This window comes from uncultured Abiotrophia sp., assembly GCF_938010525.1.
Taxonomy (GTDB): domain Bacteria; phylum Bacillota; class Bacilli; order Lactobacillales; family Aerococcaceae; genus Abiotrophia.
The window spans coordinates 57672-113677 of sequence record NZ_CALLVK010000022.1 but is presented as its reverse complement, the minus strand read 5'-3'; the positions used below and the strand labels follow the sequence as shown (position 1 = coordinate 113677).

Sequence of the window (56006 nt, the reverse complement as noted above, 5' to 3'; positions counted from 1 at the left end):
CACGCACTTGAACGCCCAGCAATTTGCGGGCCAGGAGGCAGATTATATTGCCCGAGCCCTAGAGGCGGACGTGGGCTATCTAGCAGTGGTGGGATTTGATGATCCCACCATTGAGCGTAGTTTGGCCTTAAGTGCGGCCTACGATAACATTATTTCGGTAGTGGGTTGGCATCCGACTGAGGCCCACACCTACAATGACCAGGTGGAGCGTCGCCTGGAAGAGTGGCTAGAATTGCCTAAGGTTAAGATGCTAGGCGAGATTGGCTTGGACTACTATTGGGACACTGCCCCTTGGGATGTGCAAGCCCAGGTCTTCCGGCGTCAGATTGCCATTGCCAAGTCACACGGTCTGCCCATTACCATTCATAATCGTGATGCAACTGAAGACACCTATCGGATTCTCAAGCAAGAAGGCCTGCCGGCCGCGGGGGGCATTATGCATAGCTTTGGTGGGACAGCTGAAGAAGCCATGCGTTTTGTAGACCTTGGCATGCATATTAGCTTCAGTGGGGTCTTGACCTTCAAGAAATCCGAGGCTGTCCGCCAAGCGGCGGCCCTAGTGCCGGCAGAGCGTCTCTTGGTTGAGACCGATGCCCCTTATTTGGCGCCAGTGCCTAAGCGTGGCAAGCAAAATGAGCCAGCCTATGTTCGTTATGTGGCGGAGTGTCTGGCCCAGGTACGAGACATGAGTCTAGAAGAGCTAGCCAAATTGACGACGGGCAATGCCTGCCGCCTCTTCCGGTGGTGGCCTGAGGGGTGGGACCAATGAGTCAAGCCATGCCCCAAGAAGTTATTGTGGTCGAAGGGCGCGATGATACCAAACGTCTGATTGAGACCTTTGGCCCGACAGTTAAGACTATCGAGACAGGGGGCTCCGCCCTAGAGGCCCCGGTCTTGGCTCAGATTGTAGAAGCTGCTAAGATCCATGGCATTATCGTCTTGACAGATCCCGACTACCAAGGTGAGCGCCTTAGACGACTGGTGACCCAGGCGGTGCCGAGCGCTAAGCAAGCCCATATTAGTCGATTGGCTGCCTTTGGCGGCCAAGGTAAGAGCCTAGGGGTGGAACATGCTAGTCCCCAAGAGATTCGCCAAGCCTTGAGCCAGGTCATGACCCCGGCTGAGGGGGACTTAGTGGCTTTAATTCCACTGGGCTGTCTCGCTCAGTGGGGGCTGACCGCAGGTCCGGGTGCTAAGGAGCGTCGTCAGGCTGTCAGTCAGCACTTTAATTTAGGTTATACCAACGCCAAGCAATTGCAACGTCAACTGCAACGCTATGGCATCGACCAGGCTAGCTTGGGTGAATTCGTCCAAGTCCTGGATCAAGCCCAAGGAGGGATCCGAGAATGAGAGAATTCCGGCCAATTGCGACGCCGACTCGTACGGTTGAGATCATGCGTCGCTTCGATATTCAAATGAAAAAGAGTCTGGGTCAGAACTTTCTAATCGAGCCCCGGATGTTAGAGAAGATGATTGAAGCTGGCCAAGTCGATGCAGATACCACCGTCATCGAGATTGGTCCCGGCATTGGTGCCTTGACCCAATACCTGGCTCACCATGCTAAGCAAGTCTTGGCTTTCGAAATTGACCAGCGTTTTGTGGGCATTCTGCAGGAAACCCTAGCGGACTGTGACAATGTCCAAGTGGTCCACCAGGATATCCTGTCTGTGGATTTCTCTAGCCCCGAATATGCCTGGCTACACGACCAGTCCCGTTTGGTTGTGGTGGCAAATCTTCCTTATTATATAACCACGCCTATCATCATGCGCCTAATTGAGAGCAATCTGCCCTTCCAGTCGCTCGTGATGATGATGCAAAAGGAAGTCGCAGAGCGGATGACGGCGGCTGTGGGCACCAAGGCCTATGGTTCACTGTCAGTGGCCATTCAATTGGATATGAAGAGTGAGATTGCCTTCATTGTACCTAAGAATGTCTTTATCCCTAAGCCAAATGTGGATTCAGCTGTGCTCAAGCTAACCCGCCGACCAGCACCCTTGGTCCAAGTTAGCGATAAGGAAGCCTTTCAAGCCTTTGTCCAAGCAGGCTTCAAGCAACGCCGCAAGACCCTATGGAACAACCTCAAGTCGGCCTATGTGCCAGGCCTTCTCAGCGAAGAGGGCTTGCGTCAGGTCTTCGACCAGGCGGGCATTGAGCCTAACCGCCGAGCTGAGAGCCTCAGCCTCATGGATTTCGCTGCCTTAGAGGCTGCCTTCCAGGCGCATAAGGCTAAAAATTAGCAAAAGGCGAACGTTGTCAGTTTTTTTCAGGATAAGTTGCCGACCTTTCCTAGGTTAGTCTATCTAACTGTGCTATAATAGTAGGAAAGAGGTGAGGCTTATGCCAAAAGAAATTGCCGAGATTAAATCCCTCATGGATCAAAATATCGGCGAAAAAGTAATTATCACCGTCCAACTCGGTCGTAACAAAAAGCGTACGCGCCGAGGCGTCCTGAAAGAAACCTATCGTTCTGTCTTCGTTGTTGATTTAGAGCAAGAGGCCAACACCCTAGCGTGTGTCTCCTATAGCTACTGCGATGTTCTGACCAAGGCCATCGACGTAGATTTTGCGGAATAGCCATTATTATTTTTAGCCAAGTGCTCCTGAGAGGGTCTTGGCTATTTTTGTGTCCAAAAGGCCAAAAAAAATTGGCCGAAACATCACCTAAAAAGTGAATTGTTATCGGCCAGGTAACAGAGAAATCGTCATCATCCGACATGAAAACGAAAACATACAAAAAGGCCAAAAAAACTTGAGAAAAGCCTTGATTTACAAGTATTCCTACGCTATAATAATGATTGTGCCTTAATGGGTACCAGTGTGCCCATCGCAGGACATGCCCCCTCTTAGAGGTGGGAAAGACAGCTATGAAGCGAGAGGTTGCGACACACCCGGACGCTTTGCCACGGGCGGGTGAGGTTGGAAATTCTTGTGGAGCAAGTCATTTTATCAAAATTGACGAAGGAGGAAATCTAAATGGCAAACAAAAAAATTCGGATTCGCTTGAAGGCTTACGAGCATCGTGCATTGGATTTAGCAGCAAGCAAAATCGTAGAATCAGCACAAAGAACAGGAGCGAAGACAGCGGGGCCAATCCCACTGCCAACTGAGCGTTCTTTATATACCGTGATTCGTGCGACTCACAAATACAAAGACTCTCGCGAACAATTCGAAATGCGTACACACAAACGTTTAATCGACATCTTAGAACCAACTAACAAAACAGTTGACGCTTTGATGAAATTAGACTTACCTAGTGGTGTAGACGTAGAAATCAAATTATAATTTTAGAAAAATGGAGGTGTACTCATGACCAAAGGAATCTTAGGTAAAAAAGTAGGGATGACTCAATTCTTCACTGAGAACGGTGAATTGGTACCTGTAACTGTTATCGAAGCTACTCCAAACGTGGTATTACAAGTTAAAACCATGGAAAACGATGGCTACGAAGCGGTTCAATTAGGTTTCCAAGACTTGCGTGAAGTATTGTCAAACAAACCTGCTAAAGGTCATGTAGCAAAAGCAAATGCTACTCCTAAGCGCTTCATTCGCGAGTTCCGCGAAGTTGAGCTTGGAGAATATCAAGTAGGACAAGAAATCACAGTGGAAACTTTCGCAGCTGGCGACATCGTCGATGTGACGGGTACATCCAAGGGTAAAGGATTCCAAGGTGCAATCAAGCGTCATGGCCAATCACGTGGTCCAATGGCTCACGGTTCTCGTTACCACCGTCGTCCAGGTTCAATGGGTGGGGCTTCGTTCCCATCACGCGTCTTCAAGGGTAAAGGCCTTCCAGGTCAAACCGGTGGCGAACGCGTAACGATCCAAAACTTGGAAGTTGTAGCGGTTGACGTAGAAAACAACGTAATCTTGATCAAGGGTAATGTCCCAGGTGCCAAGAAATCACTCGTTGAAATCAAACAAGCAATTAAAACAGTTAAATAATTCGAGGAAGGAGGAACGAGTAAATGACAAAAGTAAGTTTATTTAAACAAGACGGTTCACAAATCGGCGAAATCGAATTGAATGCAGCTGTATTTGGGGTTGAACCTAACGAAGACGTAATCTTCGACGCAGTAATCATGCAACGTGCATCTTTACGTCAAGGGACTCACGCGGTGAAGAACCGTTCCGCTGTACGCGGTGGTGGCCGTAAGCCATGGAGACAAAAAGGGACTGGCCGTGCACGTCAAGGTTCTATCCGTTCACCACAATGGGTTGGTGGGGGTGCCGTATTTGGTCCAACACCTCGTTCATACAGTTATAAATTACCAAAGAAAGTACGCCGCTTAGCGTTACAATCTGTATTATCTCAGAAAGTATTAGAAGGCAAGTTAGTAGTTGTTGATGAACTCAGCTTTGCAGCTCCATCAACTAAGGAATTCAAGTCAGTATTGAACAACCTTAAAGTAGATGCGAAGACTCTCTTAGTATTAGAAGGGACTAACGCCAACGCTTACTTCTCAGCACGTAACTTAGCTAACGTGAAAGTGATCGACGAAGGCAACGTGAACGTATTAGACGTTGTAAACTACGACACACTTGTCATCACTAAAGCAGCACTTTCAACCGTAGAGGAGGCTTTAGCATAATGCAATTATCAGAAGTAGTATTACGCCCAGTCATCACTGAACAATCAGTTGCTGGTTTAGACGAGAAAAAATACACGTTCGAAGTAGACCGTCGTGCTAACAAAACTCACATCAAACAAGCGGTTGAAGCAATGTTTGAAGGGGTTAAAGTTAAGAAAGTTAACACGATCAACGTTGACGGTAAAGCAAAACGCATGGGCCGTTACGCTGGTTTCACTCGTAAGTACAAGAAAGCAGTCGTAACCTTGACTGCTGAATCAAAAGACATCGAATTATTCGCTAACGAAGCAGAATAATCACCTAGAAAATGAGTAAGTAGGAGGGAATAAGAGTGGCGATTAAAAAGTACAAACCAACCTCTAACGGTCGTCGTAACATGACTGGTTATGATTTCAGCGAAATCACTGCATCAAAACCAGAGAAGACATTGTTATCTTCACAAAAACAAAAAGCCGGCCGTAACAACCAAGGTAAAATCACTGTTCGTCATCAAGGTGGCGGTAACAAACGCGCTTACCGTATCATCGATTTCAAACGTAACAAAGACAACGTAGTAGGGACTATCGCAACAATCGAGTACGATCCAAACCGTACCGCTAACATCGCGTTGGTACACTACGAAGACGGGATCAAGACTTACATCTTGGCACCAAAAGGCTTGAAAGTAGGCCAAAAAATTGAATCTGGTGAACATGCCGACATCCAAATCGGGAACGCATTGCCATTAGCAAACATCCCTGAAGGTACTGTAATCCACAACATCGAATTAAAACCAGGTAAAGGCGGTCAATTAATCCGTTCTGCTGGTACTAGCGCTCAAGTATTGGGTCACGAAGGTAAATACACTTTAGTTCGTTTGAACTCTGGTGAAGTCCGTATGATTTTATCAACTTGCCGTGCAACTATCGGGGTTGTTGGTAACGAACAACACGAATTAGTAAACATCGGTAAAGCCGGTCGTGCACGTTGGATGAGCAAACGTCCTGAAGTTCGTGGTTCCGTAATGAACCCTAACGATCACCCACACGGTGGTGGTGAAGGTCGTGCACCAATCGGGCGTAAATCTCCGATGTCTCCATGGGGTAAACCAACACTTGGTAAGAAAACCCGCTCTAAGAAAGCTAAATCTAGCAAGTTAATCATCCGCGGCCGTAAAAAATAATAGGCGCCGGTAACAAATAATCGAAGGGAGGCTTCATTGTGAGTCGTAGTTTGAAAAAAGGACCTTTCTGTGATGCGCACTTAATGAAAAAAGTGGAAGAGCAAGCAGAAAGCACAAAGAAACAAGTTATTAAAACCTGGTCACGTCGTTCAACCATCTTCCCTAACTTCATTGGTTTAACCATTGCCGTTTATGATGGCCGCAAGCACGTGCCTGTATATGTTCAAGAAGATATGGTAGGTCACAAATTAGGTGAATTCGTACCAACTCGTACTTATAAAGGTCACGCAGCTGACGACAAGAAATCTAAGAAACGCTAATTTATAGGAGGAAAACAAGATGTCTAACCAAGTTACATCTGCAAAAGCAGTTGCAAGAACAGTTCGCATTGCGCCTCGTAAAGTTCGCTTAGTCTTAGATCTTATCCGAGGTAAAAAAGTTGGCGAAGCAATTGCCATCTTAAAATTCACACCTAAAGCAGGTGCCCCAATCGTTGAGAAAGTGTTGATGTCTGCTATCGCTAACGCGGACCACAACTACGATCTTGACTTGGAAAACTTATACGTGAGTGAAGCATTCGCTAACGAAGGCCCAACCATGAAACGGTTCCGCCCACGTGCGAAAGGTTCAGCTTCACCAATCAACAAACGTACAAGCCACATCACTGTTGTGGTATCTGAGAAAGAGGAGGCTTAATCAATGGGTCAAAAAGTACATCCAATTGGTATGCGTGTCGGCGTCATCCGCGACTGGGACGCTAAATGGTATGCAGACAAGAACTTTGCTGAATACTTACACGAAGATTTAGCTATCCGCAAATTCTTATACAAGAAATTAAAAGAAGCATCAGTTTCTAACATCCAAATCGAACGTGCTGCTAACCGTGTGATTGTATCTGTTCACACTGCTAAGCCAGGTATGGTCATCGGTAAAGGTGGTTCCGAAATCGATGCAGTCCGTGCGGAATTAAGCAAATTAACCGGCAAGAAAGTCTTTATTAACGTTGTAGAAATCAAAGAACCAAGCTTAGACGCTAAATTGGTTGCTGAAGATATCGCACGTCAATTAGAAAACCGTGTGGCTTTCCGCCGTGCTCAAAAGCAAGCTATCCAACGTACTATGAAAGCTGGCGCTCAAGGGATCAAAACCATGGTATCAGGCCGTTTGAACGGTGCAGATATTGCGCGTAGCGAAGCATACTCTGAAGGTACTGTGCCACTCCATACCTTACGTAGCGACATCGACTACGCATGGGAAGAAGCGGACACTACTTACGGTAAGTTAGGAGTTAAAGTTTGGATCTGCCGTGGCCAAGTATTGCCACAAAAGAAAAACTCTGAGAAAGGAGGGAACTAATCAATGTTAGTACCAAAACGTGTAAAACACCGTCGTGAATTCCGTGGTAAAATGCGCGGAGAAGCTAAAGGTGGTAAACAAGTTGATTTCGGTGAATACGGCTTACGAGCTACTGAATCTCACTGGATCACAAACCGTCAAATCGAAGCAGCCCGTATTGCGATGACTCGTTATATGAAACGTGGTGGGAAAGTATGGATTAAAATCTTCCCTCACAAATCATATACTGCAAAAGCTATCGGGGTTCGTATGGGTTCTGGTAAAGGGGCACCTGAAGGTTGGGTAGCACCAGTTAAACGTGGCAAGATTATGTTTGAAGTAGCGGGTGTATCTGAAGAAATCGCACGTGAAGCATTACGTTTAGCATCGCATAAACTACCAGTTAAGACCAAGTTCGTAAAACGTGAAGAATATGGTGGTGAATCGAATGAAAACTAATGAATTTAAAGCGTTAATCAAAGGGTTATCCACTGCTGAGTTGCTTGAACGTGAAGCTGAGTTGAAGAAAGAGCTCTTCAACCTTCGATTCCAATTAGCAACAGGACAATTAGAAGATACAGCACGTTTACGCACTGTACGTAAATCTATCGCACGTATCAAAACTGCTTTACGCGAGCAAGAATTGTCTAAATAAACCAGCAAAGGAGGCTAACATCAATGACGACAGAACGCAACCAACGTAAAGTTTACCAAGGTCGTGTCGTGAGCGACAAAATGGACAAAACCATCACGGTTTTAGTCGAAACTCGTAAGACTCACCCTAAATACGGTAAACGCGTTAAATATTCTAAGAAATATAAAGCACATGATGAAGAAAACCGTGCAAAAGAAGGCGACATCGTGCGCATTATGGAAACTCGTCCATTATCAGCTACGAAACGCTTCCGTTTATTAGAGATTGTTGAAGAAGCAGTCATTATCTAATTAACCAAGTATATCTCGGAAGGAGGACATCGAAATGATTCAAACAGAAAGTCGATTAAAAGTTGCTGACAACTCTGGCGCACGTGAAGTGTTAACAATTCGTGTATTAGGTGGTTCAAACCGCAAAACTGCTAATATCGGGGATGTTATCGTTGCAACGGTTAAACAAGCAACGCCAGGTGGAGTTGTTAAAAAAGGTGACGTCGTAAAAGCAGTAATCGTACGTTCTAAATCAGGAGCTCGCCGTAAAGATGGTTCTTATATCAAGTTTGACGAAAATGCTTGCGTCATCATCCGTGACGATAAGAGCCCTCGTGGTACGCGTATCTTTGGACCAGTTGCACGTGAATTGCGTGATAACAACTACATGAAGATTGTTTCATTAGCTCCAGAAGTTTTATAAGAAATATTAACGAAGGAGGAAACTATTCATGCGTATCAAAACAGGCGATACAGTTAAAGTAATTGCAGGTAAAGATAAAGGTAAAACAGGGACTGTTTTACGTACCTTACCAAAAGAAGACCGCGTAGTCGTAGAAGGCTTGAACATTGCCAAGAAGCACGTTAAACCTTCTCAAGCAGGTCAAGGCGGGATTGAAGAATTCCCAGCACCAATCCACGTGTCTAACGTTAAACTCGTTGATCCTAAATCAGGGGAAGCAACACGTGTGGGTTATCGTTTCGAAGACGGCAAGAAAGTCCGTTTCGCGAAGAAATCTAACGAAACCATCTAATCAATAGCGAGAGGAGGATTAACACTACATGGAAAATCGTTTAAAAGCTAAATACTCAAACGAAGTAACTAAAAAATTGATCGAACAATTCAACTACACTTCTGTAATGCAAGTACCTAAAGTTGAAAAGATCGTCATCAACATGGGTGTGGGTGACGCAGTAGCTAACGCTAAGAACTTAGAAAAAGCTGTTGACGAACTCACTTTATTATCTGGTCAAAAGCCAGTGATTACCAAAGCTAAGAAATCCATCGCGGGCTTCCGTCTCCGTGAAGGTATGCCAATCGGGTGTAAAGTGACCCTACGTGGTACGCGTATGTACGACTTCTTAGACAAGTTAGTCACTGTATCTTTACCACGTGTTCGTGACTTCCACGGTGTCAGCAACAAAGCCTTCGATGGCCGCGGGAACTACACCTTAGGGATCAAAGAACAACTTATCTTCCCTGAAGTGAACTATGATAACGTTGATAAAGTCCGCGGGATGGACATCGTTATCGTAACAACTGCGAAATCTGACGAAGAGGCACATGCTTTACTTAAAGAATTAGGCATGCCTTTCCAAAAATAAGACAAGGAGGCGAATGAACATTGGCTAAAAAATCAATGATTGCAAAAAACAAGCGGTCACCTAAATTCAAAGTTCAAGAGTATACGCGCTGCGAGCGTTGCGGACGTCCACACTCCGTATATCGTAAATTCAAACTTTGCCGTATTTGCTTCCGCGAACTTGCTTACAAAGGACAAATCCCTGGCGTGAAGAAAGCCAGCTGGTAATCCATACTGAACAAAGAGGAGGTAAATACAACATGGTTATGACAGATCCAATTGCTGATTTCTTAACTCGTATCCGTAACGCTAACAGCGTAGGACACAAGACTGTATCAGCACCATCTTCAAAAATCAAAGTAGCGATTGCTGAAATCTTGAAACAAGAAGGTTTCATCAAAAACTATGAAGTCGCAGAAGACGACAAACAAGGTGAAATCACCATCTTCTTGAAGTACGGCCGTAACAACGAAAAAGTTATCACTGGCATCAAGCGTATTTCAAAACCTGGTTTGCGTATCTACACCAAATCAGAAGACCTACCTAAGGTATTAAACGGCTTAGGGATCGCCATCATCTCAACTTCTAACGGTGTTGTGACTGACAAACAAGCTCGTCAAGCTGGTGTCGGTGGCGAAGTATTAGCTTACGTTTGGTAATCTAATCTATTCATATTTAAGATAACTAGAAATAAGAAAGAGGAGGTGCAGCCCTGTGAGTCGTATCGGTAAAAAACCAGTCGTGATTCCAGCAGGCGTAACCGTCGAAGTAAAAGGTCATACAGTGACTGTAAAAGGCCCTAAAGGTACTTTGACACGTGACTTCCACCCAAACATTGCGTTGGAAGTTCAAGAGAATGAAGTAGTCTTCACTCGCCCAAATGATTCAAAAGAAAACCGTTCATTACACGGGACTATGCGTTCTGTCTTCAGCAACATGGTTGAAGGTGTAGCGAATGGCTTCAAGAAAGAATTAGACCTTATCGGGGTCGGTTACCGTGCTCAAAAACAAGGTAACAAATTAGTATTGAACGTGGGTCTTTCTCACCCAGTTGAATTCGAACCAGTTGAAGGTGCTAACTTTGAAGTTCCTTCTAACACTAAGATTATCGTAGAAGGTTACGATAAAGAGAAAGTCGGCGCATTAGCAGCCAACATCCGTGGCGTACGTCCACCAGAACCATATAAAGGTAAAGGGATTCGTTACACTGACGAATATGTACGTCGTAAAGAAGGTAAGACTGGTAAGTAATAGACCGGTCCTGATCTTCTCCTATAACTTAAACTTAAAGAGGTGAAAATTGTGATTACAAAACCAGATAAAAACAAAGTACGTCGTAAAAGACATGCTCGCGTAAGAAACAAAATCTCTGGTACTGCTGAGTGCCCACGCTTGAACGTGTTCCGTTCCAACACGCACATCTACGCTCAATTAATTGATGACGTAGCGGGTGTGACGCTTGCAAGTGCCTCTAGTAATGACAAATCAGTAACAGGGACCAAAGTTGAGCAAGCTTCAGCTGTAGGTAAATTAGTTGCTGAACGTGCGGTAGCAAAAGGCTTCAAGAAAGTTGTCTTCGACCGCGGTGGGTACCTATATCACGGTCGTGTGAAAGCTTTGGCTGAAGCAGCTCGTGAAAACGGCCTAGAATTTTAATAGAAGGAGGACACTAGTTCATGGTTCACATCAATCCAAATACCTTGGAAAACATCGAAGAACGCGTTGTGACGATTAACCGTGTTACCAAAGTTGTTAAGGGTGGACGTCGTCTACGTTTCTCAGCTTTAGTAGTTGTCGGTGACAAGAACGGTCACGTTGGCTTTGGTACTGGTAAAGCTCAAGAAGTTCCAGAAGCAATCCGTAAAGCTATCGAAGATGCGAAGAAAAACTTAATCGAAGTACCATTGACCGGAACCACAATTCCTCACGAAGCAATTGGCGAATTCTGTGGTGGTCGTGTCTTAATCAAACCAGCACCAGCCGGTTCTGGGGTTGCAGCAGGTGGTCCTGTTCGTGCCGTAATGGAATTAGCAGGGGTAGCTGACGTAACAAGTAAGTCTCTTGGTTCTAACACACCAATCAACATGGTGCGTGCGACTGTAGAAGGCTTGAAACAATTGAAAGTAGCTGAAGAAGTTGCTGCTTTACGTGGCAAATCAGTCGAAGAAATTTTAGGCTAAGGAGGACAATCAAATGGCGAACTTACAAATCCAATTGAAACGCAGCTTGATCGGTCGTCCTAAAAATCAAATCCAAACTGCTAAGGCTTTAGGTTTAACTAAGACTTACAAGACCGTTGTTAAACCAGACAACGAAGCAGTTCGTGGGATGATCAATACGATCAGTCACTTAGTTGAAGTAAAAGAAGCATAAAAATTAGAGACTAATACAAGGAGGTGCCACAGGAATGAAACTTCATACATTAAAACCTGCTGAAGGTTCACGTCAAGAACGTAACCGTGTCGGTCGTGGTCAAGGTTCCGGTAACGGTAAAACTGCTGGTCGCGGTCAAAAAGGTCAAAAAGCCCGTTCTGGCGGTGGCGTACGTTTAGGTTTCGAAGGTGGACAAACTCAATTGTTCCGTCGTTTACCAAAACGTGGATTCAACAACATCAACCGTAAAGAATATGCAGTCGTTAACTTGGAAGCTCTCAACCGCTTCGAAGACGGTACGACAGTTACACCAGCTCTCTTAGTTGAAGCAGGTGTCGTTAAGAAAGAATTATCAGGAGTAAAAATCTTAGGTAATGGTCAACTTGAAAGAAAATTAACTGTTCAAGCAGCCAAATTCTCTAAAGGTGCAGAGCAAGCAATTACTGCAGCTGGTGGATCAATCGAGGTGATCTAATGTTTACCTTCATTAAAAATGCATTTGCGGATAAAGATACGCGTCGTCGCATCTTTTTCACGCTCTTCGTTTTTGCGGTATTCCGATTAGGGTCACATATTCCTGTACCTGGGGTTCGAGTTTCAGCGATTAACACTTTCGCTGAGAGCGGCCTCTTAGGCTTATTGAACACCTTCGGCGGCGGGGCCTTGAAGCGCTTCTCGCTCTTCGCCATGGGGGTTTCCCCATACATTACCGCCTCAATCATCATTCAGTTATTACAAATGGACATTGTGCCTAAGTTTACTGAATGGGCTAAGCAAGGGGAAGTTGGGCGTCGTAAGCTCAACCAATGGACCACTTATGTTGCCATTGCCCTTGGTTTAGTACAATCTTACGGTATCGCCCTCGGTTTTAACCGGATGGCGCGTCTGGGCTTGATTGCCAACCCAACGACAATGCGTTACCTAACGATTGCCCTCATCTTAACAGCTGGTTCCATGTTCTTGGTCTGGTTGGGTGAGATGATTACCCGAAGCGGTGTTGGTAACGGCTTGTCCATGATTATCATGGCCGGGATTGTTGCGGAAGTGCCTAAGGAATTGATGGGTTATCTCCAACGCCATCTCGTAAATGGTGGAGATCATGCTATGACCAACATGCTGTCATTGGCAGCCATTATCTTGGTCATCGTCATCTTAATCGTCATTATCGTTTTAATGGAACGGGCTCAATTGCGTATCCCAATCCATTATTCTAAGAAAGCGTCAGGGGCGCGCTACTCAGCTCACCTCCCGCTTAAAATTAACTCAGCTGGGGTTATTCCAGTAATTTTCGCTAGCTCGTTTATTACAACACCTCAGATGATATTCTCGTTTGTGACAGTCGATCGGACTAACCCATGGATGGACTTCCTGGTACAACTCTTCGACTACCAAACACTCTACGGTGTAATCTTCTACACTGTACTATTAATTGCGTTTACTTATTTCTATTCATTGATTCAAGTGAATCCGGAGAAGGTTGCCGAGAACTTGCAGAAGTCGAGCGGGTACATTCCAAGCGTCCGTCCTGGGAAAGATACCGAAACTTACTTAACCAAAGTAATCAACCGCTTGAGCGGAGTAGGCGCACTTTACTTGACTTTGATTGCGGTATTGCCGATTGTGGCAGGGTTCTTCTGGAACTTAACGTCACGTATCTCACTCAGCGGGACTAGCTTGCTGATTGTGGTCGGGGTTGCCATTGAGACTGCTAAGCAGGTCGAAGGGCGCGTTATCAAACGCCGTTATCAAGGATTCATTCAATAATCATGTGTCAAATAGAAGTAAAGGGAAGATACAAGATGAATATTTTATTAATGGGTTTGCCTGGTGCCGGTAAAGGGACACAGAGTGAACGTCTAGTAAAAGATTATCAAATCGTACATATTGCAACTGGGGATATTTTTCGTGCTGCGATTCAGAACGAAACCCCACTTGGGCTCCAAGCCAAGGCTTACACTGACAACGGGAACCTGGTTCCTGATGAAGTGACCAACGCCATTGTACGTGAACGTTTAGCCCAAGATGACGTGAAAGCCCAAGGCTTCATGTTGGATGGCTACCCACGTACCAGCGCACAAGCTCAGGCGCTTGATCAAAACTTGGTGGAGTTAAACTCCCCAATCCATGCCGTTATCTATATCGATGTAGATCCAGAAGTCCTCAAGGATCGCTTGAGTGGCCGAATCATCTGCCGCAACTGTGGGGCAACCTACCACAAACTCTACAACCCACCGAAGGTTGAAGGTGTCTGTGACAATTGTGGTGCCAGTGATTTCTATCAACGTGAAGATGACAAGCCTGAGAAAGTTGCATATCGTATCAATCTCCAAATGGAATCAATTCGACCAATACTGGATTATTATGAGGAACGTGGGCTTCTTCACCGAGTGGATGGTCAACAAGCCATCGACAAGGTCTACGAAGATATCCGCCAGATTTTGTCCTCAGTGGCACAATAGCCTAACAGTAAGTTGGTAAGAGGAGGAAGTATGAATGGCTAAAGATGATGTAATTGAAGTTGAAGGTACAGTCATTGAAACTTTACCAAATGCAATGTTTAAGGTTGAATTAGAGAATGGGCATGAAATACTGGCTCACGTTTCAGGTAAAATCCGGATGAACTACATCCGCATCTTACCAGGAGATAAGGTAACGATTGAATTATCTCCTTACGATTTGACACGTGGTCGTATTACCTACCGCTTTAAGTAAACCGTTCCGTTTCGAATTTAAGGAGGGAATTAGTTAAGATGAAAGTTAGAGCATCTGTAAAGCCAATTTGCGAAAAATGTAAAATCATTCGTCGCAACGGCAATGTGATGGTAATTTGCGAAAATCCAAAACATAAACAACGTCAAGGTTAATAAGAAGGAGGTGCCAGATAAATGGCTCGTATTGCTGGAGTAGATATTCCGCGTGAAAAACGTGTAGTAATCTCATTAACATACATCTACGGTATTGGTTTGAAAACTGCACAACAAGTATTAAAACAAGCAAACGTTTCTGAAGACACTCGCGTTAAGGACTTATCAAACGATGAGCTCGACCGTATCCGTGAAATCATTGACGGCCTCAAAGTTGAAGGGGACTTACGTCGTGAAATTAGCTTGAACATCAAGCGTCTCCAAGAAATCGGTTCTTACCGTGGCTTACGTCACCGTCGTGGCTTGCCAGTTCGTGGTCAAAACACCAAGAACAACGCTCGTACACGTAAAGGACCTAAGAAAATGGTCACTGGTAAAAAATAATACTCGAATATAGAATGAAGGAGGTATAAACTTCATGGCAAAGAAAAAACAAGTTGCACGTCGTCGCCGTCGTGTTAGAAAAAATGTCGAGAAAGGTGTAGCACACATTCGCTCTACATTCAACAACACTATTGTTATGATCACTGACGTGAATGGTAATGCTATTTCATGGTCATCCGCAGGTTCATTAGGTTTCCGTGGTTCTAAGAAATCTACCCCATTCGCTGCACAAATGGCTTCAGAAGTGGCTGCTAAAGGTGCTATGGATCACGGGATGAAGACTGTTGAAGTAACAGTAAAAGGCCCAGGTTCAGGTCGTGAGTCAGCAATTCGTTCATTGCAAGCTACAGGTTTAGAAGTAACCGCCATCCGCGACGTTACCCCTATTCCTCACAACGGTTGCCGTCCTCCAAAACGTCGCCGCGTATAATCTAGATGACTCAAGCAACTGTGAAGCGCGTTATTACCAAGACTAACGTTTTGAAAGGGGAATATAATCGATGATCGAAATTGAAAAGCCAGAAATTAAAACGATTGAAGTCAGTGACGATGCCAAATTTGGTAAAATTGTCGTTGAACCACTTGAACGTGGATATGGAACAACCCTTGGAAATTCATTACGTCGTATTTTATTATCTTCATTACCTGGTTCCGCTGTTACTAGCATCCAGATTGATGGAGTACTGCATGAATTTGCTACAGTTGAAGGTATCGTGGAAGATGTTCCAACGATTATCTTGAACTTGAAGAAATTAGCATTGAAACTTCACACTCAAGAGTCAAAAGTAATTGAATTAAACGTCACCGGTCCAAAAGTTGTGACCGCAGCTGATATTATGCATGATAACGATGTGCAAATCCTCAACCCTGAGCTCTACATTTGCACCCTGGCTGATGGCGCTGAATTGAAGATGCGTCTAAACGTAGCCAACGGTCGTGGTTATGTACGGAGCGAACACAACAAACGGGAAGACATGCCAATCGGCGTCTTACCAATCGATTCGATCTATACCCCAATTAAGAAGGTAAACTATCAAGTCGAAAACACCCGTATCGGGCAAAAGAACGTTTATGATAAATTAACTTTAGATATTTGGACCGACGGTTCAATTAGTCCTGAAAAATCATTAAGTTTAGCCGCTAAAATCTTAACGGAGCACTTAAATATCTTCGTTAACCTCAACGATGAAGCGCGTCAAACTGAAATTATGGTTGAGAAGGAAGAAGCTGAAAAAGAGAAAATGTTAATCATGACGATTGAAGAGTTAGACTTATCCGTTCGTTCATACAACTGTTTGAAACGCGCGGGCATCAACACGATTCAAGAGTTGACTAACAAATCAGAAGCAGAAATGATTAAAGTACGTAACCTTGGCCGTAAATCATTAGAGGAAGTCAAACAAAAATTGGCTAACCTTGAGTTGAGCTTACGCCAAGACGACTAGTATAGGATATTTCATATTCAAAGCAAAGGAGGAAACTGAATAATGGCATACCGCAAATTAGGACGTAAGAGCGCACAACGTAACGCATTATTGCGTGACTTAACTACTGATGTGATCGTATACGGCCGTATCGAAACCACAGAAACTCGTGCCAAAGAAGTACGTAAATTCGTTGATCAAATGATTACCTTAGGTAAAAAAGGTGACTTAGCATCACGCCGTCGTGCTGCAGCATTCTTGCGTAACGAGATTGCTAGCGCAACCGTTGAAGGGGATCAAGTCGTTGTTGAACGTGTCTTGACTCGTTTGTTCGGTGAGTACGCTGAGCGCTACGCTGACCGCCAAGGTGGCTACACCCGTGTCTTGAAGACCGGCCCACGTCGTGGTGATGGCGCCCCAATGGCAATCATCGAATTAGTATAATAGAGTGAGAATTCGCTTTATGATGAGGAGTGTGACGATTCTGTAGCCTTGCTAACCAACTACAGGGTCTAGCTCTATAGCACGATTGGGGGAGCCTCCCGCTTCCCCAATCGCTAGCTATCATCGTAAAAGTGATTTTTTTTTGGTCTTATACTCAAATTCTTGAAAGTGACGCCCCCAGGTGGTAGAGTAAGGGGGTGAGTTGCTTTCATAGCTAAGGCTAGGCAGAAGACTGGCTTTAGCTATGAAAGTAGTAAGATGGCCCCAGAGGCAGAGAGGATGAAAAAGACATGGCAGCAAGCGTTGTAAAACTATCGCATATCGATTTTCGTTACTATGGTAGCGAGGTCAACTCCCTGACCGATGTCTCCCTAGAAATCAAGGAAGGCGAATGGGTGGCTATTATTGGGCCAAACGGCTCAGGCAAGTCGACCCTAGCCAAAATTATGAATGGACTCCTCGTGCCTGCTGCAGGCCAGGTAACCATTAAGGACCTAACCATTGACGAAGAGACCGTTTGGGAAGCGCGTCGCTCAGTGGGTATGGTCTTCCAAAATCCAGACAACCAATTTGTTGGTTCGACGGTAGAAGATGATGTGGCCTTTGGTCTGGAAAATAATGGGGTACCACGTCAAGAGATGATCACCCGGATTGAAGAGGCGCTGGCGGAGGTTCGGATGTCAGAATTTAAGGACAAGGAGCCTGCCCGCCTATCAGGTGGCCAGAAGCAACGGGTGGCCCTAGCTAGCATCTTGGCCTTGCGGCCTGATATTATCATCTTAGATGAAGCTACCTCTATGTTGGACCCTAACGGCCGCCAAGAAGTGATTGCAGCCATTCGTAAGATTAAGGAACGCTTCAACCTGACGGTTATTTCCATTACCCATGATTTGGACGAAGCCAGCTTGGCTGACCGTATCCTCATGATGCAGGGCGGGCGTCTAGTCCAAGACAAGAAACCAGAAGAAATCTTCCTAATGGGGGAGCAATTAGTGGAACAGGGTCTGGATGTGCCTTTTTCACAGAAACTCAAGGACGCCCTAGCTGCCCGCGGACTGGATGTGCCGGATAACTATCTCGATGAGGAGGCCTTATTGACATGGATCACACCATTGTATTCGACCAAGTAAGTTACCATTACAATGCCAATACACCTTTTGAGGTAGCGGCCCTCTTCGACGTTAATTTAACCATTCCAGCCCACCAAGTGACTGCCGTCATCGGCCATACGGGTTCAGGTAAGTCGACCTTGATTCAACACCTTAATGTTTTGATTAAGCCAACCAAGGGGTCTGTACGTCTAGGGGATGTCTTGGTTACATCTACGGCTAAGTTACCTTCCCTAAAGCCATTGCGTAAGCAGGTCGGTGTCGTCTTCCAATTCCCGGAAGCCCAGCTCTTCGAAGAGACGGTCCTCAAGGATGTCATGTTTGGACCTTTGAATTTTGGTGTCTCAGAAGAGGATGCGCTTACCATTGCTAAGGAAAAATTAGCCCTAGTCGGCATCAGTCCGGATCTCTATGAGCGCTCACCATTCGATCTCAGTGGCGGCCAAATGCGAAGGGTGGCCATTGCCGGTGTTCTGGCCTTAGAACCGCAAGTGCTGGTCTTAGACGAGCCAACTGCCGGCCTAGACCCACTGGGACAAGCCCAAATGCTGGACATGTTCATGCGCCTCCAAAAAGAGGATAAGTTGACCCTGGTCTTAATCAGTCACCAAATGGATGACGTTGCCCGCTATGCCGACCATGTCATTGTCATGGAAGGGGGCACGGTGGTTAAGACGGGGACGCCTGAACAAGTCTTCAGCCAGACGGATTGGCTACGTCAACGACGCTTAGATGTGCCACGCTCCATGCAGTTTCTGGAGAAATTACAGGAGCGCTTAGAAGATCAAGCCCTGGCCATTGACCAGGCGCCCCTGACCGTTGAAGCCTTAGCCGACTTGCTCATGGCCCATCTTCCAGCTAAGGAGGGGACCGGCCATGTTGGATAAAATGTTACTGGGACGCTATATCAACATGGATTCTTGGATTCATCGCTTAGATCCGCGGACCAAGTTGCTAGCTTCTTTCTACTTTATATTTGTGGTCTTCCTAGCCGATTCCTGGTTGGGTTATGCCATCTTGGCACTTTTTACTCTCTTGGCTATTAAGTTGACCGGTCTTTCCTTTAAGTTCTTTATCAATGGGGTTAAGCCCATGATTTGGCTGATTCTCTTCACTGTGGTCTTCCAGATTCTCTTCACTAATGGGGGCCATGTCTTCTGGCAGTGGGGACCTTTTGTCCTCTCGACCGGTGGTTTGGAGAGCGGGGCCTTTATCTTCATGCGTCTGGTCCTCATTATCATGATGTCCACTATCTTAACCTTAACGACGGCTCCCCTAGAGCTAACGGATGGGATTGAGCATCTCTTGCGGCCGCTGGCTCGCTTTGGTTTTCCAGCCCATGAGTTGGCCCTCATGCTGGCTATTGCCTTGCGCTATGTGCCAACCCTCATGGATGAAGCCCAGAAAATTATGAACGCCCAACGCTCGCGTGGGGTAGAGTTCGATCAAGGTAGCCTCATGCAGAGAATGAAGGCCGTCGTACCGATTCTGGTGCCCCTCTTCATCTCCGCCTTCAACCGGGCCGAAGAAATGGCAACCGCCATGGAAGCTCGGGGCTATCGTGGAGCAGAAGGCCGTACCAAGTACCGCCAGTTGGCCTATAGCCCAGCTGATAGACAAGTAGCTTGGGCCTTGCTAGTGCTGACCTTAGCCTTGTTAGCTAGCCGTTTCTGGCCAGTGGGGTGAGGCCATGCCACGTTATGCTATTCAACTCGCTTATGACGGGAGTCGCTTTGTCGGCTACCAGGTCCAGCCCAACGGTCCTTCTATTCAGGCCAATCTGGATGCGGCTCTAATCAAAATGGCCAAGTGCCCCGAGGGCGTGACCATTCCTACGGTGGCGTCAGGCCGGACTGATTCAGGGGTTCATGCCTTGGGCCAGGTGGTGCATTTTGATTATCCCGCTCCCATGCCTCAACAAGCCATGCAACGAGCCCTCAATGCCCTCTTGGATCCGGCTATTAAGGTGGTGACAGTGGCTCGGGTGGCCGATGATTTCCATGCCCGTTACCATGCTGTGGGTAAGGAGTACCGTTATCGGGTAGATGTGGGACCCTATGCCAATCCCTTCAAACGCCTCTACAGTCTCCACCATCCCTATCGCTATGACTTAGACCGAATCAATCAAGCCTTGGAGGCCGTGGTGGGAACCCACGACTTCACCAGCTTCTGTTCGACTAAGACTGATAAGGAAGACAAGGTGCGGACGGTTCATGTGGCTCGAGTCTGGCAAGATCAGGACCAGCAGGAACTGGTCTTCCAGTTCCAGGGGACAGGTTTCCTCTATAATATGATTCGGATTCTGGTCGGCACTAGCCTGCAAATCGGAGATGGGTTGCGTCCTGTTAATGAACTGGAGCGTTTGATTCAGGTTCAGAACCGCAAGGAAGCAGGGCCAACGGCACCGCCGCAGGGCCTTTGTCTCCATCAGGTTTTCTATGAGCCATCGCCATTTACTAAATAATTGATCAAGCTCTCTTGCCTAGCGAGGGAGCTTTTGCTTTGCTATTAAAAAATCATTGACATTTATTCAGAGTTCCCTTAAAATTAACTCATGTGATTTTAATTTTACTAAGGGGGATACTTATGAAACAAGTACTCAAGAAATCCTTGTTAGCCGGCGCTGCCTTTTTAGCCTTGGCTGCAAGCTTACCAACACCTTTACCGGCACACGCTCAAGGTAAAGAAGTCAACACCGTTGTGTCTTCAGAAATGGCAAGCATCGACCCAGCCAAAGCGTCTGATGCACCAAGCGGGAACATCATCCATAACGTCTTCGAAGGCTTGACTCGTGAATCGCAAGACTTCAAGAGCCAAGTGCCTGGTGTGGCTGAATCTTGGCAAGTCAGCGAAGATGGCAAGACCTATACCTTCAAGCTTCGTTCAGATGCTAAATGGTCTAACGGTGACCCTGTTACAGCGGGTGACTTTGAATATGCCTGGAAACGTGTCATCAACCCTGAAACCGGGGCTGACTACGCAGGGCTCTTCTTCGTCATCGAAGGGGCGCAAGCCTACAACGAGGGCAAAGGGAGAGCAGACCAAGTTGGGGTCAAAGCCATCGACGACACTACCTTAGAAGTTAAGTTAGTCAACCCAACTGCCTACTTCTTAAGCTTAACTTCTTTCTATGCTTTTGCACCTGTTAACAAAAAGGTGGTAGAAGCTAACGCTGACTGGGCTGACGACTTAAGCGACAAGTATGTCACTAACGGGGCCTTCAAGTTAGCTGAGTGGAACCACAATGCGGACCTAGCCTTAGAAAAGAATGACCAATACTGGGATAAGGACAATGTCAAGGTTGACCGTGTCAACGCTCAAATCGTTGAGTCTGACTCAACCGTCACCAAGATGTTCCAATCTGGTGAGATTGACTTCGTCAGCGCACCATTCGGGACCTTGTCTTTAGATTCTTTTGAAGGCTTCAAGAAACAAGGGATTCTTAAAGTTACACCACAATCAGCTATCTACGTCTACAAACTCAACACTAAAGACCCTGTAATGTCTAATGTCAATATCCGCAAGGCCTTGGCTTTAGCTATTGACCGTCAAGGTTTAGTAACCAACATTACCAAGGCGGAACAAAAACCTGCTAAGGGTATTGTGCCAGCTTCAGTTACTGGTTTCGAAACAGACGCTAACTACTTCAAGGATGCCGACTATGAAGGCGCCAAAGAATACTTGGCTAAAGGTTTACAAGAATTGGGCCTCAAAGATCCAAGTGAATTGACTGTTAAGATTTCTATGAACACCAGTGAAGCTCACGCAGCCATCGCTCAATACATTCAAGAAGGTTGGTCTAAGAACTTGGGCATTAAGGTAGAATTGGACAACTCTGAGTTCCAAGTTTACTTAGATCGTCTCAAAACCGGTGACTTCCAAGTGGCTCGTTTAGGTTGGTCTGGTGACTTCAATGATGCCTTGACCTTCTTAGATCAGTACCGTAGCGCTGATGCAGGTAACAACTACACTGGTTGGGAAAATGCAGACTACGCTAAGTACCTAGAAGAAGCAGCCAAAGAAACTGACGCTAACAAACGTTTAGAAATTCTGAAGAAGGCTGAAAAAGTCTTAATGGACGAAATGCCAGTTATTCCAATCTATGACTACACTCAAGTAAGTGTTAAGAAAGACAACATCAAGGGCTTAGCAACTTCGCCACTTGGTAAGATTGACTTGAAATACTTAGAGGTAGAATAAGTGCCTGAGAATTAAATCTTATGCCTAGCGCTCCCCTTGCTTAGCAAGGGGAGTTTTTTATGCCATGAAAACGCTCATTGTCGGAAAAAATATTGACAAATGGTGAATTAAAGATTAAAATTAATTCATGTGTTTTTAATCTTTCGGATGATGTTGGGTCAGCTATGGGGGCAAAAAAGCTGGCAGAAGGTCATCCTCACGCTTAGTAAGCCAAATCTTAAGCCGTGATTTTAATGAGAGAATAGAAGTAGCAAATAAGAGGTCGGGTTTCAGATCCGCCCTTAAATTATTAGAGGAGGAGTAGACATGCGCAAATATATCTTCAAGCGCCTAATTTATATGGTCATTGCCCTATTCTGTATTATCACTTTGACCTTCTTCCTGATGCGAATTGCACCAGGGAATCCATTTGCCAGCGAGAAGGCCTTGCCGGCTAACATTCAAGCCCAACTCAACAAACAGTATGGTTTGAGCAACCCATGGTATGTCCAGTTCAAGGATTACCTAGTGGGCATTCTTAAGTTCGACTTCGGTTATTCCATGAAGTACCGGGGCCGTTCAACCAACGATATCATCTTTTCTAGTTTCCCAGTATCCTTAGCCCTAGGGATGCAAGCCTTGGTCATCGCCGTTGGTTTGGGGACGACCTTAGGGGTTATCTCTGCTACTTATCACAACAAGGTGCGCGACTATGCCGCGACCGTGGTGGCGGTGCTAGGGATTTCTGTGCCTTCCTTTATCTTGGCAGGTTTAATCCAATACCTCTTCGCTGTTCATTTGGGCTGGTTCCCAGTGTCTGGTTGGAAAGGCTTCAGCTATACCATACTGCCATCCTTTGCTCTTGGCTTAGGTTTCATGGGGAATATTGCCAAATTAACACGTTCTAGTATGTTGGAACAGAATACCTCCGAGTATGTCAAGCTAGCCAAGGCCAAAGGCCTCAGCAAGTGGAAGATTGTCTTCAAGCATACCTTGCGGAATGCCCTCTTACCAGTTGTGTCCTACTTAGGGCCACTCTTGGCCGGGGTTGTCACAGGTTCCTTCATTGTCGAAAACATCTTCGCCATTCCAGGTTTGGGTGGCCAGTTCGTTAAGTCCATTACCAACCGTGACTACACCGTCATTATGGGGACCACAGTCTTTTATTCCATCCTGCTCTTATTTGCAGTCTTAGTGGTGGATATTGTCTATATGTGGATTGATCCACGCATTAAGTTAGAAGGAGGCGAGTCAGCGTGAGCCAAGTAGAATATACAGCCCAAGATTTTGAGTTGGTCGGGATTAAAGAGGACCAGACTGACATCTTAAGTCAGAAGACGACCTCCTTCTGGGGTCAAGTCTTCCATACCTTTGCCCGCAACAAGTTGGCCCTCTTCAGTGTGGCCTTGCTGGTAGTCATTGCTCTCTTGGCCATTTTCGTGCCGATCTTCTGGCCGATTAGCTTTAGTGATCAAACAGGGTCCTACAATACAGCCCCTAATGCCACCTATCTCTTCGGGACCGACAACCTGGGACGGGATGTCTTCGTCCGCGTCTGGGTGGGTGCCCGTATCTCCCTCTTCATCGGCTTGATTGCGGCGGTCATTGACCTCGTAATCGGCGTCCTCTGGGGTGCGACAGCCGGCGTCCTCGGGGGACGTGTAGACGATGTCATGATGCGGATTGCCGACGTCTTAACCGCGCTGCCTTATCTCTTGGTCGTGGTCCTGGTCATGGTGGTCCTAGACAAGGGCTTGTTACCGATGATTGTAGCCCTATCCTTGACTGGTTGGGTACGTATGGCCCGGATTGTGCGGGGGGAAGTTCTCTCGATTAAGAACCAGGAGTATGTTTTAGCTTCTCGGACTTTGGGGGCTAGCACCTGGCACCTAATCCGTCGCCACTTGATTCCAAATGCCTTGGGTGGCATCATCGTCACCATGACTTTATCCATTCCGGGGGCAATCTTTACCGAGTCCTTCCTAAGCTATCTTGGTTTGGGGGTTACCCAACCTATGGCCAGCTGGGGGACCATGGCCTCCGAAGGGAACGAAGCCTTGGCAACAGCCCCATGGCGTCTTGTCTTCCCAGCCTTGCTCATCTCCATTACCATCTTCGCCTTCAATACCATTGGCGATGGCTTGCGGGATGCCTTGGATCCAAAATTAAGAAAGTAGGGAGATCTCATGACTGAACCATTGTTAGAAGTAAAGAATCTCCGCATTAATTTCAAGACTTATGCCGGCCTGGTACAGGCAGTACGGGGTGTAGACTTCACCTTGGCCAAGGGCGAGACCCTGGCGATTGTAGGGGAGTCCGGCTCAGGTAAGAGTGTAACCTCTAATGCCCTGATGCGCCTTATTCCGCAGCCTGCTGGTCGTTATGAAGATGGCCAAATCCTCTTCGAGGGCAAGGACCTGCTCAAATTATCGGAACGGGAAATGGAAAGTATCCGCGGTAATGAAATCGCCATGATTTTCCAAGACCCTATGACCGCTCTTAACCCTACCATGCGAGTAGGTAAGCAAATCATGGAAGTGATTCTGACCCACAAGAAAGGGGTCAGCAAGGAAGCCGCTAAGCAACGGGCCATTGAGCTCCTAGCAGAAGTAGGGATTCCAGATCCAGAACGTCGCTTTAAGCAGTATCCTCACGAGTTTTCTGGTGGGATGCGGCAACGGGTGGTCATCGCTATTGCCTTGGCCGCTGAGCCTAAGATCTTGATTGCGGATGAACCAACCACGGCCTTAGACGTGACGATCCAGGCGCAAATCCTGGAACTCATGAAGAAAATTCAAGAGAAGAACGGCAATGCCATTATCTTTATCACCCACGACTTGGGTGTAGTAGCCAATGTGGCTGACCGCGTGGCGGTTATGTATGCCGGACAAATCGTCGAGTATGGCTCTTCTCATGACATTTTCTACAATCCTAAACATCCTTATACTTGGGGCCTATTGGGCTCTATGCCAGACTTGGATAGTGAAGATAGCGAGGAGCTCTATACCATTCCAGGCGCGCCACCTAACTTGATTAATCCACCAGTAGGGGACGCTTTTGCGCCACGTAACCCTTATGCCCTGGCAATTGATTACAAGGCCGAGCCACCTTTCTATGAGGTGAGTCCTGGCCACTATGCCAAAACTTGGCTACTCCATCCTGAGGCGCCTAAGGTTGAACTACCTGAGGTCATTCGCCACCGGATTGAATCTTATCAAGCGCGTAGAGAAGAGGTGCCACATGCCTAAGAAGTTATTAGAAGTTCAAAACCTAGTCCAACACTTTGGCAAGAAGTCAGCGCCGATTAAGGCCGTTGACGGCATTAGCTTCGATGTCTATGAAGGGGAAACCCTAGGCTTGGTTGGGGAATCAGGTTGTGGTAAGTCGACGACAGGTCGTTCCATTATCGGTCTCTATGACATCACTGATGGTCAAATCATCTTCGACGGCAAGCCAGTATCAGACCTTAAGTCTCAGGCTCAACGTCAAGCCTTCGCTCGCGACGTGCAAATGATCTTCCAAGATCCTTATGCTTCCCTCAACCCGCGGATGACCGCCGGGGAAATTATTGCCGAAGGTTTCGATATTCATGGCCTCTATCGCAATAAGCAGGAGCGGGCAGACCGCATTGCTGAATTACTGGAAGCAGTTGGTCTCAACCGCGAGCATGCTAACCGTTATGCCCATGAGTTCTCAGGGGGCCAACGCCAACGCTTAGGGATTGCCCGTGCCTTGGCGCTCAAGCCGCGTTTCATCATTGCCGATGAGCCCATTTCGGCCTTGGACGTATCCATTCAAGCTCAGGTGGTTAACCTGCTCAAACGCCTACAGAAGGAACGTGGCCTGACCTATCTCTTCATCGCCCACGACCTGTCCATGGTCAAGTACATTAGTGACCGCATTGCGGTGATGTACGCAGGTAAAATCGTTGAAGTAGGCCCAGCCCACGATCTTTATCATTCGCCTGTTCACCCTTATACTCGCTCCCTCCTATCAGCGGTTCCTCAACCGGATCCAATTAGTGAGAGCACCCGTGTGCGTCAGCCTTATCAACATGAGGCAACCGATGCACCCCTAAGTCAACATCAAGTAGCAGAGGGCCACTATGTCTATGCCAGCGATGAGCAATTCCAACGCTGGATGCAAGCCCGTTAAGCTAGCTTTTAAGGCTGAGATTGAAATCTCAGCCTTTTTTGGTTACAGCCAGGTTACTATTGTGTAAGATGAGGCCACCTGGCTTGCATTTAGGAGGCTTGGATGGCACAATAGAAGGAACTTTAGCCAGAGAGCGCAGAGAGGATGTCCGCCATGTCAATCGTTATTCGGTCCGCCAATCCACAAGATGCCCCAAGCCTGAGAGCCATTTACCGGCCTTATGTGGAGCGGACGGTGATTTCCTTCGAGTATGAAGTGCCCTCTGTGTCAGATTTTCGTCAGCGAATTAAGCAGACCCTGGCCCACTATCCCTACTTGGTGGCGGAATTGGAGGGAGAAGTAGTAGGCTATGCCTATGGCTCGGCCTTCCACCCCAGAGCAGCCTACCAGTATGTGGCCGAAGTCTCTGTCTATCTCAAGCGCTCAGTCCGGGGTCAGGGCATAGGGGCCAAGCTCTATGTGGCCCTAGAAGAAGCCTTGCGCCAGCAGGGTATTCGGCGGGTGACCGCCTGTGTGGCCTATCCTGGTGAGGGTAGTGTGGAGTTCCACCTCAAGCAGGGCTATCACCAAGTGGCCTTATTCGAGAAGGTGGGTTATAAATTTGGTGCTTGGCAGGATGTGGCCTGGTTCCAGAAAGACCTTTAAGCGGCATCTTATGTTAGATAATCTAACATAACTTGTTACCTCTTCCTTGCAATGTCTGGGACCGTCCTCTATACTGTTGGAGTATATAAAAGGAGTGAACCAGTTTATGAAAGATATGATTAAAAGGCTCATGCTGGTCTTGGTGGTCTTCTTAGGCCTACAAGTACCAAGTGTCAAGGCCGCTGAACATTATGTGATTGCGACGGATACAACCTTTGCGCCCTTCGAATTCCAAGACTCCTCAGGCAATTATGTGGGGATTGATATGGACTTACTAGCAGCCATTGCGGAAGCAGAAGGCTTCACCTATGAAATCAAGCCCTTGGGCTTTGCTGCGGCTGTTCAAGCCTTGGAGAGTGACCAAGTAGATGGTGCCATTGCCGGTATGACCATTACCGATGCTCGTAAGGCCAGCTTCGACTTCTCTGATAACTACTATGAGTCCGGTCTCCAATTTGCGGTAGCCGCTGACAGCAAGATTTCGGATCTAGAGGGCTTGCGCGGCAAGAAAATCGCAGTTAAAACCGGGACCGCCGGCGCTGACCTAGCTAACAAGTTGAAGGACGACTACAAGTTCACTGTGGTGACCTTCAAGGATTCGGCTAATATGTATGAAGATGTCTTAACGGGTAACAGTGACGCGACCATTGAAGATGCGCCTGTCATTGCCTATGCCATTAAGAACGGGAACCTCCGCCTCAAGCTCATCGGCGAAAAATTAGAGACCAGCCAAACCGGTTTTGCGGTTAAAAAAGGCAAGAATGCCGAGCTCTTGGCAGCCTTCAACCGTGGCTTGGCCAACCTCAAATCTTCTGGTAAGTATCAAAGTATTTTAGATAAGTATATTGGGGAGGATGCGGAAGCTAGCGCTCAAAACTCCTTCTTGGGTCAAGTGGCTGAGAATGGGCCAGCCCTCTTGTCAGGTTTAGGTACCACTTTGTGGATTGCCTTCATCTCAGTGGCCCTCGCTCTTATCTTAGGGATTATCCTAGGCCTCTTGCGAGTCCAGGCCAACCCCTGGTTGAGTGGGATTGCCGCAGTCTATGTCGACCTCATGCGTGGGGTGCCATTGATTGTCCTATCCTTCTTCATCTACTTCGGGATTCCGCAAATGACCGGCGTGCGCTTCAGTTCTGCGACAGCAGGGATCATGACGCTTAGCTTGAACGCCGCGGCCTATGTAGCGGAGATTGTCCGCGGGGGGATTCAAGCCATTGACAAGGGCCAGATGGAAGCCAGCCGTAGTCTGGGCCTCTCCTATGGTAAGACTATGCAGAAGATTATCCTGCCTCAAGCCATTAAGCTCATGATTCCATCCTTCATCAACCAATTCGTCATTACCCTCAAGGATACTTCGATTCTGTCGGTTATCGGTTTAGTCGAATTGACCCAAACCGGGAGCGTCATTATCGCGCGTACCTACCAATCCGGCTCCATGTGGTTGATTGTTGGTCTCATGTACTTGATCGTGATTACAGCCTTAACACGCCTATCCAAACGTTTAGAAGGAGGGAAGTAAGATGACAGAACTCAGCCAAGAAATGCCAAAAGTCCTGGTTCGCGGACTCAAGAAACAATACGGCGACAACGTAGTACTTAAGTCTATCGACTTAACCATTCAACCGGGGGAAGTAGTCTGTGTCATCGGCCCTTCCGGTTCCGGTAAATCTACCATGTTACGCTGCCTTAACCGTATGGAAGAAATTAACGGGGGCAAGGTGCTGATTGATGGGGTAGACATCACAGATCCTAAGGAAGACATCAACAAGATTCGCCAGAATATCGGCATGGTCTTCCAGCACTTCAACCTCTTCCCACACTTAAGTGTCTTGGACAATATCACCCTAGCGCCTATGGAACTCAAAGGCCTGTCCAAGGTTGAAGCCGAGTCCCTGGCCCTCTATCTCTTGGAGTCAGTTGGCTTGGCCGACAAGGCCCATGTAGCGCCTAACTCCCTGTCCGGGGGGCAAAAGCAACGGGTAGCCATCGCGCGAGCCCTGGCTATGCAACCAGATGTCCTGCTCTTCGATGAGCCAACTTCCGCCCTGGACCCTGAGATGGTCGGCGATGTCCTAGACGTTATGAAGAAATTAGCCGAAGACGGTATGACTATGATTGTGGTCACACACGAAATGGGCTTCGCCCGTGAAGTGGCCGACCGCGTCATCTTCATGGACGGGGGCTTCATCGTCGAAGAAGGCGCACCTGAAGAACTCTTCAGCCATCCAAGCCATGAACGGACCCAAAGCTTCCTGAATAAGGTCCTTCATTAAATAAGCTAACCAGTAAAACCTAGCCATGCATGGCTAGGTTTTTGCTTACCCTATTTATCTATTACATAGATAAATAGGGTCTGAGTCAGCATAATTACGTGCTCCATTCGACACAAATTGTGGGGCTGGCAGGGCTAGGAGCCAAACAAGTCCTGCCCTTAGTCCCTTAATAAGGCGATTGACCGGCCTTTTTAGTCAAAAATCCTTGCTAAATCCGGGAAAATTTGCCACAATGGTAAAGTGAATTTAGAACAGAGGAGACTTAGCCATGAACCAAGTCAGTCATTACCTGCCAATCACTGCCTTGCAGGTGCCAGACTATTACTTTGATATCCATTTACCTTCTTGGGAAGAGGTGGCCCGCGTCTTTATCCATCAAGTCGCTAAGCAAGCCTATCCTGAGCTAGATCAAGCAGAGGCTAACCTGACGGACCAGCAGGTGGCAGAACTGGGTTTGCAAGGGGTCAGTAACCTGACCGACCTCAAGCACTATGCCATGGACCTCTTCCGCCAAAGCCAAATCCAGACCCGCTTCTACCAACATATTCTGCCTTTCCTAGCCTCTTATATTGCGGAGACAGCCCAATATGTTCTAGATGCTGAAGATATGGCAACGACTGTTTACAGCCAACTCAAGGAAATGACAGAGGAAGACCCTGATATCGATCAAGATGCCCTACGGGAAAGTCTAGAGGAAGACTATATCTTCCGCCTAGTGGCCGGTCAGTGGTATGCTGACCAAGGGGGCGGCCTGACCGAGTTAGACTATGACGCCTATATCGTGTCCAGTGCGGTCAACCAGGGGGCGGATGAGATTGCCCTACGGGAACGCTTCTCCTATCCGGACTTCCAAGCCATGATGCCGACCTTAGCCTACACCGAGGCCCTCTTCCAACACTTCCTGCCGCGCTTCCGTTTTGTGATTGCGCCGGCTAATCAAGAAGGGGGGCAGCCAGCTTGAGTCAACCAACACGGGCTCAGTACCGTTCCGATCATAAGGGTCAGAAAGCGCCTAAGAAGACTAGAACAGAGCAGACGCCTGGCTCCTACAAACGATACTATCTATTAGCTCTGGGCTTGGTGGCGGGTCTGGTGCTAGTGGCAGCGGCCTTTTTCCTCTGGCTCATGCCGCAAATGAAGCAATCGACTGAGCGCTCGCACTTGGCGCGGGCGGCCAACTGGGTGGATACCTATACGGTGGACCTGGATCCCCAGCGGGAGGTATTGGTTGAGGACCTACGTCAGGTCGACATTCAACCTGAAAACCAAGCGCCTAGCGCCCAGTATTTTACTAAGCAAGAATTAGATAAGCGTACCGAGACCTCCTTCGCTCGGCGGGTTCGTCAGGTGACCGATACGGATGCCAATGGTTTCGCCTGGTATTGGGGCCAGCAGCAGGAGGAATACCTCTATCGCCATGGCCGGCCTTATACGGGCTGGGTTGGCCAACCTGGTAGTGAGTGGACCTACTATAAGGATGGCCGCCTAGATCAGCAGGCAACCATCGACAAGGAAACGGCTCGACTACGGGCTGATGAGGCGACCTTTATCCAGTCCTTCGTGCCGAGTTACCAAGCCCGCTTTGTCTACCTTAAGGCTAAGAGTGAACCGATGTATTACGTGGACCGCCAGTCCATTCGTTATTCCATTCTCAACCGCGGCCGAGATGGGCTCTTACTATCCAATTTCCCAGGCCAGCCTAACTCCTACTTCCTAGCCAATACCAACAAGTATGCGGACATTCCTATGGAAGTGACCGAGGAAGCCGTAGTCGATAACCAGACCTGGCTCCATGTGGCCATCGGCTACCAAGACTTGGGCTGGATTCGTCAGGATTTGACCTATCAAGACTATGTCTTAACCAACTATAGCGAACGTAAGCTCATTGACACCGTCCAGCAAATCATGCGCGAGGAAATCGACAGCATGGGCATTATGGCGGGGGCTTCCTTCGTCGATAATGAGACTATGGCCCAAGTGGATGTGGATAATCAAATCTTCTTCCCAGCCAGCACGCAGAAAATCTATGTCTTGACCGAGTTGTACCGCCAGTACAAGGAAGGCAAGCTCCAGCCAAGCCAGACCATGGCCATGGAAGGTTCCAATATTGTGCCGGGTGCCGGCCATATTAATGAGTCACCGGCAGGGACGGTTTACAGCCTAGACGAGCTTGTCGATTATGTGGCCATCTATAGTGATAACACGGCGGCTAATATGCTGATTGAAGCCGTGGGTGGCGGGGGCATCGTGACCCAGCACGCCCATGAGTTGGGCATGTTGGACACCTATCTGGAAGGTAAGTACTACCAGAATGATAATGGCCGTTTCCAGACCACCCCAGATAATGCGGCGCGGCTCTTCGCCAAACTAGCCAACCATGAACTCAACGGCGAGCCATGGGATTCCATGCTCATTGACAAGTTGCGACTCAACAGCCATTCCTTCCTGCGGACCTATCTCTATGAGACAGATTCCTGGAACAAGTCAGGTCTAGGTGCCCCAGAGCAAAATGACGTGGCTACCTTCGTGACCCAGTACGGCAGCTATTCCATTGCCGTCTACACCAACTCCTGGAATGACTATGATGCGCGCTTCGACCAAGTTGGGCGCCTGTCCCAACGGGTTTATGAGGCCTTCAACCAGATTCGTTCCGACCTCTGGCATCCTTATGATCCAGAGCAAGGCTTCTATCGTTAGAAATTAAAAAGTCCCAATATATCATATATGATATATTGGGACTTTTCTTTGTGGGTAAAAACGGAACCGCACTCTGTTTGCTAGTAACACTAGCGGATAGGGTACTGTTAGGCGTGATTGGTTAATTTTGATACTGTATTATAATTGTTTATTGCATATAGTCTATTGTGTGGCTAAGATTGATAGATGTAACCTTAACAGGTATAATTAAACCGTACTCTTTTCTCTAGTAAACATTCTGAACTCTTTTCTCTAGTAAACATTCTGATTGGTTAAATATAAAATACTATGCGGTATATTAGAATGGGAGAGAGAATTAAACTCAGTGGGCCTTACCACAAAAAATATCTGCCACCTGATACATCGAGCTATCACAAGGGGGGACAAAATGAAACATAAGTATTTATGGTCGACCTTAGTCTGTATCACGTTAGTAGCAGTGCTGAATATTGTATTTAATTACCGTATTCAGTACATTCTTAATGCAGTGGTCGCGCAAGATTACGGGCAGTTCTCTTATCAGATCATGGTGACAGCCATCATTATTTTGGGGATGTTATTGGTTGAATATGGGAGACAAGTTTTGAACGCTCGCTACCTAAATAGTCAAGGCTTTAGGTTGCATGGAACCTTGCTATCACGTATTTTGACTTTGAGACCACGAGCGGTTGAACAAGATGTGGCCCACTACCTCTCACAAGTGACGAATGATATTGAAGAGGTCAAGAGCCTCCATTATGATACGCTCTTATCTGTTTACCAAGGGACGATTTCATTTTTGATTGCTGCTGTCGCTTTGCTCAGTCTAAACTGGGTGACGGCTGTATGGATTTTCATTGCCTCTGTGGTTCCACTTGTGCTGCCGCTGTTGTTCAAACGGCTAAGAGCTAGAATAGAACAAGACTATTTGTCCCGTAAATCAGCTTATAGCCGGCGGTTCGTTAATTATTTACAGAATTTCGGTCTCCTGCGTAACCACCAAAGCGAACGGGAATATGCAGAAGATCTGACGCGTGACTATGCTGACATAAATCGTATTGCGAATACAAAATCATCCTATAGTGCACTCGTGAATGTCCTAGCAGGATTAGGGTTTTACGCAACGACCTTGGTAATCTTGTGGATTGGTGGGCTTCAAGTGTTGGAGGGGCAGTTGACTGTAGGCGGGCTGACGTCCATATATAGTATTTCGCTCGAATTGGTATTACCCATTCAGCTGTTGATTAGTGCCTTAAGCGACTTATCAGCGATACAAGATACCAAGCATCAGCTCGAGCAGGAACCAGTCATGGAAACGGTCGTGGTTGAATGCTCAGCTAATCAACCTGTGGTGGCAGTGAGCCAGCTTGAACAGTCGCCTCTCTTCCGAGGGCTTAACCTAACCCTTCAACCGGGTAAGCGCTACTTATTAACGGGGAAAAGCGGTATTGGCAAGACCAGCTTAGTGGCTCTTTTGACAGGGGACGTAATCGCTCCTACAGGGACGGTCTTGTTAGATAAGTATTCCTTAGACCAGTTGACCTACGAGCAAATTCAACATTACATTGCCTATGTACCACAAAAAGCTCAGATGTTATGGGGGAGTATGTGGGATAACATTACGCTACGTCAGATGTGTGATGAAGAAGAAGTCATGCGACTCATTCAAGCATTCGGGTTAGGAGACCGTTTCCCTGACGTGCGCCACCTTAAGCAAGAACAATATAACGAAGAAAGTGCCTTGTCGGGTGGACAGAAGCAACGTATCGCCTTAATCAGAGCACTTTTGCAGCATAAGCCAATCTTAATTGTGGATGAGGGGCTATCCGCCTTGGATCCAGAGTCATTTAAGCAAGCAGAAAATCTCTTGTTAGGTTGGCCTAGGCTCACCTTGTTACACATCTCTCATCACTCAGATGAATCCAGTGCTCATCGCTATGATGCGGTATTTGTACTAGAGGATGGGCAGATTATGCGCTCTAGATAAGGCATTGAGTTCTTAAGGCGTTTGATGAGTTGTCAGTGGCTCTGGTTGGGAACCTTCGAGACGACAAGAAAGCCCTACTGACACATTGTGTCAGCAGGGCTTCTATCGTTAGAAATGAAAAAGTCCCAATATATCATATATGATATATTGGGACTTTTCTTTGTGGGTAAGAGCAGAGGGCTGGCGCAATTGCAATTTTCTCTTAGGTTAATGTGCTGAATCCTATTTTGGGAAGACTTTAGAGTATTTGTGACTTAAGGTGTGGGAAAACAAGTATATAAATCAATGAAATAAGCATATAGGATAAGCCAAAAATCATGAAAAAGGAGTGAGTTGGAATATAGTTTGCTAAAGCCCCCCACGCTAGAGAAGCTAGTGGCATAATGCCCACTGCTATAGTACTTTTTGCCGACAAGACTCGTCCCAAGAATTGTTCAGGAACAAACTCTAAAATTAATGGATTATGGACGGTGTAGTTAAATCCTAGGAAGACAGAAGATAAGCCTACCATAAAGAGTAGTGCGATAGGATTTCTTGTTAGGAGACTTGCTAAGAACATAAAAATGCCATAGAATAACGAGCCTAAAATCATCTTGGTTGAACGTGAATAGGAGTCCCATGCTTTTGTGGTGATTAAAGCACTACCGATTACGACACCTATGGAAGTGCAGACCCCGAAAAAACCTAAGAAAACAGGGTCATTCCATTCTTCTGCAAGCTGCACTATGTAAATAGATAGACCAGAAAACATGATATTTGCAATTGTCTCTCCAAGCATAAGCCAGAGAGGCATCTGATATTTTTTAAGTAACTTAAAACCTTCTAGCCAATCGATTTTTGATTCAGAATCTACTTTTGGGATTTCTTCATCAATAGCAATAGTATTAAAAATACTTGCAGATCCTACAAAGGAGGCAACAGAGGTGGCTATTAGGAATAAAGGATGGATAACTTTGAGAGCAAAACCAATCAAACCATTAAATAAGTAATCAGACATTTGATAAGCCATTATCATGTATGATTGAGACTTATCCATATCTTCTTTAGCAACCAGGAGTGGTAAAAATGCGTCTTGCGTCGTATAGGTATTCATCCCAAATAAGCTGCATAGAAAGGCAGAAATACATAATAATAGAGGAAAGTCTATATTAAGTAGTAACAATAAAAAGAGTAACAAAGAGCCAAAGGCTTGCCCGATTTCTAATGCGATAAGAAGGGTCTTTTTCTTATGGCGGTCAACAATATGTCCAACTAGGAATTCGAAGAGTGTAGGTAAGTATATGAGGGCATTTAATACCCCCACCCAGAAAATCTCATGAGTGGCTTGTATGAGATACCATGATACAGTTAGTGAGTATATACTATCTCCAAAATTGCTTAATAGTCGGCCTGCCCATAGCTTCTTGAAATTACGATTCATGAGGCGCCTCCAGTATCTATGAATTAGTACTAATAGGATTGATTATCCCATCATATTTCTTAGGTTGCCTATTTTATGATTAAATAGTTTTAAGTGATAGAAACAGTATACTGAAGGTCTTTGGAGAAGAGGGAATTTTTTGCCTATATGATAAACGAAAGAAAAACGCTAAGGTATTTTTATCTTTCAATGTATTGACCTAGGAAATCCTTGTATTCACGTGCTAAATCCGGTCTACGCATCTGATTAAGAATGGAAATCGCCTGTTGAGAAATAGAGAGTCCTTTATCGTAGTTGCCTTGAACTAGTAGGTAGATTCCCTTATAAAAATTAATGCGATTAATTTCTGCAAAACTGTCGGTCCCACTTAATAGGTTTTCTGCTTGGATAAATAAATTATTCAGGCCGTCATAGTGTTCATTTTCGATGAGCGTATGGATGATATTGCCCATGATAATGCTTAGTTCATTAACGTGCTTAGGAGATTTAGAGAACTTAGACGAGCGATTAATCGCAATTCTACTCAGGTTATACATTTTCTCAATAGGAATAAAATTTAGGCTATTGCCAAATAAAACAAGCTCATATTCTCCCCACTCCTCCACCCGGTAAAGATAATCAGTGATTTTCTTAATTTTATGTGGCTCAAATGATAAACCGTTCAAAAGATTGATGTACTGGCTAATTATAATGAGATTATGTTCGAATCGACTATCACTATACTACTTCAACAGTAGCTTTTGGTCATCGTATAGTTGATTGAGTAGTGCGAGATCATTATTAACTAGAGCGGTGCTTAATTGTTGAAGAAATGCTGTCTGAGAATATCCCTCTAAATGGCCTAGTATTAATTCGAACTCTCGGTAGGAAATATTAAGTCGAGAGAGTAAACGTATGAACTTGTTAGAAGTAATTTCGTGTTCACCACGCTCAAACTTCGATAAGAAGGGCAAAGATACAATCCCTTTAGATGCTTCTTCAAGGGTCATTCCTTTCGATAGTCTTAGTTCTCTAAAGATAGTTCCTAGTTGCTGAGGGCAAACATTTTTCTTCATTATTCTCATCACCTTATTTTGATTTAATGTAAACGAAAATATACAGAACTTGCTTGAATATATTATAAGCCAAAAAGAGTGCGGTTTCAACGAGTTGAAGATGGTATTCTTTTCTGTTTCTTGCCTGCTTCGGACCTAAATTTTTGCGCTAAAAAAGGGCTGGCATCATGCCAGCCCTCTTTTAAATAGCTTATTTCCCTTGGTACAAGTCATTAACGCGTTGTTGCACGTCCTTGTTTTCCAAGTATTCTTCATAGGTGGTGTCAATGCGGTCGAAGGCCCCGTTAGGTGTCAACTCGATGACCCGGTTACAGGTGGTGTTGAGGACCTCGTAGTCGTGGGAAGCCATGAGGATGGCGCCCTTGAACTTAATTAGGCCGTCGTTAAGTGCGGTAATAGATTCCAAGTCTAAGTGGTTGGTTGGTTGGTCCAATACCAAGACGTTAGCCTTAGATAACATCATCTTAGATAACATACAGCGAACCTTTTCGCCCCCGGATAGGACATTGACTTCCTTCATCACGTCTTCCCCAGAGAAGAGCATACGACCCAAGAAGCTACGCAAGAAGGTGTTGTCGCTCTCTTCCTTGCTAGCGTATTGACGGAGCCAATCCACAATGGTTAAGTGTACGCCGTCGAATTCGTCGCCAGAGTTCTTAGGTAGGTAGGTTTGACTGGTGGTCACACCCCACTCGAAGCTACCGCTGTCTGCTTCCATCTTGCCCATGATAATGTCGAAGAAGGCAGAGAGGGCGATGTCGTTACGGCTGAGGAAGGCGACCTTGTCATCGCGACGGAGGGTGAAGGTAATGTTGTCTAAGACCTTCTCGCCATCGATGGTTTTGCTCAGGCCTTCTACCCGGAGTAAGTCATTGCCGATTTCGCGTTCTGGCGTGAAGCCTACGAATGGGTAACGACGGGAGGATGGCTGAATGTCATCCAGGGTGATCTTATCCAGCATCTTCTTACGGGAAGTTGCTTGTTTGGATTTAGAAGCGTTAGCTGAGAAGCGAGCGATGAAGGCTTGGAGTTCCTTAATCTTCTCTTCCTTCTTAGCGTTTTGGTCAGCGGCCATCTTAGCAGCCAATTGGCTGGATTGGAGCCAGAAGTCATAGTTACCGACATAGAGCTTGATTTTCCCGAAGTCCACATCGGCCATGTGGGTGCAGACCGTGTTCAAGAAGTGACGGTCGTGGGAAACCACGATGACCGTGTTAGGGAAGTTCAAGATAAAGTCGCTCAGCCATTCGATAGCGGCTGCGTCCAGACCGTTGGTCGGCTCGTCTAAGAGCAAGTTGTCTGGCTTGCCAAAGAGGGCTTGGGCCAAGAGCACCTTAATCTTGTCAGCTTCAATCAGCTCACGCATGTAGCTGTAGTGAAGATCCTTGCCGAGACCTAAGCCTTGCAGCATGTTGCTAGCTTCGGCTTCAGCTTCCCAACCGCCCATTTCAGCAAAGGCAGCTTCGAGTTCGCCGGCGCGGACACCGTCTTCATCGCTGAAGTCTTCCTTAGCGTAGATGGCGTCTTTTTCTTTCATAATGTCATAGAGTTCCTTGTGGCCCATCATCACGGTCTCGATAACGGTGAAGTCTTCGAAACCATAGTGGTTCTGACTGAGGACCGCCAGGCGCTCATGGGGATCCATGGAGACATTCCCGGTAGTTGGCGCGATATCGCCGGCCAAGATTTTCAGGAAGGTAGATTTACCTGCCCCGTTGGCCCCAATAACCCCGTAGCAGTTGCCAGGGGTGAAGGTAATGTTGACATCGTCGAATAATTTACGATCTGAAAAGAGTAAGCTCACGTTTGAAACGTTGATCATTTAAATGTTTCCTCCTTGGTTCATGTTGGGTCAAGTCAGCTTGACGCATACCCTACTATCATACCATATTTTAGCGGGCTTGGCTCATTTATTTGGGAACTTGATCTAGTTGGCGTTGGACAGCGGCCGGCAGGTCAGCAGAAGCCGTCACAATCTCGCCTCTTAGCTTAATGAGACCGGTCGTGTAGAGGTTGACATAGCTAAATTGAGACTCGGCTACGTCTTGCAAGGCCTTGAGTTTTTCAGGGTGACTGCCCCCTTGTTGGCGGACATCGGTATAGAGGCCCACAATCGGGATGCCAGCCTGATAGGCAATGCCGATTTCGGAGGCTACGCCTGGGTCGATAATCTGACCGTCCAGGACGGCCACCAGGACATCGCTCTTGAGGACGGCTTCCGTATCGTAGCGGGCAATCATTTGGGAATCGGCATAGGCATTTTTATCGTTAATGGCTTCTTGCTCTTGGGGTAGGAAGACGGTTAGGTCAGGAACTTGAGCACGTAGATTAGCAACCACTTGGGCGTTGAAGGCACGCTCCATTTCGGTGAAGAGGGGGCTGGCAAAGTATAGATGGGGCATAATGACTCCTCCTTGGGCATTGATACCTACATTATAACGGAGAATGTGTCAATTAGCTATTGCAAAATCACCAGAAAATGGTAGACTAGATAGGGTCGCTGTCATGATGGGACAGCCCCCTGCGACACTTAGCATCCTTTGGTCGCAGTAAGTACTAGTCGGCTTGAGCCGGACTACAAAGGAGGAACTTATATGAATAACCATCTTAAACCTAGTTGGCTAAGTTGGCCCAACTGGAAGGACAGCCGTGAGCTGACCCGCGCAGGCTTAGTTGCCGGCCTCTATATCGTTTTAACTTTCCTGACCCTGCCATATTCTTTTGGCCCGGTTCAGTTCCGCTTGGCAGAGACGCTTAACTTCACCAGTCTCTATAACAAGCGCTATGTCTACGCCGTGACCTTAGGGGTCTTCATCGTTAATGCTTATCAATATGGCCCGGTTGACATGGTCGTAGGGACCTTGCAGACCTTACTCTTCCTCTGGCTAGCACGCTGGATTGGGGACTTGGTCGTCGCAGCCCTTGCCAAAGGGACATCCGCTAAGACACAAACAATTGTACGTTACGCTGTCTTGACCCTGGTCTTCTCCCTATCCATGTTTGTCATTGCCTTAGAGCTATTAGTTTTAGGCGCAGCAGAAGCTGGCTTCTGGGCAACCTATCTATCACTCTTCATCAGTGAATTTGTTATGTTGACACTAGGCTCCGTCATCATGTACTTTGTCAGCCAACGCGTAGATCTTGAACGCTAATTAATTTTAAGACGAGGACTTGTCCTCGTCTTTTTTGTGTAAATAGTGCTCTTTTGGACACGTAATTTGGAAGTCTCACACCCTATTTATCTATGTAATAGATAAATAGGGGAGTGGAAGCAAGGCTAAGAAGCTAGCGTACAAAAGATACTAAAACAGAGCCCAAGCCGCGAGCCAGTGGTCCACTCCGCCGAGTGGACCACTAGCTGGCTTGTTAAGTGTCCAAAAAGGACTAAAAGGAACCCATCCTGATAAAATCCCTTCACCGAAATATTTGTAAAAAGTTGCACGTCTAATCATTGCAACTTCACAAATTTCGCCCACCGTGATATCTTCAAACTTCTTAATAATAAGGTAATAGAGGACTTTACAGCTCAAGATTTACCAAAAATCAATCCATTGAAAATCAAGGAAGAAGTGGAAAAACTCGTTGCTGTTGCGAACAAAATTCCAGATGTTCCAGACTAATATCAGGAAAAATGAGGAAATCAGTAATCCTTAGTAAGAGCACATGAAAAGCAACCGTCGGGTTGATTGTTATAATGCTTTGAGAAAGGCATTCAGGTCCAGCTGCACTTGTGCAAGCGAAATCTGGTCCCAGAAGCCGTCTGTTTTCAAGCGTGGAATCAGGTGGACATGGAAATGGGTGCCAGCGTCGAACAAGCAATCATTGCAAGCTATGGTTACCCCGTCGATAGGTAATGTTTGACAGAGCTTTTCAGTCAAAAAGACTTCTAAGTCTGATAATTCGTAGCGAAGAGCAGTGGGAAGCTGACTAAGTTGTTGGTAATGGTCCTTACTAATGATAAGCAAGTGTCCAGTTTGAATGGGGTCAATGTCCAACACAACCTTGAAATGCTCCGTCTGGTAGAGAATATCTTCTTCTTTGAGTTGATGACAAAAAATGCAGGTCATATCTTTTCTCCTATCGATCTTCTGTTAAGAGTAGAGTCAGTGCCTCTTTGATATATTCTTTGGTTTGGGTAGCTCGTTTTTGTGTATTGGTCATCGTTTCTCCTTAAATCAACAGTTTTTAAAAGTTTGATTATAGCTTTCTTTCTAGGTCTAGCATATACCAATAAAGCGTTTTAATCAACGTGTTGTCCATTTAGTTTGGTTTGTTTGAATCAAAAGAGCAAAATTGTTGAGGAGAATATGGCTTATATTGAAGTAAAGCACAGCTATAATCCTTATCATGTTGGAGAAACAGAAATCGTCACTAACAATGATATTAACTTTGAAATTGAAAAAGGAGAACTGCTTATCATCTTAGGTTCATCTGGTGCGGGAAAATCGACCGTCTTGAATATTTGAGGTGGAATGGACACCAATGATGAAGGAAATGTCATTATTGATGGTACAGATATTTCAGACTACAATGCTCATCAGTTGACCAAATACCGCCGTGAAGATGTAGGACTTGTAATTTAAGGGTACCGATGGATAGTGTCCATTGGCGTTCATAGTAGCCGTTGCGATAGTCTTGGCGCTGGTCGGAGCGTTCATGGGGAGCGGCTTGGATGAACTGGTGGCGTTCTTCTTCCATGTAGGCATTAAAGACGGTAATGGCCAGCGACTTCATGAGCGTGTTCATGTCACTGTTTAAAACTGCCTCTGTTAATTCTTCAAGTTTTAGGTTAATATTAAGGTAAGTCATGGTAATCTCCTCTTTCAATGTTTTCCGACAACTACATTGTACCAGAGATTACCTGGCTTTTTCTTTTTACACAATTATAGGGACTTAATCCCAAAAGCCCCGAGAAGCCGCGAGCCAGTGGACCACTCTTTCGAGTGGACCACTAGCTAGGCTGGTAAGTGCTCAAAAGCGACTAAAAAGGCGGAAAAGTCATGAGCCAGTGGTCCACTCCGCCGAGTGGACCACTAGCTCCTCCGGCCACCGCACCTGCTATTTAGCTCCCACACCCCCTACCTAGCCACCTCACTTAATATCAGCCCCAAAATATGTTACAATATGGAAAACCCTACCAAACTCAGAGAAAGGACGTGCTAAGATGACCATGCAAACGACCATTGTTTACGCCCACCCCTATGAGGGCAGTCTCAACCATGCTATTTTGGAGCGCCTAGTCGCCACCCTAGAAGCCAAGGGCCACTCGGTGACCCTACTAGACCTCTATGCTGACCAGTTCAATCCGGTTCTGTCGGCCGCGGACTTAGCCGTCTATGGGGAAGGCAAGACGACCGATCCCCAGGTAGAACGCTATGTCCAAATTTTGGACCAGACAGAGCAAATTATCTTCATCTATCCTATTTGGTGGTATGACATGCCCGCCATTATGCGGGGCTTCCTGGATAAGGTGCTGTTGCCTAAGTCGGCCTTCGAGACCGAAAATCAACGCCTCCTAGCCAGCCGCCAGGTGCGCAAGACCTACATTTTCACGACTTCAGCTGCTTCTACAGAAGACCTGGAGCAGGTCTTTGGCGACCCTATTCGGGGCACGACCATGGCCGGCACCTTCAAGGATGTAGGCTTCCTCAATCCTATTTGGTACAACCTGGGTGGCATCGGCCATATCAGCCAGGAGGAGATTGACGTCTATCTGGCCACCCTGTCCAGTCGCGTTTAAGGAGGAGAGGCCTGGCCCTCTCTTTTTTTGCTAGAATATGCTAAAATAAGAAGGAAAATGATTGGAGGTGGCTCCGCGTGTTAGAAAATGTAAAAATCGGTGTCTTTGTCATGGGGGGCATCGCGGCCTATAAGGTACCAGAACTGGTCCGCCAGTTAATTAAAAAGGGTGCCCAAGTTCAGGTGGCCATGACTCAGTCGGCCCAGGAATTTGTGACGCCGCTGACCTTGCAGGTCCTGACCAAACGCCAGGTCCTCACCCATACTTTTGACGAGCGGGAGCCAAGCCAAGTCCAACATGTGGCCATGGCTGACTGGTGCAACCTAGCCCTGGTGGTGCCAGCCACAGCCAATGGCTTGGCTAAAATGGCGCATGGCTTGGCAGATGATGTGGTGACCACTACCCTCTTGGCAGTAACGGCCCCCGTTCTGGTGGTGCCGGCCATGAATGTCCACATGTACGAGAACCCCGCGACCCAGCGCAACCTGGCCCAACTGCGAGCAGATGGCCTGACCATTATGGAGCCTGACACAGGTTTCTTAGCGGAAGGCTATGAAGGCAAAGGCCGCCTGCCTGAACTCCATCGCATTGTGGCCCAAGTCGAGCGCCTCTATGCCCGGACCCATTTACCTCAAAGTTTAGCCGGCAAGCAGGTCATTGTCTCGGCCGGGGGTACCCGCGAGCGCATTGACCCAGTCCGTTACATCAGCAACGATTCGTCTGGCAAAATGGGCTATGCCATGGCCCAGGCGGCTGACTGGTTGGGGGCGACTGTCACTCTGGTCTCCACCACGCACAGCCTCCTACCACCAGAAGGCGTCCAAGTCCAAGAGGTAGCTTCAGCCCAAGAATTGGCCCAGGCTATGACCTCTCACTATGACCAAATGGACTATGTCGTCATGGCTGCAGCCGTCAGCGACTATCGGGTCAAGCATCCTCATGATCAGAAGATTAAGAAAGTGGCCGGTCAGATGGACTGGCAACTAGACCTAGTCCAAAACCCAGATATTTTGGCCCAACTAGGCCAGACCAAGCGCCAGCAAGTCCTAATCGGCTTTGCGGCGGAAACCCAGAATTTGCTAGAACATGCCCGAGCTAAGTTAAGCAAGAAAGGGGCCGACTGGCTCATCGCCAATGATGTGTCCAACCCGGCCATCGGCTTCAACTCCGATAAGAACCAGGTCTATGTCCTGGGGGCTCAGGGTCAGGAAGTTCTCCTGCCCCAACAGTCCAAGACCAGTCTAGCCTTGGCAGCCTGGCAAGTGATTCTAGCTGAAGGAGAAAAGACACTATGACAATTCATGTAGCCGGATTGGCCAGTGGTTACCGCCAGGTGCCGGTCATCCAAGACATTAACTTCCAGATTGAGTGGGGCCAAATTATGGCCCTAATTGGGCTCAATGGGGCGGGTAAATCCACCCTGCTCAAGACCATCTTGGGTCTGCTCAAGCCCCAGGCCGGGACGGTTACCCTGGATGGCCTCAGCCTGCAGGAAAACCACCAGGCCTTTGCCAGCCAGCTGGCCTATGTGCCTGAGACGCCCATTCTCTATGAAGCGCTGACCTTGCGCGAGCATCTGGAACTGACGGCCCTGGGCTATGGCCTGGACCCGGCAGTCGTGATGGAGCGGGCTCAACCCCTACTCAAGCTCTTCCGTTTGGACAAGCAGTTGGATTGGTTTCCGACCCACTTTTCTAAGGGCATGAAGCAAAAGGTCATGATTGTCTGCGCCTTGGTCTCCGATGCCAAATTCCTGATTATTGACGAACCTTTCTTGGGCTTGGACCCCTTGGCCATTCAACAATTCAAGGACATTCTCCAGGCCCGCGCCCAAGCCGGCTGCGCCATCCTCTTGACCACTCACGTTCTAGGTTTGGTGGAAAATCTAGCCGACTCCTACCTCATGATGCAGGCAGGTCGCCTCTATGCTCAGGGTACCCTAGAGGACTTGCAAGAAGCCCTAGAAGCGCCCGGTGCTAGTCTGGATCAACTCTATATCCAAATGGCCAGTCGCGAGGTGACGGCATGAAGGATTTGAACAGTCTCTGGCAGGGGCGTCTGCGCGACTTTGCCAAGACCATGAGCCGCTACAGCCGGCTCATTCTCAACGACCACATGGCCCTCATTCTCTTGGTGGCCTTTGGTTTCTTCAGTATCTATTACCAACAATTATTGACTTCCCTCCAAAGCCAGCCACATCAAGGTTTGGGACTGATGATGACAGCAGTCTGCTTGCTAGTCTGGTGGGCGGGCCTGGCTTGGGGCCGGCCCTTGCTCCTGACCTACGAGCCAGACAAGAGCTATCTCTTCGCCCGGGGTTATCAATGGCATGCTGTCTGGAAATGGGGCGTCTGGTTGGGTGCTCTTGCTCCCAGCCTAGTCTTGGCTGTTTTAACCTTGTTGCTGGCACCCCTGATTAGTTTGGGCTTTGGTTGGTCCTTGGGTCAGGCTCTCTGTCTGATTGTCTATGTAGTGGCCGCCAAGTTCCTAGTGGCTTGGGCCGGCTATCTAGGTTTTTATAGCGGCTTGCTGCCAAAAGCTTTGTCTGGTTCTTTGTTAGCTCTGGCCTTGGCAGGACTGGGAGCGGGGAGCTTGTGGCTGCCGGCTAACCTGGCTTTGGGACTTTTAGCCTTGCTGCTGATTCTAGGTGCTGCCTTTCTCTGCTGGACCTGCCGGAAAGTGCCTCAACATTGGATTGAGTTTGAAGCCCTGGTAGCCCAAGAGCAGGCCCGTCGCGCCAGCCTCTACCGTTGGTTGGCCCTCTTTGCAGAAGTGCCCCAGCAGATTCCACCCATTAAGCGACGAGCTTATCTGGACGGTGTCCTCAAGAGTCTGTCAGGGCGCCTAGGTAATCGCTACGCCTACCTCTACCTGCGCCATTTAGTGCGCAATACCGCCTATTCAGGAATCTGGCTACGGGTGCTGATTTTCTTCAGCTTGGTCATCGTCAGCAGTCAACAAGTCTGGCTCTGGGCGGCAGCCGGTGCATTGAGTACGGTCTTGACCCTAGTTCAGCTCATGCCCCTAGCTCTAGAGCCCCTGCGCCACCCACTAGAGCGTCTCTATCCGGTTGGACAGCAGGCCCTAGTACCCGCCTTGCGCCCGGTACTGGCCATGATTCTAGTCCTGCAGTTGCTAGTCTACAGCCTCTTAGTTGCAGTTCTAGCTCAGGGTAACTGGCCTCACTTGGGCCTCTGCCTCTTGATTTGGCTAGCCGTCGCAGCGCTAGGCCTCCTGGTTTACCTACCATTTTGGATTGGCCGCCATAGCCGATTACATTAATGAAGTTTAACCCCTCTTTCAATAATCGATTGAAAGAGGGATTTTTGTATAGCCCAAAATCCCTGCCTTTCCTAGGAACACGGCGAAAACGGGCCGAAAACCGGGAAAAGAGTCGAGCCAGTGGTCCACTTTGGAGAGTGGACCACTAGCTCCCAAGAACCCGCCGGAAACAGGCCGAAATCCAGGAAAATCGTCGAGCCAGTGGTCCACTTTGAAGAGTGGACCACTAGCTCCCAGGAAGACGGCGAAAACGGGCCGAAATCCGGGAAAAGCGCCGAGCTAGTGGACCACTTTAAAGAGTGGACCACTGGCTCGGGCAAACCGAAGAAAACACCTTTCCTAGCGCAAGGCAGGCCACAATCTCCCCTAACCTAAAAAATACCTTCAGCATTTTAAGTAAATTTTAGCTAGGACTTCTATACTGAAATCAAGTTAAGTGATAGAGGGGACATCTGACTATCACTTAACCTACTATTAAAACAATCCAAGATTACTACACGCAAGACCAATAAGGGAGGTCCATATCATGAGAAAAAGCATTACGATCGCCACCCTCATCAGCCTGACCGCCAGTATGTCCTTGGCTTATCCAGTCTTAGCCCAGTCGGGCACGCAGGGAAGTCAGTCAGTGATCAGTTTCCAAGCCCAAACCAGCTATGATGAGAGCCAGGCTAGCCCAATTACTTTGGCTGATCAAACGGCCACCGTCACAGGGCAAGGCGCTAGCTTCAGCGACCAAACGTTAACCATCACCCAAGGCGGCACCTATGTTCTAACCGGTAGTGGCAAGAACATCAAGCTAGTGGTAGAGGCAGCTGACACTGACCAGGTCCACTTGGTCTTTCAAAACCTGACCCTAGAAGGGGAGGGCACTCTACTACGAATTAACAAGGCCCAAGAAGTCGTCATCAGTCTAGCGGGAGGTAGTCAGAATGCTTTGACAGAAAGCCAGGCCAGCGACGATGAAGAGGTCAAAGCCACCATCCACAGTCAGGTGCCTCTGACCCTGAACGGGACAGGTAACTTGACCCTCACGGCTCTTACCAAGAATGCCTTAGAGGTGGAAGACGACCTCAAGGTCTTAGGCGGGGCCTATACCGTCAAGGTCGCTAACCATGGCTTCAAGGCCGAGGGCTCCCTCGATATTGAGGCGGCTACTCTGACCATTGAAGCAGGCAAAGACGGTCTCCATGCTGAGCATGACGAGACGACCGAACGGGCAAACATTAGCCTCAATCCGACTCAATTAAGTATTGCTGCCACCGAAGATGGGGTGGATGCCGGCAATGAATTGACTATTAAAGGCGGGACGATTACCGTTAGCCAAAGTGAGGAAGGCTTGGAAGCGCGTGTCATCCGTCAACTAGGTGGCGATGTCACCATCAAGAGTAGCGATGACGGGGTCAACGCTTCGGCAGGCTCCTCTGGCAAAACTACGGACACGAGCGCCACAAGCAAGACCACAGACGCTAGCGCCACAAGTAATGCAGCTGACACCAGCTCTTCTGCCAGCCAGGCCACTGCCGACTCAGCAGCTGGCAGTCAGGGTGACCAAGCCAACAAGGACAAGAATGCAACCCCACCGTCTCCATCGGCTGGCCAAGCGCCGCCACAAGGCGGCCAGCCACCGCAAAATGGCCAAGGGGCTGGAGGCATGCCGCCAGGTGGCCAGGAAGAAAGTGATCCAAGCCTACAAATCATCCTTGAAGGTGGGACCCTCACCATTGATGCAGAAGGTGACGGCATTGATTCCAACGGGACGGTCACCATTAGTGGTGGTAGCCTCGTCGTCAATGGCTCAGTCCAAGGCGGTAATGGCCCCCTCGATGCAGCGGGCGACATCACCATCACAGGCGGCACGGTCTGGGCCTTAGGGACCTCCGACATGCTGCAAGGTTTCGCCCAAGGATCGACCCAGGCTTCCATTACTGCTAACATAGCAGGGACCGCAGGCCAAACGCTGATCATCCTCGATGCCAATGGCAAGGAAGTGGCCCGTCAGACGGCCAGCAAGGATTTCCAAGCGATCATTATGTCCAGTGGCGACCTAGTAGACGGTCAGACCTACACCATCCAAGTGGAAGGGACGATCCAAACTGCCACGGCAGCCCTTGTCACTCCTGTGACAAGTGGCTTTCATCCCTAATCATTAGGGTCATTCTCCTCTGCGAAGCTAAGTTCCGATACTTAGCTTCGTATTTTTTTAGATGGGATAAGGCCTGGCAGCTGACGCGAGAAGATACTTGTAAAAGTAAGATAAATATGTCATAATAACAGTGTAAAGACAGCGGTTTCTGATGGAACTAGTTCCAAAATTGAAACTGCAATATCTTGAATACTCATCACGAGAAGGGGAGGATGTGACCGGTGTTAGTTATAATACCTGTCTATCCCAAGCACCATACCCCTGTGAGCTAGTGGATAACTTGCCCAGTCTGGCCAGTCAATGGCAGACAGTGACCCAGTCCAATAGGGTGGCGCCGGATAGATATGCTGATTAAGCGAGAGGGCCCGCTTAGGCCCAAAACGGCACGAGTTAAAGGGGGGAGGACCGCAATCTAGTAAGTGAAGAGTGTTGACGCAACTGATGAATCGTGAGAATTTGACGTTGGTCCCCAGGGGCTTGCGTGTGGATGAAAGGACGCGTTTATAACGAAAGAATCTGACCATAGGCCAAGGGGCTAGTGGGCAGTTTTCCAAGTCATAAAACGAATTCAAACACGGTAAATAGGCGTCAAAAGTTTGTGGGCAGGGCATAATACACAATCTTTTGACATTTTTTTGTATTTTCCGTTTGAATTTACTTGGATTTAATGTAAGTTAATGTTGAAATTATGTAAGTGAAGCAAGCGTAAGAGATTTTTAGTAAGATTTAGTCCAGACGCCCTCGAGGCAGTCTTAGACACACTTGTCATAAGCTCTATGCTACTCACTACCAGCGAAGGCTAGATAATCGCTAGGAGGGTAACAATGACAACGATTAATGATATTGCAAAATTAGCAGGTGTTGCCAAAAGTACGGTTTCTAGACATTTGAACGGGGGTTCCGTCAGCCGGAAAACAGCTGCTAAGATTGAGGCAGTCATCAAGCAAACCGGCTACGTGCCTAATTCTTTTGCCCAAAGCTTGAAAGCCAAGGAGAGCCGTATGATTGGCGTCATCATACCACGGCTTGATAGTTTTTCAGCCAACTGTATCCTGAGTGAAATTGACGAAGTTTTCCGTCAGCACAACTATCAGGTTTTAATTATTAATTCTAATTTCTCGGTCAGCCGGGAAGAAGAGGCCCTCAGAACCTTCCAAGTTAACAAGATGGACGGGGTCATCTTCCTTATGTCTCATACTGACAACCGGATTATTGAACTGCTTGAGAATGTCCAGGTGCCCATTGTGACCATTGGCCAAGAATTCCTGGACGAGAATACCATCTACTACGACGAGGAGAGTGCGGGTCGCCAGTTGGCCGACTACCTCTATGCCATGGGCCATCGGGATATGGACTTCTTGACGGTGACTACAACCGACCCAGCCGTGGGCATTAAGCGCCGCGATGCCATTAAGCGGGAATTCCTCAAATACGGTGATACTAGCTTCCGCGAGTACAGCTGTGGCTTCAATCTCATGGATGGCTACCAAGTGACGCGGGATCAAGTGCTGCTCAATAAGCCCCGCCTGATTGTGGGGGCAACCGATATTATTGCTATTGGTGCCATGCGGGCTTGCCTAGAAGCAGGTTATCAGGTACCAGAGCAAATTAACTTTGCTGGTTTTGGCAATAATGTCCTAGGTTCTTCTATCTATCCTGGCTTGACGACGGTAGAATATCCTTATCGTCATGCCGGCTATGTTGCTACCAAGATGCTGCTAGACAGAATTCAGGGTCATGAGACGGCTACCAAACGCAAGCTCGAAACTTCCCTTGTTATCAGACAGTCTGTTACAGCTGTCTAACCTAATTTGAAAGCTCGACGATTTCATTTTCAGATTTAATTATATTGACACCGGTTCTATTCCAAGTATAATAAAGCTTAGAGGAGAACCGGTTTCTTTTCTACAGGCAATTATTGTTTTAGTCTCATCTGCATGAAGGAGGAACTCATATGGGATTTAAAGAAATCGCACAAGATGTTGTCAAATACCTAGGTGGTAAGGAAAACATCTCTAGCGTCGCACACTGCGCAACTCGTCTACGTGTTATGGTCAAAGACGAAGCCAAAATTGATAAGGAAGCCATCGAAAATACCGACAAGGTCATGGGTGCTTTCTTCAACTCTGGTCAATACCAAATTATTTTTGGAACCGGTACGGTCAACAAGGTCTATGAAGAAGTATCAGCCTTGGGCGTTAACGCTGTAACCAAGTCTGACCAAAAAGAAGAAGTGAAGCCACAAGGTAATATCTTACAACGTATGATCCGGACCTTCGGGGACGTTTTCGTACCAATCATCCCTGTCTTGGTGGCAACCGGTCTCTTCATGGGGGTTCGGGGTGTCCTCACTCGTCCAGAAGTGATTGGCCTCTTCGGCTTAACCGATCCTAAACAAATCGACCAAAACTTCTTACTCTATACACAAATCTTAACCGATACCGCCTTCGCCTTCTTACCAGCCTTAGTTGCTTGGTCTAGCTTCAAGGTCTTCGGTGGCAACCCTGTCTTAGGGATTGTCCTCGGTTTAATGATGGTCAACCCTGCCTTGCCTAACGCTTATGCAGTGGCTAGTGGGGATGCGCAAGCCTTAACCTTCTTCGGCTTCATTCCAGTCGTAGGTTATCAAGGGACTGTCTTGCCAGCCTTCTTCGTCGGTTTAATCGGGGCTAAACTTGAAAAATGGCTCCATGACCACGTTAAGGATACCTTCGACTTAATCGTGACACCATTCTTAACCTTCTTGGTAATGTCTATCTTGGGTCTCTTCGCTATTGGGCCAGTCTTCCACTCCTTGGAGACAGTCGTACTGGACGTAACCAAGCAGATCTTGACCTTGCCATTTGGTTTAGCGGGTCTCATCGTCGGTGGTGTTCAACAAATCATCGTGGTTACCGGGATTCACCACATCTTCAACTTCTTAGAATTACAATTATTGACTAACGGCGACAAGACCAACCCACTGAATGCTTACTTCACTGCTGCCATGGCAGGTCAAGCAGGGGCAACCTTCGCTGTAGGTTACAAGACAGTCAACCACAAGGTTCGTGCTTTGGCATACTCTTCAGGGATTTCCTGCTTGCTAGGGATTACAGAACCAGCTATCTTCGGGGTTAACCTCCGTTATGGTAAACCATTCGTTATGGGTCTCGTTGCCGGGGCTGCAGGTGGTTGGTTAGCAGGCCTCTTCAAATTGGCAGCGACTGGTATGTCTGTCACTGTTTTACCAGGGGTCTTACTCTACCTCAACAATATCTTTGCTTACCTCTTGGTGCTGGTAGTCAGCTTCGGGATCGGGTTCGGCTTGACCTACGCCTTCGGTTACAAAGAAGACAAACAAGCTTAAGCACAAGTATGACTTATGACAGGACGGGGCAACTCGTCCTGTTTTCATAGGTGCCTACTGGCAGCTGTGCTATAATCAAGTTAGCCTATAATCAAAAAGGAGGACCAGCCATGACAAGCCGCAACAAAGGGCCTTACGCCCAACACTTCCATCTGACGCCTGAGCAGGGGCTACTTAATGACCCCAACGGGCTCTGCTATTTCCAGGGTTACTATCATATTTTCTATCAATATAACCCGCATGCGACCGACCACTCTACCAAATACTGGGGTCATGTCCGGACCAAGGACTTCGTGACCTATGAGCAGTTGCCGGTAGCCCTCAAGTCCGATGACTGGTTCGATAAGAACGGGGTCTACTCAGGTGGTGCCATCGTCCACGAGGACACCCTCTACCTCTTCTATACCGGCAATACCAAGGATGAGGCAGGACGCCGGACCAGCTACCAATGTATTGCCACTTCGACAGACGGCATTCATTTCACCAAATTAGGCCCTGTGACTGAGCAGTTGCCGGATTATACCGGCCATGTGCGGGATCCTAAGGTCTGGTATGATGCGACCGTCCAAGGTTGGTGGATGTTACTGGGGGCTCAGCGCTTAGATAAGACCGGCGACACCGTGGCCTTCTTCACCAAAGACCTCAAAGACTGGGACTACCGCGGTTCTATCTTCCAATTTGATCAGCCCCTGGGCTATATGTGGGAGTGCCCGGATATGGTCTTCTTGAAGGATGAGGTGACAGGCCAGGACAAGGCCGTCTTCATCTTCTCACCTCAAGGGGTCGACCCAATCGGAGATAGCTACCATAATATCTTTAATACCACTTACTTAGTCGGGACCTGGGATAGCCAGACCGCTCGCTTCCTACCCGATAATGCGGACTTTGCTGACATGCAGGAATGTGACCGGGGCTTTGAATACTATGCGCCTCAGTCCTTTGTGGCGCCTGATGTCCGGGTGATTCAATACTCTTGGATGGGCATTACCTGGCCTGACCAGGAGGCCGCTATCCCAACCCGTCAGGACGATTGGATTCATCACCTGACCATTCCGCGCCAGTTACGCCTAGTAAATGGCAAACTCTATCAGACGCCGATTGCAGAATTGGCAGGCCTGGCAGGAGCTAGCCAACCGCTGGACTGGACCTCGGCAGACTTCCGCCTAGATTTGGCAGGCCGGGCGCAAAGAGTGCAAGTGGATTTTGAGACTTTAGCAGATTGGGAACTCTCCTTAGATGATAACGTGACGGTCAAATACCAGGCCGCTCAAGGCCGCCTAAGTTTAGCACGCTTCAACTGGCTAACCGGCCTGCAAGAATGGCGCCATATGCAGCTTGAAGAGGAGCTCAAGCACTTAGACCTTTGGCTAGATGCTAGCTCACTAGAAGTCTTTGTAAACGGCGGGCAAGTAGTTGCTTCCCTCCGTTACTTCGCCAAAGAGCCCCTGACGCGCCTAGAAGGCAAGGGTAGCGCCGGCCTCAAGGCTAAGCTAGTAGCCACCCAGTTGGAAGCTCATCAATATATATAGGAAGAAAAAGGGGCACCCGCCCCTTTTTTGTTTAGTTTTGGACACGTAATTTTGCTCGCTCGCCCCCTATTTATCTATGTAATAGATAAATAGGGGAGCTAAGTAAGTTAGCCGGCAAATCCCCCAAGTAACTCGCTACAATAGCTAGGAAAAACCCTTAACTTTCTAAGAACCCGTAGAAAACAAGGCAAAAGCTGGGAGGGAATTCCGAGCCAGTGGACCACTCTGAAGAGTGGACCACTAGCTCCCAGGAAACTGCCGGAAACAGGGCCAAATCTAGGAAAATCGCCGAGCCAGTGGTCCACTTTAAAGAGTGGCCCACTGGCTCCCCAACACCCCGCCCAAAACAGGCCACAATCCAGAAATCCCCCTCCAGCCAGCTGCCCAAAACGGCACCGATTCCGCGCTACATAAGGCCTAGACAAGAAAATGAGCAAAAGATTAAAAAACTTTAATAAAAGCATTGTAAAATGAGCCGGAGTAGTGTATACTTTTCTCATCATCATGATTTAGGAACCATATTTTAGGAGGTACACTATGAATTTTAAAAAGTTAGGAACAGCACTCTTCGCGGGTCTCTTGCTCGCATCCCCATTGGCTACTGTCTCAGCCCAAGACACCGTTAAAGTCGGCGGTAACTTCGAGCTCTCAGGGGCGGCGGCTGCTTACGGGACGCCAATGGCTAGTGGTTTGAAATTAGCTGTTAAGCAATACAATGAAGAACACGGCGGCGTTAACGGCAAGAAAGTCGAAGCGCAAGTCGAAGACAACAAGTCTGATAAGACGGAAGCCGCTGCGGCTGCAACCAAATTAGTCGCTGCCGGCGTGGCAGGGATTGTAGGTCCTGCAACTACCGGGGATGCCTTAGCAGAAATTCCAGTCGCTAACGACGGCAAAACACCAGCTATCTTCCCTGCTGCAACTGGTAACGGGATTACCCTCGACTCTGCAGGCAAAGTCTACGACTACATCTACCGTGTCTGCTTCGAAGACTCCTTCCAAGGGGTGGCTGCTGCCAACTACTTAGCGGACACTCAAGGTTACAAGAAAGTAGTTCTCTTGGTTGACCAAGCTAACGACTACTCACAAGGTTTGGCTGACAGCTTCGTTAAGCAATTTGAAGCTAAAGGCGGGACCATCGTAGCCAAAGAATCTTACCAAACTAACGATACTGACTTCTTAACTGTCTTGACTAACATCTCTACTCAAGACTTCGACGCCCTCTACGTACCAGGTTACTATACTGAAGCTGGTTTGATCATCAAGCAAGCGCGTGAACTTGGAATCGACAAGCCAATCGTAGGTGGTGACGGTTTTGCTAACGACACCTTGGTTGAATTAGCAGGTAAAGACAACCTTAACAACGTCTTCTACACTTCTCACTACTCTGACAAGAGCGATGACCCAGCAGTTAAGAAATTCGTAGAAGCCTATGAAAAAGAATACGGCAAGAAGCCAGATACTTTCGCAGCTCTTTCTTACGATGCGACTAACGTGCTCTTGCAAGCTATCAAGGATGCAGGCTCAACTGACCCACAAGAAGTTAACAAAGCCTTGGCTAAAATCAAAGACTTCAAAGGGGTAACCGGGACCTTCTCATTTGACGAAAAACACAACCCAGTGAAGACAGCGGTAATGCTCCACTTCGAAAAAGGTGAAGTTACCGAAGCTGTGAACGTGTCAGCTGAGTAATCGACAGCAGACTCCCTCATGCTAGTGTCGTATTGTTGCTTGGACATCCAGTCATAGCACAATACGACCTTTTTCATGAGGAAGTATGGCGCCTTAGCCTTAGGACTGCTATACTTAATTTATAGCCATCATACATAGAAAGGAGCTTATGCCTATGAACCTCCAGTGGTTCTTACAACAACTATTTAACGGCTTGTCGACGGGGAGTATCTATGCCTTGATCGCCTTGGGTTACACCATGGTCTATGGGACCATCCGCTTGATTAACTTCGCCCACGGGGACATCCTCATGATGGGGGCCTTCTTCGGTTTCTATCTGGTTAATGTCCAGGGCATGGACTTCTACTTATCCTTAGCTTTAACCATGGTCTTCACCTCCGTCTTAGGGGTGACCATTGAACGGGTGGCCTACAAGCCCCTACGTAAATCGACTCGGGTAGCCGCCCTTATCACCGCGATTGGGGTCTCCTTCCTCTTAGAAAATGCCATGATTTATTTCTTCGGTCCGGAAGTCAAGGCTTACCCAACTAGCTTTACGACCACCACCTTCAAAGTGATGGGAGCGGTCATTAACTCCAAACAAATCTTAATCTTCGTGACAACTATCCTCTTAATGGTAGCTCTACAATTCATTGTTAAGTACACCAAGATGGGGAAAGCCATGCGGGCGGTTGCGGTCGATGAAGAAGCAGCTCAACTCATGGGGATTAACGTTGACGCGGTGATTTCCTTTACCTTTGCGCTAGGCTCTGCCCTGGCAGGGGTAGCTGGCGTCCTCTACGGTCTCTACTCCAACCAAATGGCGGCCACCATGGGCTTGACGCCAGGACTTAAGGCCTTCGTCGCTGCCGTTGTTGGTGGGATTGGCTCCATTCCGGGTGCCATGGTCGGGGGTTACCTAATCGGTCTCTTGGAGACCTTCGTCTCCGCCTTCGGGGGGTCTGCCTTCAAGGATGCGGCCGTATATGCCCTCTTAATTGTTATCTTGCTCGTCTTGCCGGCAGGTCTCTTCGGTAAGAACGTCAAAGAGAAAGTGTAGGTGAAGCCACATGCAACGATTCCATCAACGCAACCTGATTTGGTTGACGGCAGCCCTCCTGGGTTATGGCCTCTTGTGGCTCTTAACGTCGACTAACTTAATCGATTCCTACTACCAAATTACCTTAATCAAGATTATGATTGATGTCATCTATGCCATCGGGCTAAACTTGGTCTTAGGGGTAGCTGGCCAGTTCTCACTAGGGCATGCGGCCTTTATCGCCGTGGGGGCCTACTCAGGTGCCATCTTCGCAACACGCCATGCAGATTTAGGCGGTCTTTGGACCGGGATGCTAGTCGGTGCGGTAGTCGCCGCAGTCTTGGCAGTCTTGGTCGGGATTCCAACCTTGCGCTTACGCGGGGACTACTTGGCCATCGCCACGCTAGGTGTTTCTGAAATCATCCGGGTAGTCATCACCAACTACAAGTCCCTAACCAACGGGCCACAAGGGATTAACGCCATTCCTAAAGTGGCAACCTGGCCATTAGTTTACTTCTTCATGGTTGTGACCACTATCTTGATTCTCAACTACTTCTACTCCAGTGCGGGCCGGGCAACCTATGCCATCGAGCAAGATGAGATTGCCGCAGAGTCTATGGGGGTTAACGTGACTAAGTACAAGGTTATCGCCTTCGTCTTAGGTGCCATTACTGCCGCTATCGGTGGTGCCCTCTATGCTGGTAACATCGGGGTTGTCACCCCAGGGGACTTCACCTTCAACAAATCCATTGATGTCCTCATTATCGTCGTATTCGGCGGGATTGGGAGTTTCACCGGTTCCTTCGTGGCAGCCGTGGTCTTAGGGATTCTCAACACCCTCTTACAACCTTATGGGCAGCTTCGTATGGTCATCTATGCCATCGCCCTCATCCTAATCATGATCTTCAGACCGGGTGGTCTCCTAGGAACCTGGGAATTACGTCTAGGCTC

Annotated in this window: 65 protein-coding genes and 3 pseudogenes (2 of these 68 cut by a window edge); 61 read left to right on the top strand and 7 right to left on the bottom strand. The window is 47.6% G+C overall.

The genetic code is table 11. The features are described 5' to 3' along the window. From Q0339_RS06680 to Q0339_RS06445, 48 genes are all read left to right on the top strand, one after another. Positions 1–769 carry the 3' portion of a TatD family hydrolase gene (locus Q0339_RS06680; protein ID WP_298078022.1) on the top strand. Its footprint begins 20 nt before the window's first position, so the window shows 769 of its 789 coding nt (coding positions 21–789); the start codon falls outside the window, past its left edge; the stop codon is at positions 767–769. Next, a complete protein-coding gene (gene rnmV / locus Q0339_RS06675; RefSeq protein ID WP_298078020.1) occupies positions 766–1350 on the top strand; it encodes a ribonuclease M5 in 585 nt (194 codons plus the stop codon). The genes Q0339_RS06680 and rnmV overlap by 4 nt, the downstream gene beginning before the upstream one ends. Further along, positions 1347–2237 (top strand): 16S rRNA (adenine(1518)-N(6)/adenine(1519)-N(6))-dimethyltransferase RsmA, encoded by an 891-nt coding sequence (gene rsmA / locus Q0339_RS06670; protein ID WP_298078019.1) that lies wholly within the window; start codon positions 1347–1349, stop codon positions 2235–2237. Before rnmV ends, rsmA begins: the two co-directional genes overlap by 4 nt. 100 nt (positions 2238–2337) lie before the next feature. Next, positions 2338–2574 carry a Veg family protein gene (locus Q0339_RS06665; RefSeq protein WP_070756164.1) on the top strand — a complete coding sequence of 79 codons (237 nt, stop codon included), beginning with the start codon at positions 2338–2340 and terminating at the stop codon, positions 2572–2574. A 399-nt stretch (positions 2575–2973) separates the two neighbouring features. Beyond that, complete coding sequence (gene rpsJ / locus Q0339_RS06660; protein WP_023391485.1) at positions 2974–3282, top strand: 30S ribosomal protein S10; 309 nt, start codon at positions 2974–2976, stop codon at positions 3280–3282. 24 nt (positions 3283–3306) lie between these two features. Next, positions 3307–3942, top strand: coding sequence for a 50S ribosomal protein L3 (rplC, locus tag Q0339_RS06655; protein ID WP_023391484.1), 636 nt, complete (start codon positions 3307–3309; stop codon positions 3940–3942). A gap of 23 nt (positions 3943–3965) precedes the next feature. Further along, positions 3966–4589 (top strand): 50S ribosomal protein L4, encoded by a 624-nt coding sequence (gene rplD, locus Q0339_RS06650; RefSeq protein WP_298078018.1) that lies wholly within the window; start codon positions 3966–3968, stop codon positions 4587–4589. Beyond that, a complete protein-coding gene (rplW, locus tag Q0339_RS06645) occupies positions 4589–4885 on the top strand; it encodes a 50S ribosomal protein L23 (RefSeq protein WP_023391482.1) in 297 nt (98 codons plus the stop codon). The genes rplD and rplW overlap by 1 nt, the downstream gene beginning before the upstream one ends. 35 nt (positions 4886–4920) lie before the next feature. Further along, complete coding sequence (gene rplB, locus Q0339_RS06640) at positions 4921–5751, top strand: 50S ribosomal protein L2 (protein WP_035364049.1); 831 nt, start codon at positions 4921–4923, stop codon at positions 5749–5751. A gap of 38 nt (positions 5752–5789) precedes the next feature. Continuing rightward, the gene (gene rpsS, locus Q0339_RS06635) at positions 5790–6071 is read left to right on the top strand and encodes a 30S ribosomal protein S19 (RefSeq protein ID WP_035364047.1); all 282 of its coding nucleotides are present in this window, start codon (positions 5790–5792) and stop codon (positions 6069–6071) included. 19 nt (positions 6072–6090) lie between these two features. Beyond that, positions 6091–6447: a 50S ribosomal protein L22 gene (gene rplV, locus Q0339_RS06630; protein ID WP_023391479.1), complete on the top strand. Its 357-nt coding sequence runs from the start codon at positions 6091–6093 to the stop codon at positions 6445–6447. Positions 6448–6450: 3 nt separating this feature from the next. After that, positions 6451–7107: a 30S ribosomal protein S3 gene (rpsC, locus tag Q0339_RS06625; protein ID WP_023391478.1), complete on the top strand. Its 657-nt coding sequence runs from the start codon at positions 6451–6453 to the stop codon at positions 7105–7107. Between the two features lie 3 nt (positions 7108–7110). Further along, on the top strand, positions 7111–7545 hold the full coding sequence (gene rplP / locus Q0339_RS06620; RefSeq protein WP_023391477.1) for a 50S ribosomal protein L16: 435 nt from the start codon (positions 7111–7113) through the stop codon (positions 7543–7545). Beyond that, positions 7535–7741 (top strand): 50S ribosomal protein L29, encoded by a 207-nt coding sequence (gene rpmC / locus Q0339_RS06615; protein WP_023391476.1) that lies wholly within the window; start codon positions 7535–7537, stop codon positions 7739–7741. Before rplP ends, rpmC begins: the two co-directional genes overlap by 11 nt. A 23-nt stretch (positions 7742–7764) precedes the next feature. After that, positions 7765–8031, top strand: a complete 267-nt coding sequence (gene rpsQ / locus Q0339_RS06610) for a 30S ribosomal protein S17 (protein ID WP_023391475.1) — start codon at positions 7765–7767, stop codon at positions 8029–8031. Between the two features lie 34 nt (positions 8032–8065). Then, the gene (rplN, locus tag Q0339_RS06605; protein WP_023391474.1) at positions 8066–8434 is read left to right on the top strand and encodes a 50S ribosomal protein L14; all 369 of its coding nucleotides are present in this window, start codon (positions 8066–8068) and stop codon (positions 8432–8434) included. 28 nt (positions 8435–8462) lie between these two features. After that, complete coding sequence (gene rplX / locus Q0339_RS06600; protein ID WP_291428063.1) at positions 8463–8765, top strand: 50S ribosomal protein L24; 303 nt, start codon at positions 8463–8465, stop codon at positions 8763–8765. A 28-nt stretch (positions 8766–8793) separates the two neighbouring features. Beyond that, positions 8794–9336 (top strand): 50S ribosomal protein L5, encoded by a 543-nt coding sequence (rplE, locus tag Q0339_RS06595; RefSeq protein ID WP_298078016.1) that lies wholly within the window; start codon positions 8794–8796, stop codon positions 9334–9336. Positions 9337–9356: 20 nt separating this feature from the next. Continuing rightward, on the top strand, positions 9357–9542 hold the full coding sequence (locus Q0339_RS06590) for a type Z 30S ribosomal protein S14 (protein WP_083316294.1): 186 nt from the start codon (positions 9357–9359) through the stop codon (positions 9540–9542). Between the two features lie 32 nt (positions 9543–9574). Continuing rightward, positions 9575–9973 (top strand): 30S ribosomal protein S8, encoded by a 399-nt coding sequence (gene rpsH / locus Q0339_RS06585; protein ID WP_023391471.1) that lies wholly within the window; start codon positions 9575–9577, stop codon positions 9971–9973. A gap of 55 nt (positions 9974–10028) precedes the next feature. Continuing rightward, on the top strand, positions 10029–10565 hold the full coding sequence (rplF, locus tag Q0339_RS06580) for a 50S ribosomal protein L6 (RefSeq protein WP_298078013.1): 537 nt from the start codon (positions 10029–10031) through the stop codon (positions 10563–10565). A gap of 42 nt (positions 10566–10607) precedes the next feature. Further along, complete coding sequence (gene rplR / locus Q0339_RS06575) at positions 10608–10970, top strand: 50S ribosomal protein L18 (RefSeq protein ID WP_023391469.1); 363 nt, start codon at positions 10608–10610, stop codon at positions 10968–10970. Between the two features lie 20 nt (positions 10971–10990). Then, the gene (gene rpsE, locus Q0339_RS06570; RefSeq protein WP_023391468.1) at positions 10991–11494 is read left to right on the top strand and encodes a 30S ribosomal protein S5; all 504 of its coding nucleotides are present in this window, start codon (positions 10991–10993) and stop codon (positions 11492–11494) included. Between the two features lie 13 nt (positions 11495–11507). Further along, positions 11508–11687, top strand: coding sequence for a 50S ribosomal protein L30 (gene rpmD / locus Q0339_RS06565; RefSeq protein ID WP_023391467.1), 180 nt, complete (start codon positions 11508–11510; stop codon positions 11685–11687). A gap of 34 nt (positions 11688–11721) precedes the next feature. Further along, positions 11722–12162 carry a 50S ribosomal protein L15 gene (gene rplO, locus Q0339_RS06560; protein ID WP_023391466.1) on the top strand — a complete coding sequence of 147 codons (441 nt, stop codon included), beginning with the start codon at positions 11722–11724 and terminating at the stop codon, positions 12160–12162. Beyond that, a complete protein-coding gene (gene secY / locus Q0339_RS06555; protein ID WP_070756167.1) occupies positions 12162–13451 on the top strand; it encodes a preprotein translocase subunit SecY in 1290 nt (429 codons plus the stop codon). Before rplO ends, secY begins: the two co-directional genes overlap by 1 nt. A 35-nt stretch (positions 13452–13486) precedes the next feature. Continuing rightward, a complete protein-coding gene (locus Q0339_RS06550; RefSeq protein ID WP_070756168.1) occupies positions 13487–14146 on the top strand; it encodes an adenylate kinase in 660 nt (219 codons plus the stop codon). 34 nt (positions 14147–14180) lie between these two features. Continuing rightward, a complete protein-coding gene (gene infA / locus Q0339_RS06545) occupies positions 14181–14399 on the top strand; it encodes a translation initiation factor IF-1 (protein WP_023391463.1) in 219 nt (72 codons plus the stop codon). 38 nt (positions 14400–14437) lie between these two features. Further along, positions 14438–14551, top strand: coding sequence for a 50S ribosomal protein L36 (gene rpmJ / locus Q0339_RS06540; RefSeq protein WP_083316295.1), 114 nt, complete (start codon positions 14438–14440; stop codon positions 14549–14551). Between the two features lie 21 nt (positions 14552–14572). Next, a complete protein-coding gene (rpsM, locus tag Q0339_RS06535) occupies positions 14573–14935 on the top strand; it encodes a 30S ribosomal protein S13 (RefSeq protein ID WP_023391462.1) in 363 nt (120 codons plus the stop codon). Positions 14936–14969: 34 nt separating this feature from the next. After that, on the top strand, positions 14970–15365 hold the full coding sequence (gene rpsK, locus Q0339_RS06530) for a 30S ribosomal protein S11 (RefSeq protein ID WP_023391461.1): 396 nt from the start codon (positions 14970–14972) through the stop codon (positions 15363–15365). Between the two features lie 70 nt (positions 15366–15435). Further along, positions 15436–16380, top strand: coding sequence for a DNA-directed RNA polymerase subunit alpha (locus Q0339_RS06525; protein WP_023391460.1), 945 nt, complete (start codon positions 15436–15438; stop codon positions 16378–16380). Positions 16381–16422: 42 nt separating this feature from the next. Beyond that, on the top strand, positions 16423–16803 hold the full coding sequence (rplQ, locus tag Q0339_RS06520; protein ID WP_023391459.1) for a 50S ribosomal protein L17: 381 nt from the start codon (positions 16423–16425) through the stop codon (positions 16801–16803). 290 nt (positions 16804–17093) lie between these two features. After that, entirely contained in the window at positions 17094–17933 is an 840-nt protein-coding gene (locus tag Q0339_RS06515; RefSeq protein WP_298078011.1) for an energy-coupling factor ABC transporter ATP-binding protein, read from the top strand. Continuing rightward, the gene (locus tag Q0339_RS06510) at positions 17903–18799 is read left to right on the top strand and encodes an energy-coupling factor ABC transporter ATP-binding protein (RefSeq protein WP_298078010.1); all 897 of its coding nucleotides are present in this window, start codon (positions 17903–17905) and stop codon (positions 18797–18799) included. Before Q0339_RS06515 ends, Q0339_RS06510 begins: the two co-directional genes overlap by 31 nt. Further along, positions 18789–19598, top strand: a complete 810-nt coding sequence (locus tag Q0339_RS06505) for an energy-coupling factor transporter transmembrane protein EcfT (RefSeq protein WP_298078009.1) — start codon at positions 18789–18791, stop codon at positions 19596–19598. The genes Q0339_RS06510 and Q0339_RS06505 overlap by 11 nt, the downstream gene beginning before the upstream one ends. 4 nt (positions 19599–19602) lie before the next feature. Then, the gene (gene truA, locus Q0339_RS06500) at positions 19603–20376 is read left to right on the top strand and encodes a tRNA pseudouridine(38-40) synthase TruA (RefSeq protein ID WP_298078007.1); all 774 of its coding nucleotides are present in this window, start codon (positions 19603–19605) and stop codon (positions 20374–20376) included. A gap of 122 nt (positions 20377–20498) precedes the next feature. Beyond that, entirely contained in the window at positions 20499–22112 is a 1614-nt protein-coding gene (locus Q0339_RS06495) for a peptide ABC transporter substrate-binding protein (protein WP_298078006.1), read from the top strand. Between the two features lie 306 nt (positions 22113–22418). Continuing rightward, positions 22419–23351, top strand: coding sequence for an ABC transporter permease (locus Q0339_RS06490; protein ID WP_298078005.1), 933 nt, complete (start codon positions 22419–22421; stop codon positions 23349–23351). Beyond that, positions 23348–24268: an ABC transporter permease gene (locus Q0339_RS06485; RefSeq protein WP_298078004.1), complete on the top strand. Its 921-nt coding sequence runs from the start codon at positions 23348–23350 to the stop codon at positions 24266–24268. Before Q0339_RS06490 ends, Q0339_RS06485 begins: the two co-directional genes overlap by 4 nt. A gap of 9 nt (positions 24269–24277) precedes the next feature. Next, positions 24278–25339, top strand: a complete 1062-nt coding sequence (locus Q0339_RS06480) for an ABC transporter ATP-binding protein (protein ID WP_070756176.1) — start codon at positions 24278–24280, stop codon at positions 25337–25339. Continuing rightward, the gene (locus tag Q0339_RS06475) at positions 25332–26246 is read left to right on the top strand and encodes an ATP-binding cassette domain-containing protein (RefSeq protein ID WP_268442457.1); all 915 of its coding nucleotides are present in this window, start codon (positions 25332–25334) and stop codon (positions 26244–26246) included. Before Q0339_RS06480 ends, Q0339_RS06475 begins: the two co-directional genes overlap by 8 nt. A gap of 153 nt (positions 26247–26399) precedes the next feature. Then, positions 26400–26891 (top strand): GNAT family N-acetyltransferase, encoded by a 492-nt coding sequence (locus tag Q0339_RS06470; protein WP_298078003.1) that lies wholly within the window; start codon positions 26400–26402, stop codon positions 26889–26891. Positions 26892–26997: 106 nt separating this feature from the next. Next, a complete protein-coding gene (locus Q0339_RS06465) occupies positions 26998–28410 on the top strand; it encodes an amino acid ABC transporter substrate-binding protein/permease (protein WP_298078002.1) in 1413 nt (470 codons plus the stop codon). Positions 28411–28432: 22 nt separating this feature from the next. Further along, positions 28433–29164 (top strand): amino acid ABC transporter ATP-binding protein, encoded by a 732-nt coding sequence (locus Q0339_RS06460; protein WP_298078142.1) that lies wholly within the window; start codon positions 28433–28435, stop codon positions 29162–29164. A gap of 268 nt (positions 29165–29432) precedes the next feature. Next, positions 29433–30125: a hypothetical protein gene (locus tag Q0339_RS06455; protein ID WP_298078001.1), complete on the top strand. Its 693-nt coding sequence runs from the start codon at positions 29433–29435 to the stop codon at positions 30123–30125. After that, complete coding sequence (locus tag Q0339_RS06450; protein WP_298078000.1) at positions 30122–31861, top strand: class A beta-lactamase-related serine hydrolase; 1740 nt, start codon at positions 30122–30124, stop codon at positions 31859–31861. Before Q0339_RS06455 ends, Q0339_RS06450 begins: the two co-directional genes overlap by 4 nt. Positions 31862–32249: 388 nt before the next feature. Next, positions 32250–33827, top strand: a complete 1578-nt coding sequence (locus Q0339_RS06445; RefSeq protein WP_298077998.1) for an ABC transporter ATP-binding protein — start codon at positions 32250–32252, stop codon at positions 33825–33827. A 238-nt stretch (positions 33828–34065) separates the two neighbouring features. Here Q0339_RS06445 and Q0339_RS06440 read toward each other — a convergent pair whose 3' ends face one another. The 5 genes and pseudogenes from Q0339_RS06440 to Q0339_RS06425 form a co-directional block, all read right to left on the bottom strand. Beyond that, positions 34066–35247, bottom strand: a complete 1182-nt coding sequence (locus tag Q0339_RS06440) for an MFS transporter (protein WP_298077996.1) — start codon at positions 35245–35247, stop codon at positions 34066–34068. 179 nt (positions 35248–35426) lie between these two features. Beyond that, positions 35427–35945, bottom strand: a pseudogene (locus Q0339_RS06435) (hypothetical protein); the annotation flags it as partial. A gap of 24 nt (positions 35946–35969) precedes the next feature. Further along, positions 35970–36302 (bottom strand): helix-turn-helix transcriptional regulator, encoded by a 333-nt coding sequence (locus tag Q0339_RS09100; protein ID WP_366517272.1) that lies wholly within the window; start codon positions 36300–36302, stop codon positions 35970–35972. A 190-nt stretch (positions 36303–36492) separates the two neighbouring features. After that, the gene (locus tag Q0339_RS06430; protein WP_070756185.1) at positions 36493–38124 is read right to left on the bottom strand and encodes an ATP-binding cassette domain-containing protein; all 1632 of its coding nucleotides are present in this window, start codon (positions 38122–38124) and stop codon (positions 36493–36495) included. A gap of 88 nt (positions 38125–38212) precedes the next feature. Continuing rightward, entirely contained in the window at positions 38213–38704 is a 492-nt protein-coding gene (locus Q0339_RS06425) for a nucleoside 2-deoxyribosyltransferase (protein WP_298077994.1), read from the bottom strand. A 192-nt stretch (positions 38705–38896) separates the two neighbouring features. On the opposite strand from Q0339_RS06425, the gene Q0339_RS06420 reads away from it, so the two are divergent. Beyond that, the gene (locus Q0339_RS06420) at positions 38897–39454 is read left to right on the top strand and encodes a QueT transporter family protein (RefSeq protein WP_298077993.1); all 558 of its coding nucleotides are present in this window, start codon (positions 38897–38899) and stop codon (positions 39452–39454) included. A 537-nt stretch (positions 39455–39991) separates the two neighbouring features. Here the strand turns inward: Q0339_RS06420 and Q0339_RS06415 are convergent. Beyond that, positions 39992–40369, bottom strand: coding sequence for an HIT family protein (locus Q0339_RS06415; protein WP_298077992.1), 378 nt, complete (start codon positions 40367–40369; stop codon positions 39992–39994). Positions 40370–40609: 240 nt separating this feature from the next. Here Q0339_RS06415 and Q0339_RS06410 point away from each other — a divergent pair. Beyond that, positions 40610–40873: pseudogene (locus tag Q0339_RS06410) on the top strand (ATP-binding cassette domain-containing protein); the annotation flags it as partial. On the opposite strand, the gene Q0339_RS06405 reads toward Q0339_RS06410, so the two are convergent. Then, on the bottom strand, positions 40803–41048 hold the full coding sequence (locus Q0339_RS06405) for a transposase (protein ID WP_298078140.1): 246 nt from the start codon (positions 41046–41048) through the stop codon (positions 40803–40805). The pseudogene Q0339_RS06410 and the gene Q0339_RS06405 overlap by 71 nt on opposite strands. A gap of 418 nt (positions 41049–41466) precedes the next feature. Here Q0339_RS06405 and Q0339_RS06400 point away from each other — a divergent pair, with 418 nt between their 5' ends. The 11 genes and pseudogenes from Q0339_RS06400 to Q0339_RS06350 form a co-directional block, all read left to right on the top strand. Further along, complete coding sequence (locus Q0339_RS06400; protein ID WP_298077991.1) at positions 41467–42042, top strand: NAD(P)H-dependent oxidoreductase; 576 nt, start codon at positions 41467–41469, stop codon at positions 42040–42042. A 77-nt stretch (positions 42043–42119) separates the two neighbouring features. Next, a complete protein-coding gene (gene coaBC / locus Q0339_RS06395) occupies positions 42120–43337 on the top strand; it encodes a bifunctional phosphopantothenoylcysteine decarboxylase/phosphopantothenate--cysteine ligase CoaBC (RefSeq protein WP_298077990.1) in 1218 nt (405 codons plus the stop codon). Beyond that, a complete protein-coding gene (locus Q0339_RS06390) occupies positions 43334–44071 on the top strand; it encodes an ABC transporter ATP-binding protein (RefSeq protein ID WP_298077989.1) in 738 nt (245 codons plus the stop codon). Before coaBC ends, Q0339_RS06390 begins: the two co-directional genes overlap by 4 nt. Further along, positions 44068–45324 (top strand): ABC transporter permease, encoded by a 1257-nt coding sequence (locus Q0339_RS06385; RefSeq protein ID WP_298077988.1) that lies wholly within the window; start codon positions 44068–44070, stop codon positions 45322–45324. The genes Q0339_RS06390 and Q0339_RS06385 overlap by 4 nt, the downstream gene beginning before the upstream one ends. A gap of 526 nt (positions 45325–45850) precedes the next feature. Then, positions 45851–47470, top strand: coding sequence for a carbohydrate-binding domain-containing protein (locus Q0339_RS06380; RefSeq protein WP_298077987.1), 1620 nt, complete (start codon positions 45851–45853; stop codon positions 47468–47470). Positions 47471–48294: 824 nt separating this feature from the next. Then, positions 48295–49275 carry a LacI family DNA-binding transcriptional regulator gene (locus Q0339_RS06375; protein ID WP_298077986.1) on the top strand — a complete coding sequence of 327 codons (981 nt, stop codon included), beginning with the start codon at positions 48295–48297 and terminating at the stop codon, positions 49273–49275. Positions 49276–49424: 149 nt separating this feature from the next. Then, positions 49425–50810: pseudogene (locus Q0339_RS06370) on the top strand (sucrose-specific PTS transporter subunit IIBC); the annotation flags it as partial. A 116-nt stretch (positions 50811–50926) separates the two neighbouring features. Then, on the top strand, positions 50927–52345 hold the full coding sequence (locus Q0339_RS06365; RefSeq protein ID WP_298077985.1) for a glycoside hydrolase family 32 protein: 1419 nt from the start codon (positions 50927–50929) through the stop codon (positions 52343–52345). A 537-nt stretch (positions 52346–52882) separates the two neighbouring features. After that, positions 52883–54037 (top strand): ABC transporter substrate-binding protein, encoded by a 1155-nt coding sequence (locus Q0339_RS06360; protein WP_291454241.1) that lies wholly within the window; start codon positions 52883–52885, stop codon positions 54035–54037. A gap of 154 nt (positions 54038–54191) precedes the next feature. Next, positions 54192–55076, top strand: coding sequence for a branched-chain amino acid ABC transporter permease (locus tag Q0339_RS06355; RefSeq protein WP_070756319.1), 885 nt, complete (start codon positions 54192–54194; stop codon positions 55074–55076). Between the two features lie 10 nt (positions 55077–55086). Next, positions 55087–56006 carry the 5' portion of a branched-chain amino acid ABC transporter permease gene (locus Q0339_RS06350; protein WP_291430290.1) on the top strand. It continues 40 nt past the right edge of the window, so only the first 920 of its 960 coding nucleotides appear in the window; it begins with the start codon at positions 55087–55089; its stop codon lies off the right edge, out of view.

Excerpts from the sequence above, each read along its gene's own strand:
- Q0339_RS06480 (WP_070756176.1), top strand. The coding sequence starts at position 24,278 with ATGACTGAACCATTGTTAGAAGTAAAGAATCTCCGCATTAATTTCAAG.
- Q0339_RS06525 (WP_023391460.1), top strand. The coding sequence starts at position 15,436 with ATGATCGAAATTGAAAAGCCAGAAATTAAAACGATTGAAGTCAGTGAC.
- Q0339_RS06445 (WP_298077998.1), top strand. The coding sequence starts at position 32,250 with ATGAAACATAAGTATTTATGGTCGACCTTAGTCTGTATCACGTTAGTA.
- Q0339_RS06390 (WP_298077989.1), top strand. The coding sequence starts at position 43,334 with ATGACAATTCATGTAGCCGGATTGGCCAGTGGTTACCGCCAGGTGCCG.
- rpsJ (WP_023391485.1), top strand. The coding sequence starts at position 2,974 with ATGGCAAACAAAAAAATTCGGATTCGCTTGAAGGCTTACGAGCATCGT.
- rplC (WP_023391484.1), top strand. The coding sequence starts at position 3,307 with ATGACCAAAGGAATCTTAGGTAAAAAAGTAGGGATGACTCAATTCTTC.
- rnmV (WP_298078020.1), top strand. The coding sequence starts at position 766 with ATGAGTCAAGCCATGCCCCAAGAAGTTATTGTGGTCGAAGGGCGCGAT.
- Q0339_RS06510 (WP_298078010.1), top strand. The coding sequence starts at position 17,903 with ATGGATCACACCATTGTATTCGACCAAGTAAGTTACCATTACAATGCC.
- rpsM (WP_023391462.1), top strand. The coding sequence starts at position 14,573 with ATGGCTCGTATTGCTGGAGTAGATATTCCGCGTGAAAAACGTGTAGTA.
- rsmA (WP_298078019.1), top strand. The coding sequence starts at position 1,347 with ATGAGAGAATTCCGGCCAATTGCGACGCCGACTCGTACGGTTGAGATC.
- Q0339_RS06515 (WP_298078011.1), top strand. The coding sequence starts at position 17,094 with ATGGCAGCAAGCGTTGTAAAACTATCGCATATCGATTTTCGTTACTAT.
- rplO (WP_023391466.1), top strand. The coding sequence starts at position 11,722 with ATGAAACTTCATACATTAAAACCTGCTGAAGGTTCACGTCAAGAACGT.
- rpsE (WP_023391468.1), top strand. The coding sequence starts at position 10,991 with ATGGTTCACATCAATCCAAATACCTTGGAAAACATCGAAGAACGCGTT.
- Q0339_RS06380 (WP_298077987.1), top strand. The coding sequence starts at position 45,851 with ATGAGAAAAAGCATTACGATCGCCACCCTCATCAGCCTGACCGCCAGT.
- Q0339_RS06475 (WP_268442457.1), top strand. The coding sequence starts at position 25,332 with ATGCCTAAGAAGTTATTAGAAGTTCAAAACCTAGTCCAACACTTTGGC.
- Q0339_RS06365 (WP_298077985.1), top strand. The coding sequence starts at position 50,927 with ATGACAAGCCGCAACAAAGGGCCTTACGCCCAACACTTCCATCTGACG.
- Q0339_RS06455 (WP_298078001.1), top strand. The coding sequence starts at position 29,433 with ATGAACCAAGTCAGTCATTACCTGCCAATCACTGCCTTGCAGGTGCCA.
- rpsQ (WP_023391475.1), top strand. The coding sequence starts at position 7,765 with ATGACGACAGAACGCAACCAACGTAAAGTTTACCAAGGTCGTGTCGTG.
- rpsH (WP_023391471.1), top strand. The coding sequence starts at position 9,575 with ATGGTTATGACAGATCCAATTGCTGATTTCTTAACTCGTATCCGTAAC.
- Q0339_RS06460 (WP_298078142.1), top strand. The coding sequence starts at position 28,433 with ATGCCAAAAGTCCTGGTTCGCGGACTCAAGAAACAATACGGCGACAAC.
- Q0339_RS06355 (WP_070756319.1), top strand. The coding sequence starts at position 54,192 with ATGAACCTCCAGTGGTTCTTACAACAACTATTTAACGGCTTGTCGACG.
- Q0339_RS06430 (WP_070756185.1), bottom strand. The coding sequence starts at position 38,124 with ATGATCAACGTTTCAAACGTGAGCTTACTCTTTTCAGATCGTAAATTA.
- Q0339_RS06400 (WP_298077991.1), top strand. The coding sequence starts at position 41,467 with ATGACCATGCAAACGACCATTGTTTACGCCCACCCCTATGAGGGCAGT.
- rplE (WP_298078016.1), top strand. The coding sequence starts at position 8,794 with ATGGAAAATCGTTTAAAAGCTAAATACTCAAACGAAGTAACTAAAAAA.
- Q0339_RS06385 (WP_298077988.1), top strand. The coding sequence starts at position 44,068 with ATGAAGGATTTGAACAGTCTCTGGCAGGGGCGTCTGCGCGACTTTGCC.
- Q0339_RS06425 (WP_298077994.1), bottom strand. The coding sequence starts at position 38,704 with ATGCCCCATCTATACTTTGCCAGCCCCCTCTTCACCGAAATGGAGCGT.
- Q0339_RS06420 (WP_298077993.1), top strand. The coding sequence starts at position 38,897 with ATGAATAACCATCTTAAACCTAGTTGGCTAAGTTGGCCCAACTGGAAG.
- rplV (WP_023391479.1), top strand. The coding sequence starts at position 6,091 with ATGTCTAACCAAGTTACATCTGCAAAAGCAGTTGCAAGAACAGTTCGC.
- Q0339_RS06360 (WP_291454241.1), top strand. The coding sequence starts at position 52,883 with ATGAATTTTAAAAAGTTAGGAACAGCACTCTTCGCGGGTCTCTTGCTC.
- rpsC (WP_023391478.1), top strand. The coding sequence starts at position 6,451 with ATGGGTCAAAAAGTACATCCAATTGGTATGCGTGTCGGCGTCATCCGC.
- Q0339_RS06550 (WP_070756168.1), top strand. The coding sequence starts at position 13,487 with ATGAATATTTTATTAATGGGTTTGCCTGGTGCCGGTAAAGGGACACAG.
- rplP (WP_023391477.1), top strand. The coding sequence starts at position 7,111 with ATGTTAGTACCAAAACGTGTAAAACACCGTCGTGAATTCCGTGGTAAA.
- rpmC (WP_023391476.1), top strand. The coding sequence starts at position 7,535 with ATGAAAACTAATGAATTTAAAGCGTTAATCAAAGGGTTATCCACTGCT.
- secY (WP_070756167.1), top strand. The coding sequence starts at position 12,162 with ATGTTTACCTTCATTAAAAATGCATTTGCGGATAAAGATACGCGTCGT.
- infA (WP_023391463.1), top strand. The coding sequence starts at position 14,181 with ATGGCTAAAGATGATGTAATTGAAGTTGAAGGTACAGTCATTGAAACT.
- rpmJ (WP_083316295.1), top strand. The coding sequence starts at position 14,438 with ATGAAAGTTAGAGCATCTGTAAAGCCAATTTGCGAAAAATGTAAAATC.
- truA (WP_298078007.1), top strand. The coding sequence starts at position 19,603 with ATGCCACGTTATGCTATTCAACTCGCTTATGACGGGAGTCGCTTTGTC.
- Q0339_RS06465 (WP_298078002.1), top strand. The coding sequence starts at position 26,998 with ATGAAAGATATGATTAAAAGGCTCATGCTGGTCTTGGTGGTCTTCTTA.
- Q0339_RS06375 (WP_298077986.1), top strand. The coding sequence starts at position 48,295 with ATGACAACGATTAATGATATTGCAAAATTAGCAGGTGTTGCCAAAAGT.
- Q0339_RS06405 (WP_298078140.1), bottom strand. The coding sequence starts at position 41,048 with ATGAACACGCTCATGAAGTCGCTGGCCATTACCGTCTTTAATGCCTAC.
- Q0339_RS06440 (WP_298077996.1), bottom strand. The coding sequence starts at position 35,247 with ATGAATCGTAATTTCAAGAAGCTATGGGCAGGCCGACTATTAAGCAAT.
- rplN (WP_023391474.1), top strand. The coding sequence starts at position 8,066 with ATGATTCAAACAGAAAGTCGATTAAAAGTTGCTGACAACTCTGGCGCA.
- Q0339_RS06470 (WP_298078003.1), top strand. The coding sequence starts at position 26,400 with ATGTCAATCGTTATTCGGTCCGCCAATCCACAAGATGCCCCAAGCCTG.
- Q0339_RS06490 (WP_298078005.1), top strand. The coding sequence starts at position 22,419 with ATGCGCAAATATATCTTCAAGCGCCTAATTTATATGGTCATTGCCCTA.
- Q0339_RS06415 (WP_298077992.1), bottom strand. The coding sequence starts at position 40,369 with ATGACCTGCATTTTTTGTCATCAACTCAAAGAAGAAGATATTCTCTAC.
- Q0339_RS06495 (WP_298078006.1), top strand. The coding sequence starts at position 20,499 with ATGAAACAAGTACTCAAGAAATCCTTGTTAGCCGGCGCTGCCTTTTTA.
- rplX (WP_291428063.1), top strand. The coding sequence starts at position 8,463 with ATGCGTATCAAAACAGGCGATACAGTTAAAGTAATTGCAGGTAAAGAT.
- rpmD (WP_023391467.1), top strand. The coding sequence starts at position 11,508 with ATGGCGAACTTACAAATCCAATTGAAACGCAGCTTGATCGGTCGTCCT.
- rpsK (WP_023391461.1), top strand. The coding sequence starts at position 14,970 with ATGGCAAAGAAAAAACAAGTTGCACGTCGTCGCCGTCGTGTTAGAAAA.
- Q0339_RS09100 (WP_366517272.1), bottom strand. The coding sequence starts at position 36,302 with ATGAAGAAAAATGTTTGCCCTCAGCAACTAGGAACTATCTTTAGAGAA.
- Q0339_RS06665 (WP_070756164.1), top strand. The coding sequence starts at position 2,338 with ATGCCAAAAGAAATTGCCGAGATTAAATCCCTCATGGATCAAAATATC.
- rplD (WP_298078018.1), top strand. The coding sequence starts at position 3,966 with ATGACAAAAGTAAGTTTATTTAAACAAGACGGTTCACAAATCGGCGAA.
- Q0339_RS06505 (WP_298078009.1), top strand. The coding sequence starts at position 18,789 with ATGTTGGATAAAATGTTACTGGGACGCTATATCAACATGGATTCTTGG.
- rplW (WP_023391482.1), top strand. The coding sequence starts at position 4,589 with ATGCAATTATCAGAAGTAGTATTACGCCCAGTCATCACTGAACAATCA.
- rplQ (WP_023391459.1), top strand. The coding sequence starts at position 16,423 with ATGGCATACCGCAAATTAGGACGTAAGAGCGCACAACGTAACGCATTA.